Annotated in this window: 54 protein-coding genes and 1 tRNA gene (2 of these 55 cut by a window edge); 41 read left to right on the top strand and 14 right to left on the bottom strand. The window is 52.9% G+C overall.

Features of this window, described 5'->3' with window-relative positions; genetic code table 11:
- Window positions 1-667, bottom strand: the beginning of a protein-coding gene (acnA, locus tag N7326_RS00545) for an aconitate hydratase AcnA (protein ID WP_263088002.1). It extends 2,108 nt beyond the left edge of the window; 667 of the gene's 2,775 nt are visible here — the first part of the coding sequence; it begins with the start codon at window positions 665-667; its stop codon lies off the left edge, out of view.
- Window positions 668-1,062: 395 nt separating this feature from the next.
- Here acnA and N7326_RS00540 point away from each other — a divergent pair, with 395 nt between their 5' ends.
- The 3 genes from N7326_RS00540 to N7326_RS00530 all read left to right on the top strand — a co-directional run bounded on the left by N7326_RS00540 (window position 1,063) and on the right by N7326_RS00530 (window position 4,847).
- A complete protein-coding gene (locus tag N7326_RS00540; protein WP_259157783.1) occupies window positions 1,063-1,542 on the top strand; it encodes an Rv1476 family membrane protein in 480 nt (159 codons plus the stop codon).
- Window positions 1,543-1,926: 384 nt separating this feature from the next.
- Window positions 1,927-3,645, top strand: coding sequence for a DIP1281 family NlpC/P60 protein (locus tag N7326_RS00535; RefSeq protein ID WP_411512283.1), 1,719 nt, complete (start codon window positions 1,927-1,929; stop codon window positions 3,643-3,645).
- A gap of 125 nt (window positions 3,646-3,770) precedes the next feature.
- Window positions 3,771-4,847, top strand: coding sequence for a ferrochelatase (locus N7326_RS00530; protein WP_259289222.1), 1,077 nt, complete (start codon window positions 3,771-3,773; stop codon window positions 4,845-4,847).
- Here N7326_RS00530 and N7326_RS00525 read toward each other — a convergent pair.
- Window positions 4,802-5,521 (bottom strand): hypothetical protein, encoded by a 720-nt coding sequence (locus N7326_RS00525; protein ID WP_259157784.1) that lies wholly within the window; start codon window positions 5,519-5,521, stop codon window positions 4,802-4,804. The two genes, N7326_RS00530 and N7326_RS00525, sit on opposite strands and share 46 nt — an antisense overlap.
- A gap of 47 nt (window positions 5,522-5,568) precedes the next feature.
- On the opposite strand from N7326_RS00525, the gene N7326_RS00520 reads away from it, so the two are divergent.
- From N7326_RS00520 to N7326_RS00510, 3 genes are all read left to right on the top strand, one after another.
- The gene (locus tag N7326_RS00520; RefSeq protein WP_411512282.1) at window positions 5,569-6,372 is read left to right on the top strand and encodes a DUF3097 domain-containing protein; all 804 of its coding nucleotides are present in this window, start codon (window positions 5,569-5,571) and stop codon (window positions 6,370-6,372) included.
- 62 nt (window positions 6,373-6,434) lie between these two features.
- Entirely contained in the window at window positions 6,435-6,863 is a 429-nt protein-coding gene (locus N7326_RS00515; RefSeq protein ID WP_259076891.1) for an NfeD family protein, read from the top strand.
- A 6-nt stretch (window positions 6,864-6,869) separates the two neighbouring features.
- Window positions 6,870-8,009: an SPFH domain-containing protein gene (locus N7326_RS00510; protein WP_259076893.1), complete on the top strand. Its 1,140-nt coding sequence runs from the start codon at window positions 6,870-6,872 to the stop codon at window positions 8,007-8,009.
- Window positions 8,010-8,049: 40 nt separating this feature from the next.
- Here N7326_RS00510 and N7326_RS00505 read toward each other — a convergent pair whose 3' ends face one another.
- Window positions 8,050-8,610: a MarR family transcriptional regulator gene (locus tag N7326_RS00505; RefSeq protein ID WP_259076895.1), complete on the bottom strand. Its 561-nt coding sequence runs from the start codon at window positions 8,608-8,610 to the stop codon at window positions 8,050-8,052.
- Between the two features lie 46 nt (window positions 8,611-8,656).
- Window positions 8,657-9,376, bottom strand: a complete 720-nt coding sequence (locus N7326_RS00500; protein WP_259289220.1) for a TVP38/TMEM64 family protein — start codon at window positions 9,374-9,376, stop codon at window positions 8,657-8,659.
- Between the two features lie 203 nt (window positions 9,377-9,579).
- On the opposite strand from N7326_RS00500, the gene N7326_RS00495 reads away from it, so the two are divergent.
- The 4 genes from N7326_RS00495 (at window position 9,580) to N7326_RS00480 (ending at window position 15,343) form a co-directional block, all read left to right on the top strand.
- Window positions 9,580-11,388, top strand: a complete 1,809-nt coding sequence (locus N7326_RS00495; protein ID WP_259076900.1) for a methylmalonyl-CoA mutase family protein — start codon at window positions 9,580-9,582, stop codon at window positions 11,386-11,388.
- A gap of 3 nt (window positions 11,389-11,391) precedes the next feature.
- Window positions 11,392-13,611 (top strand): methylmalonyl-CoA mutase, encoded by a 2,220-nt coding sequence (gene scpA / locus N7326_RS00490; RefSeq protein ID WP_259076903.1) that lies wholly within the window; start codon window positions 11,392-11,394, stop codon window positions 13,609-13,611.
- A gap of 156 nt (window positions 13,612-13,767) precedes the next feature.
- Complete coding sequence (gene meaB, locus N7326_RS00485; RefSeq protein ID WP_259076904.1) at window positions 13,768-14,868, top strand: methylmalonyl Co-A mutase-associated GTPase MeaB; 1,101 nt, start codon at window positions 13,768-13,770, stop codon at window positions 14,866-14,868.
- A 64-nt stretch (window positions 14,869-14,932) separates the two neighbouring features.
- On the top strand, window positions 14,933-15,343 hold the full coding sequence (locus N7326_RS00480) for a cupin domain-containing protein (RefSeq protein WP_259076906.1): 411 nt from the start codon (window positions 14,933-14,935) through the stop codon (window positions 15,341-15,343).
- A gap of 142 nt (window positions 15,344-15,485) precedes the next feature.
- Here the strand turns inward: N7326_RS00480 and N7326_RS00475 are convergent.
- Together N7326_RS00475 and N7326_RS00470 are read right to left on the bottom strand one after the other, a co-directional pair.
- Window positions 15,486-15,571: transfer RNA gene (locus N7326_RS00475), tRNA-Leu, on the bottom strand.
- 100 nt (window positions 15,572-15,671) lie between these two features.
- Window positions 15,672-16,520 carry a potassium channel family protein gene (locus tag N7326_RS00470; RefSeq protein WP_259289217.1) on the bottom strand — a complete coding sequence of 283 codons (849 nt, stop codon included), beginning with the start codon at window positions 16,518-16,520 and terminating at the stop codon, window positions 15,672-15,674.
- An 86-nt stretch (window positions 16,521-16,606) separates the two neighbouring features.
- Between N7326_RS00470 and N7326_RS00465 the strand changes: the two genes are divergently transcribed.
- The gene (locus N7326_RS00465) at window positions 16,607-17,152 is read left to right on the top strand and encodes a YbhB/YbcL family Raf kinase inhibitor-like protein (RefSeq protein ID WP_259076910.1); all 546 of its coding nucleotides are present in this window, start codon (window positions 16,607-16,609) and stop codon (window positions 17,150-17,152) included.
- A complete protein-coding gene (locus tag N7326_RS00460; RefSeq protein WP_259076917.1) occupies window positions 17,145-17,513 on the top strand; it encodes a hypothetical protein in 369 nt (122 codons plus the stop codon). The genes N7326_RS00465 and N7326_RS00460 overlap by 8 nt, the downstream gene beginning before the upstream one ends.
- Window positions 17,514-17,582: 69 nt before the next feature.
- Here N7326_RS00460 and N7326_RS00455 read toward each other — a convergent pair whose 3' ends face one another.
- A complete protein-coding gene (locus N7326_RS00455; protein ID WP_259076918.1) occupies window positions 17,583-18,695 on the bottom strand; it encodes a quinone-dependent dihydroorotate dehydrogenase in 1,113 nt (370 codons plus the stop codon).
- A 29-nt stretch (window positions 18,696-18,724) separates the two neighbouring features.
- Entirely contained in the window at window positions 18,725-19,732 is a 1,008-nt protein-coding gene (locus tag N7326_RS00450) for a hypothetical protein (protein WP_259157789.1), read from the bottom strand.
- A gap of 177 nt (window positions 19,733-19,909) precedes the next feature.
- Here N7326_RS00450 and N7326_RS00445 point away from each other — a divergent pair, with 177 nt between their 5' ends.
- From N7326_RS00445 to N7326_RS00415, 7 genes are all read left to right on the top strand, one after another.
- A complete protein-coding gene (locus N7326_RS00445) occupies window positions 19,910-20,734 on the top strand; it encodes an undecaprenyl-diphosphate phosphatase (protein WP_259077104.1) in 825 nt (274 codons plus the stop codon).
- A gap of 67 nt (window positions 20,735-20,801) precedes the next feature.
- Window positions 20,802-22,055: a cysteine--1-D-myo-inosityl 2-amino-2-deoxy-alpha-D-glucopyranoside ligase gene (gene mshC / locus N7326_RS00440; protein WP_259076922.1), complete on the top strand. Its 1,254-nt coding sequence runs from the start codon at window positions 20,802-20,804 to the stop codon at window positions 22,053-22,055.
- Window positions 22,052-22,507, top strand: a complete 456-nt coding sequence (locus N7326_RS00435) for a hypothetical protein (RefSeq protein WP_259289216.1) — start codon at window positions 22,052-22,054, stop codon at window positions 22,505-22,507. Before mshC ends, N7326_RS00435 begins: the two co-directional genes overlap by 4 nt.
- Window positions 22,508-22,836: 329 nt before the next feature.
- A complete protein-coding gene (locus N7326_RS00430) occupies window positions 22,837-23,028 on the top strand; it encodes a hypothetical protein (RefSeq protein WP_259076926.1) in 192 nt (63 codons plus the stop codon).
- A gap of 17 nt (window positions 23,029-23,045) precedes the next feature.
- Entirely contained in the window at window positions 23,046-23,720 is a 675-nt protein-coding gene (locus N7326_RS00425) for an HAD family hydrolase (RefSeq protein ID WP_259076928.1), read from the top strand.
- 270 nt (window positions 23,721-23,990) lie between these two features.
- On the top strand, window positions 23,991-25,445 hold the full coding sequence (gene aspA, locus N7326_RS00420; protein WP_259076930.1) for an aspartate ammonia-lyase: 1,455 nt from the start codon (window positions 23,991-23,993) through the stop codon (window positions 25,443-25,445).
- A gap of 134 nt (window positions 25,446-25,579) precedes the next feature.
- On the top strand, window positions 25,580-27,235 hold the full coding sequence (locus tag N7326_RS00415) for a formate--tetrahydrofolate ligase (RefSeq protein WP_259076931.1): 1,656 nt from the start codon (window positions 25,580-25,582) through the stop codon (window positions 27,233-27,235).
- A gap of 40 nt (window positions 27,236-27,275) precedes the next feature.
- Here the strand turns inward: N7326_RS00415 and N7326_RS00410 are convergent, their stop codons facing one another.
- A complete protein-coding gene (locus tag N7326_RS00410) occupies window positions 27,276-28,067 on the bottom strand; it encodes a RecB family exonuclease (protein ID WP_259076932.1) in 792 nt (263 codons plus the stop codon).
- 48 nt (window positions 28,068-28,115) lie between these two features.
- On the opposite strand from N7326_RS00410, the gene N7326_RS00405 reads away from it, so the two are divergent.
- From N7326_RS00405 to N7326_RS00335, 15 genes are all read left to right on the top strand, one after another.
- The gene (locus N7326_RS00405) at window positions 28,116-29,375 is read left to right on the top strand and encodes a M18 family aminopeptidase (RefSeq protein ID WP_259157794.1); all 1,260 of its coding nucleotides are present in this window, start codon (window positions 28,116-28,118) and stop codon (window positions 29,373-29,375) included.
- A gap of 6 nt (window positions 29,376-29,381) precedes the next feature.
- A complete protein-coding gene (locus N7326_RS00400) occupies window positions 29,382-30,218 on the top strand; it encodes a tRNA (adenine-N1)-methyltransferase (RefSeq protein ID WP_263087999.1) in 837 nt (278 codons plus the stop codon).
- A 130-nt stretch (window positions 30,219-30,348) separates the two neighbouring features.
- Window positions 30,349-31,893 (top strand): proteasome ATPase, encoded by a 1,545-nt coding sequence (arc, locus tag N7326_RS00395; RefSeq protein WP_263087998.1) that lies wholly within the window; start codon window positions 30,349-30,351, stop codon window positions 31,891-31,893.
- Window positions 31,893-33,368: a depupylase/deamidase Dop gene (gene dop, locus N7326_RS00390; protein WP_263087997.1), complete on the top strand. Its 1,476-nt coding sequence runs from the start codon at window positions 31,893-31,895 to the stop codon at window positions 33,366-33,368. The genes arc and dop overlap by 1 nt, the downstream gene beginning before the upstream one ends.
- Window positions 33,369-33,560 (top strand): ubiquitin-like protein Pup, encoded by a 192-nt coding sequence (locus N7326_RS00385; protein WP_396125047.1) that lies wholly within the window; start codon window positions 33,369-33,371, stop codon window positions 33,558-33,560. It begins immediately after the preceding gene.
- The gene (pafA, locus tag N7326_RS00380; protein WP_259157798.1) at window positions 33,561-34,958 is read left to right on the top strand and encodes a Pup--protein ligase; all 1,398 of its coding nucleotides are present in this window, start codon (window positions 33,561-33,563) and stop codon (window positions 34,956-34,958) included. It abuts the gene before it with no gap.
- 6 nt (window positions 34,959-34,964) lie between these two features.
- A complete protein-coding gene (locus tag N7326_RS00375) occupies window positions 34,965-35,963 on the top strand; it encodes a helix-turn-helix transcriptional regulator (protein ID WP_259076940.1) in 999 nt (332 codons plus the stop codon).
- Window positions 35,964-36,920: a helix-turn-helix transcriptional regulator gene (locus N7326_RS00370; protein ID WP_259157800.1), complete on the top strand. Its 957-nt coding sequence runs from the start codon at window positions 35,964-35,966 to the stop codon at window positions 36,918-36,920.
- A 104-nt stretch (window positions 36,921-37,024) separates the two neighbouring features.
- Window positions 37,025-37,435, top strand: a complete 411-nt coding sequence (gene tatA / locus N7326_RS00365) for a Sec-independent protein translocase subunit TatA (RefSeq protein ID WP_259157801.1) — start codon at window positions 37,025-37,027, stop codon at window positions 37,433-37,435.
- A 22-nt stretch (window positions 37,436-37,457) separates the two neighbouring features.
- The gene (tatC, locus tag N7326_RS00360; protein WP_396124694.1) at window positions 37,458-38,453 is read left to right on the top strand and encodes a twin-arginine translocase subunit TatC; all 996 of its coding nucleotides are present in this window, start codon (window positions 37,458-37,460) and stop codon (window positions 38,451-38,453) included.
- 57 nt (window positions 38,454-38,510) lie between these two features.
- A complete protein-coding gene (locus tag N7326_RS00355) occupies window positions 38,511-41,285 on the top strand; it encodes a DEAD/DEAH box helicase (RefSeq protein ID WP_263087996.1) in 2,775 nt (924 codons plus the stop codon).
- A 37-nt stretch (window positions 41,286-41,322) separates the two neighbouring features.
- The gene (locus tag N7326_RS00350; RefSeq protein WP_263087995.1) at window positions 41,323-42,447 is read left to right on the top strand and encodes a M24 family metallopeptidase; all 1,125 of its coding nucleotides are present in this window, start codon (window positions 41,323-41,325) and stop codon (window positions 42,445-42,447) included.
- Between the two features lie 36 nt (window positions 42,448-42,483).
- On the top strand, window positions 42,484-43,773 hold the full coding sequence (gene cbiE / locus N7326_RS00345) for a precorrin-6y C5,15-methyltransferase (decarboxylating) subunit CbiE (protein ID WP_259076950.1): 1,290 nt from the start codon (window positions 42,484-42,486) through the stop codon (window positions 43,771-43,773).
- Window positions 43,774-43,778: 5 nt separating this feature from the next.
- Window positions 43,779-44,552 carry a precorrin-4 C(11)-methyltransferase gene (gene cobM, locus N7326_RS00340; protein ID WP_259076952.1) on the top strand — a complete coding sequence of 258 codons (774 nt, stop codon included), beginning with the start codon at window positions 43,779-43,781 and terminating at the stop codon, window positions 44,550-44,552.
- On the top strand, window positions 44,540-45,280 hold the full coding sequence (locus N7326_RS00335; RefSeq protein ID WP_259076962.1) for a cobalt-precorrin-6A reductase: 741 nt from the start codon (window positions 44,540-44,542) through the stop codon (window positions 45,278-45,280). Before cobM ends, N7326_RS00335 begins: the two co-directional genes overlap by 13 nt.
- Window position 45,281: 1 nt before the next feature.
- Here N7326_RS00335 and N7326_RS00330 read toward each other — a convergent pair whose 3' ends face one another.
- From N7326_RS00330 to N7326_RS00315, 4 genes are all read right to left on the bottom strand, one after another.
- A complete protein-coding gene (locus tag N7326_RS00330; protein ID WP_259076964.1) occupies window positions 45,282-45,596 on the bottom strand; it encodes a hypothetical protein in 315 nt (104 codons plus the stop codon).
- Between the two features lie 71 nt (window positions 45,597-45,667).
- Window positions 45,668-47,161, bottom strand: a complete 1,494-nt coding sequence (gene cobJ / locus N7326_RS00325; RefSeq protein ID WP_259289210.1) for a precorrin-3B C(17)-methyltransferase — start codon at window positions 47,159-47,161, stop codon at window positions 45,668-45,670.
- Between the two features lie 3 nt (window positions 47,162-47,164).
- Window positions 47,165-47,812, bottom strand: a complete 648-nt coding sequence (locus tag N7326_RS00320) for a precorrin-8X methylmutase (protein WP_259076968.1) — start codon at window positions 47,810-47,812, stop codon at window positions 47,165-47,167.
- Window positions 47,809-48,993: a precorrin-3B synthase gene (locus N7326_RS00315; protein WP_259289209.1), complete on the bottom strand. Its 1,185-nt coding sequence runs from the start codon at window positions 48,991-48,993 to the stop codon at window positions 47,809-47,811. The genes N7326_RS00320 and N7326_RS00315 overlap by 4 nt, the downstream gene beginning before the upstream one ends.
- A gap of 248 nt (window positions 48,994-49,241) precedes the next feature.
- Between N7326_RS00315 and cobN the strand changes: the two genes are divergently transcribed.
- The 4 genes from cobN (at window position 49,242) to N7326_RS00295 (ending at window position 55,826) form a co-directional block, all read left to right on the top strand.
- Window positions 49,242-52,868, top strand: a complete 3,627-nt coding sequence (cobN, locus tag N7326_RS00310) for a cobaltochelatase subunit CobN (RefSeq protein ID WP_263087994.1) — start codon at window positions 49,242-49,244, stop codon at window positions 52,866-52,868.
- A 69-nt stretch (window positions 52,869-52,937) separates the two neighbouring features.
- A complete protein-coding gene (locus tag N7326_RS00305; protein ID WP_259076974.1) occupies window positions 52,938-53,480 on the top strand; it encodes an FxsA family protein in 543 nt (180 codons plus the stop codon).
- Between the two features lie 17 nt (window positions 53,481-53,497).
- Window positions 53,498-54,967, top strand: a complete 1,470-nt coding sequence (lnt, locus tag N7326_RS00300; protein ID WP_259077106.1) for an apolipoprotein N-acyltransferase — start codon at window positions 53,498-53,500, stop codon at window positions 54,965-54,967.
- Between the two features lie 64 nt (window positions 54,968-55,031).
- Window positions 55,032-55,826, top strand: coding sequence for a polyprenol monophosphomannose synthase (locus N7326_RS00295; RefSeq protein ID WP_396124695.1), 795 nt, complete (start codon window positions 55,032-55,034; stop codon window positions 55,824-55,826).
- Window positions 55,827-55,872: 46 nt separating this feature from the next.
- On the opposite strand, the gene N7326_RS00290 is transcribed toward N7326_RS00295, so the two are convergent.
- On the bottom strand, window positions 55,873-56,277 hold the full coding sequence (locus N7326_RS00290; protein ID WP_259076976.1) for an RNA polymerase-binding protein RbpA: 405 nt from the start codon (window positions 56,275-56,277) through the stop codon (window positions 55,873-55,875).
- Between the two features lie 182 nt (window positions 56,278-56,459).
- Between N7326_RS00290 and N7326_RS00285 the strand changes: the two genes are divergently transcribed.
- The 3 genes in view from N7326_RS00285 to N7326_RS00275 are tightly spaced (at most 4 nt apart) and all read left to right on the top strand, a layout consistent with a single transcriptional unit that may run on beyond the window.
- Window positions 56,460-56,792 (top strand): hypothetical protein, encoded by a 333-nt coding sequence (locus N7326_RS00285; protein WP_259076978.1) that lies wholly within the window; start codon window positions 56,460-56,462, stop codon window positions 56,790-56,792.
- 4 nt (window positions 56,793-56,796) lie between these two features.
- Window positions 56,797-57,516, top strand: coding sequence for a YceI family protein (locus tag N7326_RS00280; protein ID WP_259289208.1), 720 nt, complete (start codon window positions 56,797-56,799; stop codon window positions 57,514-57,516).
- Window positions 57,513-57,671, top strand: partial view of a hypothetical protein gene (locus N7326_RS00275; RefSeq protein WP_259076982.1) — the 5' portion only. The gene runs 24 nt beyond the window's last position; only the first 159 of its 183 coding nucleotides appear in the window; its start codon is at window positions 57,513-57,515; its stop codon lies beyond the right edge, outside the window. Before N7326_RS00280 ends, N7326_RS00275 begins: the two co-directional genes overlap by 4 nt.

Here is a 57,671-nt window from a genome sequence, read left to right as displayed (position 1 = left end):
CGCCGACGCCCCAGCCAAGAATGCCCAGACCATTTTCCATGGTGGTATGCGAATCTGTGCCGATACAGGTATCGGGATAGGCGACGTTATTATTGTCAAAAACGACGCGGGCAAGGTATTCAATATTAACTTGGTGCACAATCCCTGTTCCTGGTGGAACAACACGGAAATTGGAGAAATTCTCGGCACCCCAGCGTAGGAACTGGTAGCGCTCCTCATTGCGCTCGTATTCAATGTCAACATTTTTTTGCAACGCGTCGTTGGAACCGAAAGCTTCGACAATAACCGAGTGGTCGATGACCATTTCGGCGGGATTGAGCGGATTTACCTTATCGGGATCGCCCCCGAGAGTCTTGACCGCCTCGCGCATGGTGGCAAGGTCGACCACACAGGGAACGCCCGTGAAATCCTGCATGAGTACACGAGCGGGAGTGAATTGAATCTCTACGCTAGGTTCCGCCTGAGGGTCCCAGTTGGCGAGAGCCTGAATATGTTCAGCCTTAATATTGGCGCCGTCCTCGTGCCGGAGCAAGTTTTCCGCAAGCACTTTGAGTGAGTAGGGCAGCTTGTCCAAACCAGGCACGGAGTCGAGAGAGTAAAAATCATAGGTTTTTTCACCTACTGCGAGAGCCTTGCGGGCATGAAAAGAGTCTTTGCTAACGGTCACTATATAGCTCCAGGGTTGATAGGGATTGGGTTTCGAATATCTTAGTATCAGGTGCGACACTTGAGGCTTTTTCGGCTGGAAAATCTTTGGTCGCGTCGCGTGACGCTCATTATAACAGTACAAGCGTTCTGTTGGCCGGAGTTAGAATCAAATCGAGCAAATAAATTCAGCTCCTCCAAGATAATCGCTACATATACCAATAAAAACCCAGCTCGTGACGCATTCTAGGAGTACCTATACCCCTCCAATTTGTGCACCAGCCAACGCTGTCGATTCTGTTTAATGCGTGGATCTGCTATCGCGTGGATTGTGCTACCCTGTGGCATAAGTTGAGGTACTCACCATGCTCTATGCTGTCTAAGGCACTGGCTTAATCGGAAGGAAAGTTTAGCTCTATGATCCCTTCTACTATTGATATGAATGATCTCGCTCGGCAGCTTGCTGAGGATGATGTGGCCTTAGAAACTCAAGATGACAACCTCCACGGCACTCTTGAAAGTGCCAAGCTCTATCTCGAAGAGCAGACGATGGTCTCGCCGGTTGGAGTCGTGGTAGTAGATCAGACCCCACCACAGCCCGCTGATTTACGGGATATAGGCCAGGTCCTTCTGGATGCGGGAGGATATGAGTTGGTGATTGTCAGAAGCCCCGATAGTAGCGGAGTTGTGAGTACAACGTTGAGCCGCGCGGAAATCGAGTCGGCCAAGTTTAGCTTGGTTCAAAGCACCGACTACGCCGGTGATATTACGGCCTTTGCCGATACTCTCGCTGGGGGTAATCCTATGTTGTCTGCCCCCCTTGTACCCGTCCTAGTTTTTAGCTTAGTTGCTGCTGGAATTATAGGAAGTATCCGTAAAATCAAGGTTTGGGACTAGACAACTGTCAACGTGTGCTTGACAGTTTCTTCTTTATTTTGTGGGGTAGGCGCGCCGATAAACGTCCAAAATGTAATCAATATCACTTTGACCTCAAATTTACATCGTTTTCGCAGCTCAATCATGCATTGTTTCAGAAGAGGTGTGCTGTTGCGTTTGTGACTGGATCGAAGCATGGTGCATGTGGTGAAGGAATTGCCTTATTGTTTGTGTATTGACTCTTGAGTCGATTCCAGAAGCTTGACTATCATTGGTCGTTTTTTTGCACATGTGGGGAAGCACGTCGCAAACAGCCATATTGTCGGGCTTGACAATTTTGAACGAGGAGTTTTCGTGCGCAAATTTGGGCGTATCCTAACCGCGGCCTCGGTAGCTGCCCTACTTATGCCATCACAGTTGATGGCCGTTGCGGTGCCTACCAATCCCTCCGACTCGGCGATAGCAACTGCGCACAGCGAGGTTGGCGATGCCGAGTCAAGCGTGACAGCTTTAGTGGCAGCAATTTTAGATAGTGAAGCCAATCTGTCTCGAGTTGAGTTGGAGATGGGTAAGCTGCGTGAGGGCGTTAATAAGGCCATCGTTGACTATCACCGAGCTAAAGACGAAGCTGACCAAGCACGTGCTAAAGTCGCTCAAGCACGCAGTAACTTAGAGTCGACCCAATCTGATCTCACTCACGCGCAGCAATCGCTCAATGAGATTTCTCGATCAACCTATCGCAAAGGCGCCACGGGAGTTGTCGGGGGACTCGCGGGAACCACAACGTCTGAGGACGCACTGGCTCGCCAGACTTTCCTTCGCACCCGCGCTGAAAAGCAGAGAACAGTCGTTAATGAACTGGATCGACTTCGCACTCAACAGGCTAATGAGGAATCTCTCCTTCGCGAGGCGCGTAATATCGCTGAGGCCAAGGAGCGGGCCGCTCTCGACGCCAAGGAAAATGCGGAGCGAGCAATACGCGAAAACTCTCAAGAACTCGAGCGTCGACACATGGAACGTCAGAGCCTCGAGGCCGACCGCTCAGCCGCCCAGGTACGTTTGAGTCAGGCGCGCAGCACGGCCGATGCTCTCTACGCCCAACGTGAGGAATACCGAGCATTTGAAAAAGCCGAAACCGAACGCAAGGCCAAAGAGGCTGAGGCAGCGCGGGCCGAGGCTGCGCGAGTAGCTGCACAACAAGAACTGGAGAGAAAAGAAAGGGAACGCCAAGAAGCCGAGGCACAGGCCCAGGCAGCCCGAGAGGCACAAGCACAAGCACAGGAACGCGCCGCACAAAAGGAGGCAGCGGAGCGGCGTGCTGCCGCTGAAGCTGAAGCGGAGGCAGCGCGCAGGGCCCAAGAAACTGCGGCCGAGGTAGCCGCCGAGCAAGCGCGGGAGGCAGCTGCAGCCCAAGCCGCCGAAAAGCAGGCACTCGAGCTGGTTAATCTCGCAGCCGATGAACTCCTAAAAGCCTCCGATACCCCAGACCAGGGAGCCGCACCCCAAGACATCCCTCAAGAGTCGGTTGCGCCAAGCGCTGAGGATATAGCAGAGGATTCTAGTAATTCAAGCCCTAGTTCCCCAGAAGCCTCGGCGGTCGCTGACGACGAATTAGATTCCGCTATCCAGGATCTCCTCGTTAAACTCGATGAGATTGCGGACGAAACTCCAACCGGTAATGACATCATCACCGACGGTTCAAGGAGCGAACGCATCGAAGCCGTGATTGCCAGGGCACAGAGCGTGATCGGGACCCCTTACGCTTGGGGTGGTGGCAACGTGAATGGCCCTACGAAAGGAATCCGTGATGGCGGAACCGCCGATAGCTACGGCGACTTTAATAAGGTTGGTTTCGACTGCTCGGGCCTGGTCATCTACGCCTTCGCCGCCGCCGGCTTCGATCTGCCACACTATACTGGCTACCAATACAAGCACGGCACCAAGATCGACCCCAAAAATATGCAGCGTGGTGACCTCATTTTCTACGGACCCAACGCTGAATACCACGTAGCTATCTATCTCGGTGATGGCACAATGATCGAAGCTCCCCAATCTGGTTCAACCGTCCGTATCTCCGATGTACGCTGGGGTGGTATGAGTCCGTACGCTGTGCGTCTAATTTAACTCGCGCATTTTAAATATTCTCAGCCCGCCACCTCAACGGTAAAGGTGGCGGGCTGAGAATATGGGATGCCGCGGTGGGGCAGAAATGTCGCTTCAGGGTATTAGGATGGGTTAGAGTCATCCCTATGCACCTTTCTATTGATGCTCTTTTGCTGTTAAGTTTTGGTGGCCCAGAGAAGTCCGAAGATGTGATGCCTTTTCTGCGCAATGTTACGCGCGGCCGCGGAATCCCCGACGAGCGTTTGGAAGTTGTGGCAACCCACTACCACCATTTTGACGGATACAGTCCCCTCAACGATTGCAACCGAGAAATAGTAGCAAATATCCAATCGGAATTATCACACAGAGGGCGCAAACTTCCCGTCTACTTCGGAAACCGGAACTGGCACCCCTTTGCCGTTGACACCTCAGAAGAGATCGCTCGCGATGGGCACAAGACTGTAGCAGTTTTCGCGACGAGTGCATGGGGTGGGTACTCGGGATGCCGGCAGTATAACGAGGATATCTCCGCGCTACGCGAGCATCTCGCGGAACGCTCACTACCATCAGTCGACTTTATCAAGCTGCGGCAATTTTATGATCATCCAGAATTTATAGCCGCGAATGCTCATGCGGTGCGCGATACTCTCGCAAAATTTCAAGCCCTAAACATCCCACCATCGGATCTTCGCCTGGTTTTTACGGCCCATTCCATTCCCATGGTGGCCGACGAAAATTCTGGCACATTTGCGGATGGGAATCTGTATTCTCGGCAAATTCACGAAGCGGCCCGCCTTGTCGCTCACGCGGTAGACTTCAAGGACTACGACGTCGTGTGGCAATCAGCCTCCGGTGATGGTCGGATACCGTGGCTTGAACCCGATATACGAGATCACGTTGAGCAGCTTAACGATCAAGGCGTCAACAATATTCTGGTGTGCCCAATCGGCTTCATTTCAGACCATATGGAAGTTGTGTGGGATCTAGATAACGAAGTCCGCGACGATGCGCAGCGGCTGAATATGACGATCTTACGGGCGCCAACCGTCGGGCACACTCAGGAATTTGCGTCAATGGTGGTCGATCTCATCGACGAAAGTCTGGGTAAATGTCCTGCACAGCATTCAGGTACCGTGATATCGAAAGGAGTTACCTTAAATGGAGCTGCCTGTGAGTATCAATGTTGTCCGCCGGCACGGCGCCCCCACTCGACCAAGGAATAACTTATAGCAGCCATCCGAGCGTGTCGGATATATTTTGCCAAGCTAAGGAGTTGAGGATCGAAAGCGTGGTGGTCGTAGCGAATGTGGACTGCCTCCACAATGGCACTTACACGGTCGGCGCGCGCGATTAGTTGACCGGCCCGCGGCGGCAGATCTGCGGGCAGGCCAGGATTTTCATAGAAGTCACTGAGAGTCCCCACTAGAAGGCGGGGCTGGCTCGATTGATGCTGTAGCAGCGAATCTCGGCCTTCGATATAGTCCGCAGACCGGGCGGTGGCTTCCCGCAACAGGGTATCAGCTTCCCCCAGACTAATAGTAGAAAGCGGGCGACCTTGGTATGGGGCGGCCTCCCATTCCACTCCCGTAGCACGCTGATGGGGGATGAGCAGTGTGTGATGCCCGATCAATAAGGCTTCATTGACTCCTAAAGGTGCGGGAATAGGATCACCAGGACCACCAAGGAGGGCCATAAGTACTGGTGGTTTTGCCGAGGTGAGCATCTTTTGTCTAAGGAATTTCAGCAGTTCAAGCAGATTTTCCTCGCCGTCGTACAGCGAGTGTGCGCCTCCGAGGTCGCCTAGGGCATCTTTAAGGCTGTCAAAGGATTCGAATCCATAAAACCAGGCCCCGAGCCACAGGGTTATATTTTGAAGAGGCGAGTAGAAATCTTTCATTCTCCATGAGTTTAGTAGGCTAAGTGATCGTGAGAAATTACGGGGATATTTTTCAGCAAAAAAAGGGACCTCGTTACCCTGAGGTAGAGGTAACCATCGGTTCGGTCGTCGAGGTGCTTGCTGATGGCTTTGTGGGCGCAATCATAGGTTTCGAGAAGACCTATGATGGTGATTTCATCCGCCTGGAAGATCGGCGTGGGGTTGAGAAACTCTTCAAACTACGACCGGGCGCCTTTCTCATCGAAGGCCAACGGGCGACCTTGAAACGAAAAATCGCAGCGCAGCAGCCACGTCGCTCAAATTCGGGATCTACGGTGGTGGAAAACCTCAGTGCGAAAGTCGCCGCCCCTTCTCGTATTTGGGTCGAAGGTATCCATGACGCTGCAATCGTGGAAAAGATTTGGGGTCATGATCTCCGGGTCGAAGGCGTAGTGGTGGAATATCTCGAGGGTCTGGATAACTTATCCGCCAGGTTGCAAGAATTCCGCCCAGGACCAGGACGACGCATCGGGGTACTAGCCGATCACCTTATAAAAGGATCAAAGGAGATGCGCTTGACCCAGTCCGTGGGCGAGGATGTGCTGGTGACAGGACACCCATATATTGACATCTGGGCAGCGGTCAAACCTGAACGCCTAGGGTTGAGGAACTGGCCCGATATTCCCTTCGGAGAAGACTGGAAGATGGGCGTGTGTGAGCGTCTGCACTGGTCCGATCCGAAAGAAGGGTGGAATAGAGTGTACCGAGCGGTGCACAGCTACCGAGATATTGATTCTCATCTCATCGGGGCAGTCGAACGGCTCGTCGATTTTGTCACTAACCCTGAATTGAAAAAGTCGGATCTTCTTTAGAGATATCGCAGTGCCCTTACGGACTCCTGCTATTTTTCAGTTCAACCGAGTAGACTGACCGTGTGGGCTCTTTAATCTGGGTTATTGCAGGGTTAGTTCTCCTCGTCGCCGAATTGGCGGTCGGGGAGCTGACGTTAATGATGCTGGGAAGTGCGGCGCTGTTAACCGGAGTGGTCGCCTTGCTAGGTATTCCAGTAGGCGTAGAGATCATAAGTTTTGGAGTCTTCTCTCTTATGCTTTTGATATTTCTCAAGCCAGCATTAAAGACCCGCTTCCTCAATCAGAATGTCTACCTCGATACCAGTCCCAAAGCGTTAGAGGGCAGTCACGCTCTCGTTGTCGAAGCTATAACAGCGCACAGTGGTCAAATCAAGGTAGATGGATCAATATGGACCGCACGTAGTCTCGACCCTAGTGTCACTTTCTCAGAAGGAGATACCGTGGCAGTGATTTCCATTGAGTCTACGACTGCCGTGGTCTGGAAAGTGTAGAACATAATGGTTACTCTCATACTCTTCGGGGTCCTGATTGTCTTGATCATCGTGACCGTTGCTAAGGCAGTGGTTCTGATACCTCAGGGCGAAGCGGCAGTAATTGAAAGACTGGGACGTTATACGCGTACGGTCTCAGGCGGTATCACTTTACTAATACCGTTTATCGACCGTGTCCGCCAACGCGTGGACACTCGTGAACGAGTGGTGAGCTTCCCTCCGCAAGCTGTTATTACTCAAGACAACTTGACGGTAGCTATTGATACCGTCGTTACCTTTCAAATCAATGATGCCGCCAAGGCTATCTACGGTGTAGATAATTATATTGTTGGTGTTGAGCAAATCTCTGTTGCCACTCTTAGAGATGTCGTAGGCGGTATGACCCTGGAGGAGACTCTCACTAGCCGCGAAGTCATCAACCGTCGGCTGCGAGGCGAGCTTGATGCGGCCACCACCAAGTGGGGCCTGAGAATTTCCCGCGTCGAGCTCAAGGCGATCGATCCCCCTCCATCTATTCAACAGTCTATGGAGATGCAGATGAAGGCAGATCGAGAGAAGCGGGCCATGATCTTAACTGCTGAGGGCCGTCGTGAATCCGATATCCGCACCGCTGAAGGTGAAAAGCAAGCGCGAATCCTCGGCGCTGAGGGTGAGAAGCATGCCGCTATTTTGCGCGCCGAGGCCGAACGCCAGGCAGCCATCCTGAGAGCTGAAGGTACTCGGGCAGCCAAGTTCTTGGAAGCTCAAGGTGAAGCGCGAGCCATCACTCAAATCAATGCCGCAATTAAGCGCTCCGAGCTCACTCCGGAAGTGTTGGCTTATCAGTACTTGGATAAGCTACCGAAGATGGCCAGCAATGAAGGCTCGACGATGTGGATGATCCCAAGTCAGTTCTCTGACGCTCTTGAGCACTTCGCCAAGAGCTTTGGCGATAAAGATCAGGATGGAGTATTCCGCTACGAAGCGCAGAAATCCGAGCCGGTCCAAGAAGAAGACGTGCCTGAGGAATGGTTATCGGCAAGCTCTAATCCCGAGATCGAGGCAGCGTTAGCGGCGGCAAATGCGGTGGCGCAGAAACCTGTGGATGAGGTCAACCCCATCCCGGGTCTTCCCACTCAGACGAGTCAGCTGCCCGAAACTTCCTAGAACTAGAGTTTTAGTTATATAGGCTGCACTGGTGTGCAGCCTATATTTTTTTCTCATCAGCTGCTTGGAGAAAGCGGACTGCCAGACGCCAACCAGCCAATTCCGCTTGCCATCCAGCAGCTTGCAAGCGCTGACTCATCGCCTGCTTTGAAATCCCCAGCTCCATGGCTGCTTCATTCTGAGTATATCCACGTCGCATGAGGCTAGTTGCTTCGCGCCCTTCAGGGGTGCGTTTGTGAAGAAGATAGGCTAAAAGTATAAAGGCTCCCGCAATATCCTCGGCTTTTTCTTTTTGCCGCCTTATCCCAACCTTCACTACACCGGCACGGGCATGGGAGCCAAGAGTGGTACGTGCTAGTCGCCGCGCCTGCTCAGCTTGAGGGGCGATGGCGATAGCTATCGCCCAGTCTCCATGAGACAGAAGTGCAAGCGCAAGATCGCAGCATACTTCGGCAGAGGTTATGCACGTCACGATGTCTTCGACGCTGACTACTTCGAATTCACCAGCCCCCGGAAGGGTTGAAAGTCGTGCTGCCGAGGTGCGTACCAATTCCGCACGACGTCGTTCGCGACCGCGGTAGCGAGCATAGAGAACAAACATAGAAAATCCTTTGACTCTACAAAGACATGGACAGATAACTCTTATTCTAGTCCGAAGACTTGACTTGTGACGCATCCCCAAGTGGCAGGGTGTGATCTAGCCATAACCCAATCAATCCGACGAAGCCGAAAGCGACAGTGATAAGCAATGTAGTGGTATCAAAACTGCGAGTAAGAGCGTCGCCAAGAAAAACCACCGCAGCTGTTCCAGGGGCAGAACCGATGAAGGTGGCAATGAGAAAGCCACCTAAGGGAATCCTTGTCATTGCCACCGTATAATTGAGCAGCGAAAAAGGAATCCCCGCGATCATTCTCAAGCTCATCACAGCTAGCCACCCACGTTGCTCGAGGTGAGAGTTAATACGGGAGGCCGCTGGATGATCGAGGCGATCTAAGACAGACTGACCCACAACGTAGCGAACCAACAACAAAGAGAGGCCCGCTGAGCAGGTGGTGGCGCTGAGTGCTATGGCCACTCCTAGCCACGGTGGAAAGAGCAACCCGGAGCTGAGCGTCAATAATGTCCGTGGAATCGGGAATTGCGTGATAGTGACATAGAGCAGGAAGAAAATTGGAATAAAAAAATACCCACTGCGGTGAGAGAGATCCTCCAGGGTTTCAAGCGATGGAATATCGATAAAGAGCACCGCGACCATGCCTATAATCAGCAGGCTCGAGAACGCGATACGGCGTGCGAGGGATAAATCCCGCCACGTTAGTTGGAGGAAGGATGTGAATTTCACAACGATTTTTAATGCTTGCTTCACTTTTTCCACTATATTTCTTCATTTGCGCGCTATATCTAGGCAAAGCAGGGCGCAATTGCTGCCTGCATTAGCTAGACTAATCGTAGTGCTCTGAATTTGCTTATCTCAGCAGCATGCCCAAATTACTAACATCACCTTCAAAGGTCGCGAGTGGGACACTCACGGCCTTTAAGCGTGGAAAAAGAGGGGAGTAGGTCCTTATCGTGACTGACACACGAAGTTCCTTAACTCAAGAGTTTGAAAACCGCCAGCAAGCTTGGTATCGAGCCGTTGCTGGAGTTTTTGCTCGGGTACAGAAAAAGGACGCCGCCGATATTCCTGACGATATCTGGCGAAAATTAATTAAAACTACCGGTGAGGGTATCCACATCAACCCGCTCTATACGCGAGCTGATGAAATTGACGAAGTGGCCCCTCCCGGACAATTTCCATTCCTCCGCGGACCCAAAGGCGCCGGTGAAGGAAATGAAGGGTGGGGAGTAACCGAAACCTTCGATTCCTCCCACAACCAGAGCGACGTGTTGCATGCTTTGGAAAACGGCACCACCAACCTAGTACTCAAAGGATCGGCCGATCTAGCCACCCTGCTCAACGGCGTGTACCTCAGCCTAGCGCCGGTGCGACTAGATTCCGGAACAGACCTAGACAAGCAAGCACAGGCGCTCTTTGAGATTGTCGACTCCCAAGAGGACGATCCCACTGCTATCGAATTAGGCGCAGCCCCTTTGACCAGCCAGATTGATGGTCGTGAAACCTGCACCCTCGACGAAGCTATTTCCTGGGCTAAGAAGAGCTCCCAGCGAGCACATACCCGTGCACTGTTGGTAGACGCGGTGTCTTTCTCTAACCAAGGAGCCACCGATGCTGAAGAAATTGGCCTAGCGCTCGCTGCCGGAGTGGAATATCTTCGCGCCTTAACCGATGCAGGTCTCTCTGTACCGGATGCTCTCGAGCAAATCTCCTTCCGCTACGCAATCACCGACGATCAGTTCTCCCAAATTTCTAAATTGCGTGCTGGCCGCGCTTTGTGGGCTCGAGTTGCGGAGATTTTGGGGGCACCAGAGCACGGTTCGGCTCCGCTTCACGCGGTCACTGCTCCCGTAATGTTCTCCCAGCGCGATCCTTGGGTTAATATGCTGCGTTCCACAGTTGCTGCTTTTGCAGCTGGTGTAGGCGGCGCACAGGATGTTGAGGTTCTGCACTTCGACTGGGCTATTCCAGGTGGTCTACCGAAAACCTCACGCACTTTTGCCAGCCGTATCGCCCGCAATACCAACCTGTTACTGCTCGAAGAATCGCATCTTGGGCATGTCATCGATCCTGCCGGTGGATCCTACTACGTAGAATCCTTCACTAAGCAGCTGTCCGACAAGGCGTGGGATGTATTTACCACCATCGAAAAGGCTGGTGGTTTGCAGCAGGCGGTAGATGCTGGCATCGTTGCGACAATGCTTGCAGAGTCGCATGAGGCAACGCGCAAAGAAATTGCGCTGCGCCGCAAGAAAGTCACTGCAATTAACGAGTTCCCAAATCTGCTTGAGGCGCCCCTGCCCGCACAACTGCGTCAAGAACCCGCAGGTGTTAAGCGGTGGGCGGCTGAATTCGAAGCCTTGCGTAACCGCTCGGACGCCTATCTTGAGGAACATGGGGCACGCCCCGCTATCGCTCTTATCCCGTTGGGGCCGCTAGCGAAGCATAATATTCGTACCGGTTTCATTACGAACTTGTTGGCCGCAGGAGGCATTGAATCCCACAACCCTGGTGAAGTCAAGCCAGGCACTGAGGAATTCACCCAAGCAGCTTCACAGAGCTCGATCGTGGTTATCTGCGGTACCGATCAGGAATACGAAGCCACCGGCGCTGCTACCTTCGATGCGCTGCGCGAAGCAGGATGCGAAACTATTATGTTAGCCGGCACCAGCGGTCACGGCGTCGATGCCGATGACTATTTAAATCTTAAGATCGATGCGGCTGCAACTCTTGCCACGCTGCTAGATAAGTTGGGAGCATAAGCAATGAGCACGATCCCTAATTTCTCCGATTTTTCAGCACAGCCTGAAAATCCGACCTCCACTCAGGCCGATATGAGCGCCTTGAAAGACCAGCTTTGGGAAACCCCTGAGGGCATTGGGGTACCTCGCGTCTTCAACCGCGACGATCGCAACGATGCAGTCGCCGACGAGCAGCTCGATTCTTTCCCTGGGATGCCGCCATTTATGCGTGGACCCTATCCCACCATGTACACCAACCAGCCGTGGACGATTCGTCAGTATGCGGGATTTTCCACGGCAGCTGAATCAAATGCTTTCTACCGACGCAACCTAGCCGCCGGTCAGAAAGGCCTGTCGGTTGCATTCGACCTTGCTACCCACCGCGGTTATGATTCTGATAACGAACGAGTGCTTGGTGACGTCGGTATGGCGGGCGTGGCCATCGACTCGATTCTGGATATGCGCGAGCTCTTCCAAGGCATCGATCTGTCAAGCGTGTCGGTTTCGATGACCATGAATGGTGCTGTGCTGCCAGTTTTGGCCCTCTATATCGTTGCCGCTGAAGAGCAGGGAGTAGCTCCCGAGCAACTGGCGGGCACCATCCAAAACGATATTCTCAAAGAGTTCATGGTGCGTAATACCTATATTTACCCACCGAAGCCCTCAATGCGAATCATCTCCAATATCTTCGAGTACACCTCGATGAAGATGCCACGCTTCAACTCCATTTCGATCTCTGGTTACCATATCCAGGAAGCGGGAGCGACGGCCGACCTCGAGCTCGCTTATACACTTGCCGACGGTGTGGAGTACATCCGCGCTGGTAAAGAGGTGGGCCTTGATGTCGATAAATTTGCCCCTCGTTTATCCTTCTTCTGGGGCATTTCGATGTACACCTTCATGGAAATCGCTAAGCTTCGCGCCGGACGTTTGCTGTGGAGCGAACTGGTTGCGAAATTCGAAAATAAGAATCCGAAATCGCAATCTCTGCGTACCCACTCCCAGACCTCGGGCTGGTCGCTGACCGCTCAGGACGTGTTCAATAACGTCTCACGCACGTGCATCGAGGCGATGGCAGCAACTCAGGGACACACTCAGTCCCTCCATACCAACGCCCTCGATGAGGCACTCGCTTTGCCCACCGACTTCTCTGCACGTATTGCCCGCAATACGCAGCTCTTGCTGCAGCAGGAATCCGGCACGGTTAGGCCGGTAGACCCATGGGCCGGCTCCTACTATATCGAATGGCTCACTGAGCAACTCGTAGAGCGTGCTCGCAAGCATATCGAAGAGGTTGAGGCAGCTGGCGGTATGGCACAAGCGACGATCGAAGGCATCCCGAAGCTTCGCATTGAAGAATCTGCAGCTCGGACGCAGGCCCGCATTGACTCTGGCCGTCAAGCACTCATTGGTGTGAACAAGTATGTGGTCACCGAGGACGAGCAGATTGAAGTGCTCAAGGTGGATAATACGAGGGTACGCGAAGAGCAGCTGGCTAAGCTGGAGAAGTTGCGCGCCGAGCGCGACGAAGATGCCTGCCAGCGAGCACTGCAGGCGCTCACTGAGGCAGCCGCAAAGACCGATAAGGAACCCGGCGATCTTGAGCACAATCTGCTCAAGCTCTCGGTGGACTGTGCGCGCGCCAAGGCCACCGTGGGCGAGATCTCGGATGCGCTCGAGAAGGTCTTTGGCCGCCACGAGGCTGAGATCCGCACACTCTCAGGCGTATACAAGGATGAGGTTGGAAAGGAGGGCCAGGTGAATAATGTCGCCCGCGCCATCGCTATGGCCGATGCTTTCGAGGCCGAGGAAGGCCGCCGTCCACGTATCTACCTCGCCAAGATGGGCCAGGATGGTCATGATCGCGGTCAGAAGGTTGTAGCTTCCGCCTACGCCGACCTTGGCATGGATGTTGATGTCGGACCCCTTTTCCAGACCCCAGCCGAGGCAGCCCGAGCTGCTGTTGATGCCGACGTGCATGTGGTGGGCGTATCCTCGCTCGCCGCAGGTCACTTGACATTGGTGCCGGCACTTCGCGATGAGCTGGCTAAGCTGGGCCGCGACGACATCATGATCGTCGTTGGTGGTGTGATTCCGCCAGGGGATTTCCAAGAGCTCTACGATGATGGCGCCGTGGCGATCTATCCTCCAGGAACAGTGATTGCAGAGTCGGCTATCGATATGCTCACCAAGCTATCGGCACAACTGGGTTTTGAGCTGGACATACCCGAAGATCTGAAGTAGCAAGTTAGTAACCCTAGGTTCTCCTTGCTGAGAAAGAAAACGCGTGGCCACTCGATGAACGTCTATTGGGTGGCCACGACGTTTACCTAGGAATAGCCTCCATACCTTGTCCTCGGGGTTCTTACAGCCCTGAGGGACCTCAAGAAGGGTGATGACATGCCCCACGATAATGAATATTTAGAGCACCATCTGGGCTCTCTCCTAACCACCGCCGGCACAGATTTGGGGGAGATCACCGCGGTACCCCCTCAAATCGTAGTGCGGGCTCGGCGTCGCATCGACGTCGATGAGCTTTTCCAGGGAGTCAGAGAAAATAACCGAACAATGGTTTCACGCGCGATAACGTTACTTGAATCGACAGCGCCTGCGCACCGCGTTCTTGCCCAAGAGTTGTTAGTCAAACTCCTGCCTTTTTCCGGTAATGCGCTCAGAGTCGGTATCACGGGCGTGCCCGGCGTCGGTAAGTCGACCTTTATCGAATCGCTAGGGCAGAAACTAATTCGCGAAGGTCATAAGGTGGCAGTGCTCGCCATTGATCCTTCATCCACACGTACGCGCGGATCTATTTTGGGTGATAAGACTCGTATGTCGAAGCTCACTCGCGAGGACAATGCGTTTATTAGGCCCTCTCCGTCTGCCGGAACTCTTGGTGGAGTTGCCAAAGCCACCAGAGAATCCATGGTAGTTTTTGAAGCTGCTGGATTTGACGTCATACTCGTGGAAACTGTGGGAGTTGGACAGTCCGAAGTAGCTGTCTCTCAGATGGTTGATTGCTTCACTTTCCTTGCTTTAGCGGGTGCAGGAGATCAACTGCAGGGCATCAAAAAAGGTGTTCTAGAGATGGCGGATCTCGTGGCAATTAACAAGGCCGATGGATCCAATCTTAAAAATGCCAAGCGAGCTGCTAGGGAACTGGCAGCCGCACTACATATGGTGCGTCCTGAGAACGCCGAGTGGCATCCGCCCACCTTAACAATGTCGGCTATTGAGCATGAAGGTACAGATAAGTTCTGGGACTATGTTATGGAGCATCACGAGCAGATGCTCGAGTCGGGCCTCTTCGAGAAAAACCGTCGAAATCAACAGGTTCAGTGGATGTGGTCGATGGTGCATGAGACTCTGTTACAGCGCCTTAATTCACATCCGTCGGTCAAACAGGTTAGTGCCCTCGTAGAATCCCAACTGCGTGAGGCACAGATTACGCCTACCCTAGCGGCAGAGAAGATCCTGAACGCCTTCGATACTCAGGTTCCCTGAGAGTTTATGGCCTAAAGGCTATAATGGTAACCGTTCGCGATAATTAAGAGAAAGGTGAGAATTAATGGCTGATTACGGCCCACATCCCTATATCCTCAATATCGAAGAGAAAACTCTCAGCAATCCTCATTTTCGGGACACAGTCTGGACTGGCCAATTCCTTCAAATGACGGTCATGACCATACCCGCTGGGGGAGAGATCGGCGCCGAAGTGCACGACGACCACGATCAATTCTTAAGGATCGAGGCTGGCAAGGGTCGCGTGATGATTGGTGAGAGCGCCGAAGCTTTAGAAATTGACGAAATTATTGAAGACGATTGGGCTATTTTTGTTCCTGCCGGTAAGTACCACAATGTGGTCAATGCGGGTGAAGAACCTTTGAAGGTCTATTCAATCTACGCTGCCCCTGAGCATAAGAAGGGTACCGTGCATCCTACCAAGGATGATGCGGATAACGATCCTCACGAACATTAATTGTCGAAATATCAAAGTGCTCGGGATTTTAAGCCGAGCACTTTTTGCGCACTGTCTCATAGTGCGAGAGTGGGTGAGGGGTAAAGAAATATAAAAAGTCCCAGAAATAATTCTGGGACTCTTTTACTGTCTCAACATAGTGTGCCCGAGGGGGGACTTGAACCCCCACGTCCGTTAGTAGGACACTAGCACCTCAAGCTAGCGCGTCTGCCATTCCGCCACCCGGGCAATGGGTATCGTTTTCAGCCTCGCGGCTGGGCACTCACTAAACTATATTAGAGAGCTCAATCATTAACAAATCCGCTGGCTATGGGCTAAAAAGTGGAATCTATGGCTCATCTTTACCACGTCTTAGTTGAGCCAGCTCTGCGCTCAGGCGTTGGATCTCAGAGTTCATAACCTGCAGAGTTTCCATAAGTTCATCGTGACGCTGAGCTTCACTTATTTCCCCTTCTCTCACCGCATCGTTTTGCACCTGTTCGACCAGCCACGCCGACACCATTGCTGTGACGACACCAGCAACAGCAATTCCGGTGAGCATGAGGAGGGCGGCCACGATACGACCCTGGCTACTGATCGGTGAGATATCCCCGTATCCTACAGTGGTCACGGTGGTCAAGGCCCACCACAGGGCATCGCCGAAGCTGTGCACTGCCGTGCCGGGAGTCGTTACTTCCGCCTCGTAGAGGGAAATAGCTGCAACAATAATGATAAGTAAGGACGCTACTGACGTATAGAGAGCCACGGTCACCCGCGCGTTTGCAGCCGAGTAGCGTTGCAACAAAACCAAGGTGGGCAATACCCTGAGAGCACGTAACGGGCGGAACATAGGCAACATGATCATTGCGGTCTCCCACCAGTGACCAACCATCCATGCTGCCCTATTCTCAGCGAGGTATAGACGCACGAGATAATCAATGAGAAATGCCCCCCAAATGGCCCACATTCCCACCGCAGCCGCCTGGTTAAGGAAGGCCTCGTTATCGCCTAGGGCATTCCATGCATAGAGGAGTAAAAATGCCAGCGAGGCCACGAACATAGGCCCCTCCACCCGCCGTTCCCATTTCATTTGTGCAGAAGCATGATCTGGAATATCCGGAGCAAATAATTCGCGCACGAGCAGCATAACTTTGGCGCGCAGTGAAAGCGATGCGATTGCCTTGGCATGAGAATTCATGGTTTTATTCTTGCACTTTCACGCTATCTTTGATGCAACACTGATATTCCTCGGCGCTCGAGAGTGAGCGTAGTTAGGATGAAGGTATGACTTCATATGCACACGATCCACGTTTTCCAGGACCTGACCCTTATGCGCCGCTCAAGAATCTCCCCAGTTTTCCACTCGTGTCCGAGGATTTTGCGAACGGAGACCGGCTCCCCTCTCACGTGGTGGCTCCCGGCAGCGTAAGCCCACATCTGCGCTGGTCTCAGCTCCCAGAGGGCACCAAGTCACTAGCGATTACATGCTTTGATCCCGATGCCCCTACTGCATCTGGCTACTGGCACTGGGCTGTCTTTAATATTCCAGCGAGCGTAACCGAGATACCAGCTGGTGCCGGGTCCGCAGGTGGGGTTCTCACCACTCATCCTGGCGTGGTCACACTCGCTGGAGATTCTGGCTTGCGATCTCACTATGGCGCTAATCCTCCGTCAGGTCACGGGCCCCACCGCTATCTCTATGCGGTGCACGCTCTCGACGTTGATTCCTTGGAGATTGAACCCACCGCCACCGCGGCTGTGCTGGGATTCCACGTCTACTTCCATTCCCTCGGGCGTGCCATTTATTGGGGTTGGTACGAGAATGAGTAAGGGGGCACCGCCAGTCTCCGCGGCTCTTCGCGTGGGTGGTGCCTTTATTGCAATTGCGGTGGTGTTGCTGATCTTCACAGTGATGGAGATCAGCCAGCATGGGTGGATGGCGCCTTTTGCCGTCACTTTCAGATTTATCAACACTGTTGTAGCCGCTGGATTAGTAGGGGGCTATGCGACCACCCACATCAAGCAACGCCCGCACTTTACACAGCTCATTGCTCTGGTTGGGGCGCTACTACTTATTATCTCGGGCCGCTTATTTCCATCCACTCCGCTCATAGTGTGGGAGCAGTTCTGGATTCCCTCCTATGCAGTACTTGCCCTCATATGCGGCCTGTATATTAGGCGAAAGGCTTAGCATGAGGACGTATTGAGCATAACTCCCTGCATCGATATATCATCAATGCAGGGAGTTATTTCTTTCGTTCTAGTCAAGTGTCCAAGGAAGACCCGAACCCACCGCTTCGGATAATGAAGCGAGGTTATGGGCTCGCAGCTGTTCGGCCAATCCGCGGTGGATTTCACGAATCCAATCGGGGCCCCCATAAATGAGACCGGTGTAGCCCTGAATGAGGGTTGCGCCTGCGGCAATCCGTTCCCACGCCTGCCGAGCACTTTCAATGCCGCCAACACCAATCAATACCATCTCATCGCCTACCTTTTGATGCAGGCGTCGCAGGACGTCGAGAGATCGGGCGGCTACCGGGGGGCCGGATATTCCTCCAGCGCCCATATCCTCGACTATCGACGCATCAGTCGATAAGCCCTCCCTCGAGATCGTGGTATTGGTAGCTACGATGCCATCAAGATCAAGCTCAGAGGCAAGATCCGCAATGGCATCAATATCCGCATCGTTAAGATCGGGTGCGATTTTTACCAGAACTGGAGTCGAAGTTGCAGCCTTAACCGCACTAAGGATAGGTCGCAGCGAATCTACCGCTTGCAAATCGCGTAGTCCTGGGGTGTTAGGGGATGATACATTGACCACGACATAGTCCGCGAGATCCCCGAGCAGGGATGCGGAACGCCGATAATCATCCGCTGCTTCTTCGGGTTCGACAACCTTGGTCTTACCAATATTGATTCCAATAATACTTGCAGCGGAGCGCCTGCGGAGATTTTTGGCCACTTCCGTGGCGCCCGTATTATTGAAGCCCATTCGATTCAATATCGCGTGATCTTTAGGAAGTCTAAAGAGTCGCGGTTGCGGATTTCCTGGCTGCGGTGAGGCTGTCACGGTGCCCAGTTCCGAGAACCCAAAACCCAAGGCCTCCCAGGCATCGGGTGCGAGCCCATCCTTATCGAAGCCGGCAGCTAAACCGAGGGGCAGGGGAAAGACAGTTCCGAAAACCTCTTGCGCCAAAATGGGATCGTTCACTCGCACCATCTTGGCTAAGATCCAGCGTAGGGGAGGGATATTCTGCACGAGGCTAACACCTCGTGAGATAATGCCGTGGATGAGCTCCGGAGAGAGCTTAAACATCAGCGTGAGTGTTTTTTGATAGAGGGCAATCCTCTGGGGCGGAGTTCTATAGCTCATGACCTCATCCTAACCGTAGATACTTATTGTCACTGTTGTGCACGGGAAATAATCTGCAGGCCAGCACCTGATGCGGAGGCCGCTACAATATCGCCGTTGTCGAGGATCTCGATATTGTGAATATCGGAGACTCCTGAATACTGGACAATCTCTTGTCCAACTCCGCTTGAGATTGTATACCCACTAATGCTGGAATCAGCCGTCGTTGCCACCCACACGCTCTCGGTATTCTTATCCCATGCCAGGTCCCAAGGAGATTGCCCATGCGTGGGTGTGGTTTGATGCAGCCGGATCACATCATCGGCCAGATAGACGCCGAACTGATGTCCTATAGCATCTGCTGCCAAAGCCATACCATTGCTACCGGCAGAAATTTCACCCACACCTAGGCCCACCCGCAGAACGGCTCCAGCCTTGAGGGAGTCGGGGTAAATATTTTGAATGGTCGTATTGACCCTATTGGTGCGGTAAACGGAGTCGGGGCCGGCGTCGCGAGCTACGGCTATGAGCTGGTCAACTGGGCCCTCCATGGTAATAGAGTGCTCGTTACCCTCTTTATAGGCTAGAATTTCCTCGCTATCAGCATTACCCACAAAAAGGGTCCCGTCGCTAGTGCGTGCTACTGCTGTCACAGGCTTCGGCGTTGTTTGAATCACCAGCAGTTTCGGGTTCTTCGCGTCAATAGCATTGACCCCATCAGGACAAGCGATCAGAAAATCCGGAGCTGCAGCGGTCATATCGCCACATTTGGGATCCACCTCAAGGACAGCCGCTTGACCGGATCGGAAATCAGCAACCGTACCCACCGCTAGCTTGTCTTTCGAACGCAGCGCCAGGATATCGCCCACCCGTTCCATATCTTCAACATTGTGATATTTGGGGTCAAGATCAATAACGTCTCCATGGGGCACCGTGCCCGACACCCTCGGTTCGGGGAAAGCACTTCCCATACGTACCGGGAGTTTTTCTTCAACCGAAGGGGGATTACAGGCGGTAAGAGTTAGGGCAAGAATTGTCCCGAGAGCTTTATATTTCACAAGGAGAATGTTAGCACCGATCAGTGTCTGTCCACCCCGAAGGTTGGGTTGCTGTGTACTTTCTGGCCTGATGCATGAACGTTCGCCGAGAAACGAGTACGGTATACATCTGTGACTGATACTGCTGCAATTACCGAAGGTGCCCACATTCTGGCATCCGCCACGGATCCGACGGCTATGTCGTGGGTTCAGGTCGTGGTCCTCTCCCTCGTGCAAGGGCTGACAGAATTTTTACCTGTCAGTTCCTCTGGTCATTTAAGGATCGTCAGTTCGCTCTTCTTTGGTGAAGATGCGGGGGCCTCGTTTACTGCCGTTGTGCAGCTGGGTACTGAAGCGGCTGTATTAGTCTATTTTGCCCGAGATATCTACACGATTATAAGGCACTGGATCGTAGGACTGGTTCGACCCTCCCAGCGTGGTTTCCATTACACGATGGGCTGGATGGTCATTGCGGGCACCATACCGGTGGGCGTCATCGGATTCCTAGCTAAGGACTATATACGGGGCAATCTCCGCAATCTGTGGATCACCGCCACCGTCTTGATCCTTTTCTCCTTTGTCTTTATCGCAGCAGAACGGTGGGGGAGGAAAAAGCGCCGCTACGAAGATCTCACTATGACTGACGCTATTGTTATGGGTCTCGCTCAGTGTCTTGCGCTTATCCCTGGGGTCTCTCGATCAGGAGGGACGATCTCTGCTGGTCTTTTTCTTGGACTGGAGCGCGAAGTCGCAGCCCGGTTTAGCTTTCTGCTCGCTATACCTGCGGTCTTAGCTTCGGGCTTATTCTCGCTACCCGATGCTTTCGCCCCACAGACGGGCCAGGCTGCCTCTGGCGTTCAGCTCATTGTCGGCTCCCTTATCGCCTTTGGAGTCGGTTACGCTACTATCGCGTGGCTTTTACGCTTTGTTTCCCAGCACTCCTTTAGTTGGTTCGCGGCTTACCGCATCCCGGTGGGGCTGGCCACGATAGCGCTGCTCGCAGCCGGACTCCTAATCCCGTAGCAGCGGCTCGGTAGGGGCCGGTGTTAGCGAATCGGCGCAACGGTGATTTTTCGGTAAACTAGCGCCTATGTTTTCTTGGTCACGGCCCGACATTCCCCACCTCCCTGGCGAACCCATCGCGTTAAGCTTGTACGACACCGCCGATAGGGTAGTCAAACCAGTTGAAGTTCATCAAGGCAAGGCTGGGATTTATGTGTGTGGAATTACTCCGTACGATTCCACGCACTTGGGTCACGCCGCGACATATCTGACTTTTGACCTCATCAACAGAGTTCTCATCGATCAAGGTGCGCAGGTCCATTACGTGCAAAATATCACCGACGTCGACGATCCCCTCTTTGAACGCGCCCAACGAGACGGCCTCGACTGGCAGGCGTTGGGTACCAGCCAGATTGATCTCTTCCGTTCTGATATGACTAACCTGAGGGTTATACCGCCACAGGATTATATCGGGGCTATGGAATCGGTCGATGAGGTTATCACGCTCGTATCGCGACTGCTCGAGACTGGTGCTGCCTATATTGTCGACGATCCCGACTATCCCGATATATATGCCTCTGTTACGGCAACAAAGAACTTTGGCTACGAGTCAAATTATTCTCGGGCACTTATGGAAGAACTCTTCGCTGAGCGCGGGGGAGACCCACAGCGGGAATTTAAGAAAGATCCTCTCGATGCCCTAATTTGGCGAGCTCACCGCGAGGGGGAACCCTCATGGGATTCTCCGTTTGGGCCGGGTCGCCCGGGGTGGCATATCGAGTGCGCGGCTATTGCTGCTCATCGTTTGGGTAACCATTTCGCTATCCAAGGAGGTGGATCAGACCTCATCTTCCCCCACCATGAGTTCTCAGCGGCTCACGTGGAAGCGGCCTGCGATAGCCCGCGTATGGCCGGACATTATGTCCACACCGGCATGATCTCCCTCGATGGAGTCAAGATGTCCAAATCACTTGGCAATCTAGTATTCGTATCCCATCTCACTCGAGCGGGACACGATCCAGCCGCCATCCGTCTCAGTGTCTTTTCGGCGTCGTATCGCGCGTCGCGGGATTTCTCTCAAGATTTACTCGCTGCAGCCGAAGATCGACTCGCGCTATGGCGCAGCGCTATTAGCCGCGAGAGCAACCGTGCTCACGCCGAAGATCTTATCCAGTTTGTGCGTACGAGACTGGCAGATGATCTCGATACCCCTGGTGCTTTGTCAGCGATCGATCGTTGGGCTCATTCGGTAGTGGGGCAACCCCCCAGCCGTCAAACGCTGAGCGAGGCGGGCCAGCTCGTTCAGGTGGGGGTTGATGCACTATTGGGAATAAAGCTATGACGGGTACGTTTATCGAATATTTTGATAAAAAGGTGGAGAATTTTATCGCTGATCTGCGCACATTTTCGACTGGCTCTTATCTTCGAGCATCGGAAAAAGAATTCTGGGATCCACCATATGATAGCGAGCAGTTAGCTGAGCTGGAAAACCTCCTGCACGCCCTGGTCCGAGAGTGCGCCCGGATTGACGATCCCTCCTTGGTGGAATCGGACGAGTTTATTGTAGATACGACTTCCAACTGGCATCGGCGAATTTTAGAGTTCAACTACCGTAACGCTGATGCCATTATCGAGCCCGAAGAAGCAGCGGAACTCGAGGACCTTATCGCCGAGTTGTGGGCTCTCAAAGGAGTAGCTGAAGCACGGGTAACGGAGCTGCCGAGATTAACGGAAGCGGAGTACTGTTCCCACACTGATACCGTTTCCTACCGCGACGCCTCACTGCTTGGCTAGACCATGATCGCGATTTTCCGGCGATCCGAGGATTATTCGCTGACCGAGGGGCTCGAGTGTAGAAGATGGACGGAATAATAGTCGGTGACCACACAGCTCGCGGCGAGTGTATAGGCATCGTGGCTACTGGACTTGCACGATCGTTTCAGCATCGTGCACACGCTTTTTAACTCCTATCCGCCCTGACTGGCTCGCGCACGAGCATAGGGGAGGACTATCAAGAGTAAATATCAGCCACGAACACCCGCTTATGACCGAGGGCTTTTCTGTCTTAGAATCCTAGGAGTGCCGGAAGCTATATAAGCACCCATGAGAAAGAAGTGATAGATATGTCCCTCGATTATCTCCTCAGCCCAGAAGTGGCCTTTCCACTCATTATTGGAGTAGTGGTGCTAGTTGCAATAATTAGTATTGTACGAAGCCTTATCCGGAGGTTCTTCTCTATCATCTTTGCGCTGGTATTCTTCGGCGGCGGTCATCAAGTAGGGTTATTCGAGAATATTGCGCAATTTTTCCGTTAGGAAGGACACTCAAATAGATGGCTGCAAAACTTCGTGCCGTCCTGTGGGATATGGACGGAACTTTAGTGAACTCAGAACCTCTGTGGGAGATTGCTACCTACGAACTCAGTGAAGAGATGGGGCGACGACTCACCCCTGAATTACGGGCTCAGACGGTGGGGGGATCATTTGCTAATACCCTTCAAATTGCCGCGGAACACGCCGGTATTTCCTTAGATAAGCCTGCTTACGAGCATTTTGAACGTTTTATGGTGAAGCGGATGCAAGAATTGCTACCGCAGACTGAAATCTTTGCTGGTGTTATCGAGCTTTTGGGCGATATTCAGCAGCGAGGAATCCCTAATTTTATAGTCACTAATACCTCCAGAGAATTAGCTGAGCCCGTCATCGACACTCTCGGAGCTCACTATTTTGCAGGCTCCTTGTGCGGAGACGAGGTTCACACAGGAAAACCACATCCCCTTATCTACCGTTTATCGTCGGAAAGACTCCGGGTATCCACTCGAGAATGTCTCGTCTTTGAAGATTCCTACACTGGCATGACCGCTGCAACTCGTGCTGGGTGCGTGGTCGTCGCCGCTCCTGGCTCACAAGCTCAGCGCCCACCTGAGGTTCATGAGATCGGCATTAATTCCTATGCTGATATCACCTTTAATCGGCTCGAAGAATGGTTTAATTCCATAAGTCAGTAGCGTACCTGGGTACAGAGCGCTCACCTACCCCCATTGAGCGGTCACTACACAGAGCCGATCTGTACTTTTAGGCTCACAAACCCCCTGTATCGGTGTATGGTGAGTGGTGGTGCCGTCGAGGTAACGTAGCCTTGGTGCGAAACCTTTCAGAGCTAGGTTTCGCCTAGGTTAAAAGTGGCGCGCCCAGCGAAATCCTAGGATTTCGCGCTCCACCTTCTCAGCACCTTCTTACTGTGTAATAATACAATTTTAAGGAGACTTCCACCGACTATGGCTCGCCACAACCCAACTCAGCCCCATAACTCCGATATGCGCACTGAGGTAGACCTCCTCGGTGAAATGCACATTGATAATTCCAAATACTACGGAATCCATACACAGCGAGCCATCGAAAATTTCCAGATTTCGGGAACAACCATCAACCAGATCCCAGACTTTATTCGGGGCATGGTGCAGGTAAAGAAAGCGACAGCACTAGCCAATCGACGCCTACACACACTACCCGCCAACAAAGCAGAGGCAATCGTGTGGGCATGTGATCAGATTTTGGAGCATGGCCGCTGCATGGACCAATTCCCCATCGACGTATTCCAAGGTGGAGCGGGAACGTCGCTGAATATGAATACCAACGAGGTTGTCGCCAATCTAGCCCTCGAGCACTTAGGTGAGCCCAAGGGAGCCTATGATGTCATCAATCCCAACGATGATGTAAATATGTCGCAATCAACAAACGATGCGTACCCCACAGGTTTCCGTTTGGGCCTTTATGCCTCCATGATGCGTTTGATCAAGGAATTTGACCACCTACAGGCAGCATTTGACGTCAAATCGCACGAATTTGTCGATATCTTAAAAATGGGGCGCACCCAGCTGCAAGACGCGGTACCGATGACCCTCGGCGATGAATTTAAAGCCTTCTCCCAGAACCTGAGTGAAGAACGCGCCATTATGCAGCTCGCTGCCGATCGCCTCCTAGAGGTTAATTTAGGGGCCACAGCTATCGGAACGGGTCTCAACACCCCGTCCGGGTATCGCAACCAAGTGACCGCAGCCCTTGCTGAAGTCACGGGACTACCGGTGAAATCAGCTGCCGATCTCATTGAGGCTACTAGTGATACCGGCGCGTATGTGCTCGTCCATTCGGCTCTCAAGCGCGGTGCTATGAAACTATCGAAAATTTGCAACGACCTCAGACTTCTCTCCTCAGGACCCAGAGCTGGCCTCAACGAGATCAACCTGCCCGAACGTCAAGCAGGATCATCGATTATGCCGGCGAAGGTCAACCCCGTTATCCCCGAGGTTGTTAACCAAGTGTGCTTCAAAGTATTCGGCAACGACATCACCGTCCTCATGGCGGCGGAGGCGGGGCAATTGCAACTCAATGTGATGGAGCCCGCCATTGGCCAAGCACTATTCGAGTCTATGGACATTTTGAGAAATGCATCTCGAACCCTGCGTGAAAAGTGCGTGAGCGGAATCACCGCTAATAAAGAGGTATGCCAACGCTACGTAGAGCAGTCCATAGGCATTATCACCTACCTCAATCCTTTTATTGGCCACCACAATGGCGACCTCATCGGTAAGGAAGCGGCTGCGACGGGGAAATCGGTTCGTGAACTCGTCTTAGAAAAAGGTCTGATGGACGAGGAGACCCTCAATCAGGTGCTCTCTAAAGAAAACCTCATGCATCCAGTATTTAGGGGACGCCTCTACCTTGATAACTAAATGAGGTCTGAGTCCCCCTAGCTTGCGGGTCTGGAAAAAGTATGGATATGGGCGCATATTCTTGAACTCCATCGGATAGATTTAAACCTGAACTGTTTAGCATCTACCCACATATACCGAGGAGCCTTAGCCCCATGCTGTCCGATGTAGAAATCGCTCAATCCCACCCGCTTGTCAATATTGACACTATTGCCGAGCGGGCTGGTATACCTCCCGCAGCGGTGCTCCCTTATGGGCGCAATAAAGCCAAGATCGATACGACGATCGCACCGAACCGCTCACAAAAAGGCGCACTCATTTTGGTGACTGGGATGTCACCCACACCAGCAGGCGAGGGTAAATCCACCGTCCTTATTGGACTAGCCGATGCTATTGCGGCTCAGGGTCACTCCACACTTGTGGCTATACGCGAACCCTCCCTCGGGCCTGTTTTCGGGATTAAAGGCGGAGCCGCAGGCGGCGGACACAGCCAGATTGTTCCCATGGAAGATATTAATTTGCACCTCACAGGGGATTTCCACGCGATTACAGCCGCCAACAATACCCTCGCCGCAATCATCGACAACCATATCCACCAAGGGAATGCCTTGGGAATTGACCCGAGAAAAATCTCATGGCAACGTTGCCTCGATGTCAACGACCGGAGCCTTCGCCATGTGGTCACAGGTCTTGGGGGACCAGCTCACGGTGTCCCCACTGAAACGGGATTCACTATTACCGCAGCGAGCGAGATTATGGCCATCTTGTGCTTAGCTACCGGGATCAACGATCTTGGGGAACGGTTGGCCAATATCGTCGTGGCCCAGACTTTCGACGGACGCCCAGTTACCGCTGCTGACCTATCAGCCACTGGTGCTATGATGGCCCTACTAAAAGATGCCTTGCATCCCAACTTGGTTCAAACCCTCGGTGGGACACCTGCATTTGTCCATGGCGGGCCTTTCGCCAATATCGCACATGGGTGCAATTCACTCATCGCCACACAAACTGCACTCGAGCATGCTGATTATGTGCTCACTGAAGCTGGCTTCGGCGCAGATCTGGGCGCCGAGAAATTCTTCGATATCAAGGCTCGAATCGGGCATCTTGATATTGCTGGCTGCGTAATAGTGGCCACTATCCGTTCGTTGAAATTCAATGGAGGCATGACACGCCAGAACCTGACTCACGAAGACCTTTCGGCCCTCGAGAGCGGGATCGTCAACCTCGAGCAGCATATTGAAAACCTGAGGAAATTCGGGGTTGAGCCCGTGGTGGCCTTGAATCTCTTTAGTACAGATACTGATTCCGAAATTGCGTGGATGAAGGCTTGGGCTACGAATTATAACGTGGCCTTGCACGCTGTGGATGTGTGGGCACAGGGTGGTCAAGGTGCCGCTGAACTCGCTCAATATGTATTGGACAATCTCCACGACACCTCCTCGCATCCGCTCTACGATCCCGCACAGGGCTTGGAGGAATCAATCAATCGCATCGCCACAGAGATCTATCGAGCCAAGGAGGTGCAGTGGTCTGCTCGCGCACTCAAGGACCTGAAATATTTACAGGCTCACGGATGGGACACCCTGCCCGTCTGTATCTCCAAAACTCAATACTCATTCAGCGAGGATCCCAATGCTCTTGGAGCAGCCCAAGGCCACGTTATCCACATTAGACAACTATTGCCACGCATAGGCGCCGGTTTCATCGTTGCACTCACAGGAGATGTGATGACAATGCCAGGCCTGCCGAAAAAACCCGCAGCAGAACAGATCACCGTGGAAGGAGACTTGATTAACGGACTATTCTAAGTCAGTCGAAATAAGTCCCAATTTTTTAGTTGATTGGGACCTATTTCATGGTGGGAAAGGGTAGCTTATGTCCTTGCTGTTGCGGGCACAACGCATGATAACTGCACCATGGGCATAACTGAGATGGGGTGGCCTCAAAATCTTGAGCCGCAATTCTCATCTGAATTTTTTCCCACACGATATCGAGAGAGTGCTCGAACCTCTCGAGATCCTCACGGTCGGGTATGAGGTCGAGAAATGGATCATCGGTGCTTAAATAAATCAGACGGAGCATGGTGGGAACGCGGTTATTCAAACGCCACCAGGCAAGAGCATAAAACCGCATCTGATCCATAGCTTGCTGGCTAAAGCGCTCAGGAGGTTTTTTGCCCGTCTTGTAATCCACAATGCGTAATTCCCCCGTTGGAGCTCGATCCACGCGATCAATAAAACCTCGTATAGGCACCCCATTGGGTAAGGTGCCGTTAATATATTTCTCACACGACAGAGGATCAAAACCCCGAGGATTTTCTACCACAAAATAGCGGCGCAGCAAGACCCACGCCTCATTGAAAAATTCTCGTTTCTCCTCTGGAGTGGAAACGAGATTGCGAATCTCGGGATCTTTAGCTGCCATGTGCTCGAACACTTCGGGAATGCGTCGCGTTAAAGAATCGAGGGTGCGAGCCGAGTGGTCGAGGCTAAAAAGATCTTCTAAACATTGATGCACCACAGTGCCCTTAATTTGAGCCCTAGTCTTCTTCTCTGGGATCTTATCTATGGCCCGGTACCGGTAGAGCAAAGGGCACTGTTTAAAATCCGACAGTCGCGAGGGGGAGAGAGCTAGCTTCATGACCTCCCATCTTAAACCACGCTCATTCGCTGTTCTAGACTAGAGGCTATGGACGATATCAAAGATTTTATCCACGCAGCACCTAGTTCCTTTCACGCAGCACATCTCGGTGCCCAGTTGTTAGCTGCCGCAGGTTTTGTCCGTCAAGAGGAAACAGAACCGTGGGACAGCACTCCAGGTGGACACTATCTCATCCGCGGGGGAGCACTTGTTGCCTGGTTCATACCAGAGGGGGCCTCAGATCACAGCGGCTTCAGAATTATCGGCGCCCATACCGATTCGCCTGGTTTCAAACTGAAATTCCACGGTGACCTCCATCGCCACGGCTTTAATCAAGCAGCGGTGGAAGTCTACGGTGGACCCATCATTCCGTCATGGTTCGACCGTGAGTTGAGACTAGCTGGAAGTCTAGGGTTGAAGAACGGATCCACAGTGCTCGTGGATACCCCAGCACTCTTTCGTATCCCGCTGCTCGCCATCCACTTAGATCGCACGAGCAATGAGGCATTGAAAATCGACAGGCAACAGCACACCCAGCCCATCTACGCAGTGGGGTATGAAGACACGAGCATCACAGATATTCTCGCCCAATCAGCAGGTGTAGCCGCCGACGATATCATCTCCCATGATCTGATAACCTGCGATGCCCAGCGGGGTGAGTATTTTGGTTTGAATGAGGAATTTCTAGCAGCAGGGCGTCTTGACAATCTCTCCTCAGTATTCCCCGGAATCAAAGCTCTCATCGAGGCGGTATCAGCGGGTGGAGCATCGAATAAGAGCGATGTATTAGTGCTCGCTTGTTTCGACCATGAAGAGGTGGGATCCCAATCCATCACAGGTGCTGCTGGGCCGCTTCTTGGAGATGTCCTCGAACGTACCGCGGTATCCCTCGGGGCAAACTACGATGCCATCAAGAGAATATATGCCCGTTCGCATTGCGTTTCCGCAGACGCGGCTCACTCTCTGCACCCCAACTACGCGGATAAGCACGATACAACCAACTTCCCGATACTGGGCAGTGGCCCCGTTCTCAAAGTCAACGCCAATCAACGATATGCGTCCACTACTGAGACGTCCGCTATGTGGATTACAGCCTGTGAGCGTGCAGGGGTCAACTCTCAAGTATTCGTGGGCCATAACGCGGTACCGTGCGGTTCAACCATTGGCCCAATTTCTGCAACCCGACTGGGAATCCCGACGGTCGACGTAGGCATTCCGCTGCTGAGTATGCATTCGGCCCGCGAGCTGTGCCATCGCGAAGATCTCGCGGGGCTCCAGCGAGCCCTGCACAGCTATCTGGTAGCCTAAATCCCCATGGCATATTCAGGTCCTTTTCAAGTAGGCGATCGCGTCCAGCTCACTGACCCAAAACGACGGCATCTGACAGTCGTCCTTGAATCTGGTGGGAAACTATTCACCCATAAAGGCGCAATCGCCCACGACGATATCATCGGCTCTCACGAGGGCACCGTGGTCAAATCAGAGCAAGGCTATGAATACCTTTGTTTCCGGCACCTGCTCGTTGATCATGTTTTGTCTATGCCCCGTGGTGCGGCAGTCATCTACCCTAAGGACTCCGCGCAGATTTTAGTCGAAGGGGATATCTTTCCCGGCGCGCGCGTGCTCGAAGCAGGTGCCGGCTCTGGTGCCTTGTCCATGGCTCTACTGCGCGCCGTCGGAGAGAAGGGCGAAGTCTTCTCCTATGAAATTAGGGAGGACCACCTCGAGTTCGCGGAATCGAATGTCGACCAGTATTTCGGTACACGACCCGCCACGTGGCATCCACGACTCGGTGACTTTAAAGAAATCTCGCTCGAAGAGCTCAACGGTCCAGTGGATCGAATCATCTTGGACATGCTTGCGCCGTGGGAGTGCTTGGAAAAGGCTCAGGAATTACTCCTTCCGGGCGGCGTAATAATGGCCTATGTAGCAACGGTCCCCCAGCTCATGAAGGTAATGGAGGGTATTCGGGAGCGGCAGTGCTTTACCGAACCGAGAGCATGGGAATCGCTTGTTCGAGATTGGCGTGTAGAAGGTTTGGCTACGAGACCAGAGCACCGGATGAATGCTCACACCGCATTCCTCGTCTTCGCACGACGCCTCGCTGATGGGGTGACCCCGCCACGTCCACAACGTAAAGCTCGGAAGTAGCTCGCGCCAAGCCGACTATTGCGAGACATACTCGCGCGGGCAGTCGGCTTCCTCCGTGATCGTCGATACTGTCATCTCACCGTGCGCGCTAAATCTGACTTAGGGTGCACTACCGAGTAAGCTGAGCGGCATGCAATCCTCCACCACAATGCTTAAACTGCAGCGAGAAAACCGCGAACTCCAGGCGCGTGCAGCGAAGATGGCGGATCTTCTTAAAGCTTCCCGGCATAAGCTTGAGGAACTTCACGGACAGCTGGAAGAAATGGCGGCACCACCGTCCACTTACGGCGTTTACCTCGAACAATCTCCACGAGAAGGTTACGCAGAGGTATTTACTAGCAATCGACGGATGCGTGTCGCGATATCGCCTTTGGTAGATCCGCGAGACCTCCTTCCGGGTAAACTAGTGCGACTGGGGGAAGGCAACCAAGTTGTCGAGGTTTGTCATTTTCAGCACACAGGCGCGCTGGGGACTCTGTTAGAGGTTGTGGATTCCGCACGCGTCCTCGTGGCCACCCAGACTGGTGAAGAGAAGATTCTAAGGATCGCTCATGATATTAAGGAGCAGTTAAAGCGCGAAGCTCGTCCAGGCGATACGTTGCTTGTCGATGAAAGATCCGGCTACGCCTTTGAAGTTATTCCTAAAACTGAAGTATCGCGGCTAGCTCTGGAGGAAGTCCCTCATATCACCTATGAGGATGTGGGGGGCTTGGCTGAGCAAATTGAGCAGATTCACGATGCTGTAGAGCTGCCTTTCCTTGAGCCCGAGCTTTACCGGCGCTATAATCTCACTCCACCCAAAGGTGTTTTGCTCTATGGCCCGCCTGGCTGTGGGAAAACCCTCATCGCTAAGGCGGTGGCGCATTCTCTAGCCGAGCGCACTCAGCGAAGATCCGATCCAGATGGATCTCGACCATCAAGCTATTTCATCAACGTTAAGGGACCTGAATTACTAAATAAGTACGTTGGTGAAACGGAACGCCGCATCCGACTGATCTTCGAGCGGGCCCGAGACCTAGCCAGCGAAGGACGCCCCGTTATAGTCTTTTTTGACGAAATGGAGTCCATCTTCCGCACCCGAGGGTCTGGAGTATCCTCGGATATGGAAACGACGGTAGTTCCACAGTTGCTCACAGAGCTCGACGGCGTGGAAAAATTGAAGAACGTTATTGTCATCGGAGCCACGAATAGGGAAGAGCTGATCGACCCAGCTATTCTGAGGCCAGGACGCTTAGATATTAAAATTCGCGTGGGTCGTCCCGATGCTGCTAAATCTCGCGATATCTTTGCCAAACATCTTGGTGAAGATATTCCTCACGCTGAGGACATTTCTGTATTGATCGATAATGCTGTGGAATATATGTTTGCCGACCACCCCTTTGTGGAGTTGGTCCTTCGAAGTGGCACAGTTGAGGTCCTCCACTACCGCGATTTCGCCTCCGGTGCGATGATTGCAAATATCGTGGATCGGGCAAAAAAATACGCCATAAAAGATCAACTTCGAACTGACAGCGCCTCCGGAATTACCAGCGAGCATCTCAGGCGCGCAATCGATGCCGAAAATATGGAAAGTGAGGATATGCCCAATACGTCGCATCCCCACGAGTGGTCACGAATCCTAGGGCGCCACGGTCTTGAGGTGCAAGAAGCTCGTGTGATCGGGGGACCACTTTAATGTCACGCATCCTAGGTACCGAAACCGAGTATGGCATCTCCAGCCCTGATCAGCCGCAGCTAAGCCCCATCATTACCTCAACACACGCTGTCGTTGCCTTCGGGCAATTAGAACACCAGGCCTTAAGCACTCGATGGGATTATATATCTGAGCATCCACTTAGAGATCGTCGCGGCTTTGACCTAAAACGCTTTCATCATATTCCCGTCGTGGATCCTCGGGCGCTCGGTGTAGCGAATGTCATGCTCCCGAATGGAGGTCGATTCTATGTCGACCACGCCCACCCGGAATATTCCAGCCCCGAAACGACCAATGCCCGCGATGCAATGATCTACGACCAGGCGGGCGATATCATCCTCCAGCGTGCTGTCGACCATATTGCCCATTTAACTCAGGCGGGTCACTCGATTCTCGAGCACCATGACCCCTGCCCTCCCTTAAGAATCTACAAAAATAATGTCGACGGAAAGGGTGCGAGCTATGGCAGTCACGAAAACTATCTCTACCGACGCGATACAGACTTCGACGATATAGCGTCATCTCTCATTCCCTATTTCGTTTGTCGCCAAGTTTTAACAGGCGCCGGCCGCGTCGGTATCGGTTCCCTAGGCGAACAACCGGGCTTTCAAATAAGCCAACGCGCTGACTATATCGAACAGGAAATTTCGCTAGAAACCACTCTCAACCGCGGAATTATCAATACACGCGATGAACCTCATGCTGATTCCGATCGTTTTGGCAGGCTTCATATCATTGTTGGCGACGCAAATATGTCACAAACCGCAACTGTTCTGAAATTAGGGATGACCAGTCTCATCCTCGATGCGATTGAGAACGGAGTAGATTTTTCCGATCTACGCCTCGCCGATCCAGTACAACATATTCGCCTTGTTTCACGAGATCTATCTCTATCTCAGACATTGCAGATGGCAGATGGTTCTTCACGGACTGCTCTCGACATATTGCGGATCTATGCCTCAAGAATTCAACCGGATGAGTATGTTTACCCTTTGTGGATGGAAACCATGGATATCCTCGAGGACGAGGGGTATAAAGGCTGCGCAGACCGACTCGACTGGTGCGCTAAATGGTCACTGATCTCTGCCTATCTCAGCCGAGGTTTAGACATTGATGATCCTAAAATCAAATTATTGGACTTACAGTATTGCGATATTTCCCCCGAGCGCAGCCTTTATCATGCCTTAGTGAGATCGCATCGAATGCTCACCCTCGTCTCCGCGGAAGATATTGCCACCTGCGCAGATATCCCGCCTGCCGATACCCGCGCTTACCTCCGTGGCAACCTCATATCCCACACATGCGTAGATGCTGCTAATTGGGATTCCGTGACGAGCGCTGGCAGTAAATTTGCAATGCTGGATCCACAGGGATATACCCGCGATGAAATCAGCAATCTAGCCGGAGATTCAGACTTATTTAATCGGTTTCCGTTTCTAAAGAAAGGACACGTGTAAATGGCTCATAAGCATCGTATGCAATCAGGATCTCCCGAGGGTGAAAACGAGGGGGAGTTGGGCGATATCTCAGCAAGCCAGATCCAGGTAGATCATCAGGGGGTGGATGATCTCCTCGATGAAATTGACGGCTTGTTGGAAACAAATGCCGAAGAGTTTGTTCGCTCCTATATCCAAAAGGGCGGCGAGTAAGTGTTCTCGAGGCGCATCGTCGGCATCGAGACTGAGTACGGAATAAATTCGGTATCTGCAGATGTCCGCCAACCGCGACTGGACGTCGACGAGATCGCACGGCTACTCTTTCGCCCTGTCATGGATCAATGGAAAAGTTCCAATGTCTTTATTCCCAACGGTTCTCGGCTCTATCTAGATGTCGGCTCTCACCCAGAGGTGGCCACCGCCGAGTGCGATAGTCTCTCCCAACTCATCAGCTACGAACGCGCGGGGGATAAGATTGTAGACTCCCTTGCCAGCCAAGCAGAGCGAGCGCTTGCTGAAGAAGGGCGACCTCACCGGATCTATCTTTTCAAAAATAATCTAGACTCCTTTGGAAATTCTTATGGCTGCCATGAGAATTACCTGGTTGCCAGAGAGACGGTGTTACGCCACCTTGGTCGATCCTTCTTGCCTTTCTTAATTACCAGGCAACTTATATGCGGCGCCGGGAGTATCCAAGAAGGTTCATTCCAGCTCTCTCAGCGCGCCGATCATGTATGGGAGGGAGTCTCTAGTGCCACAACACGCTCGCGCCCGATCATCAATACCCGCGATGAGCCCCATGCCGATTCCCATCACTATCGTCGGCTACATGTGATCGTGGGGGATTCAAATATGGCCGAACCCTCTCTCGCCCTCAAAGTAGGTTCCACAACTCTAGTATTGGAGATGCTGGAAGCGGGAATCGAGTTTCCGCGGCTGGCCAGCGAAAAGGATATCTCCGTCATTCGAGAGATATCGCGTGATTGCACCGGCCGAGCGGTGGTCCCGTGCGAAAAGGGCCCATCAATGAGTGCATTAGATATTCAGTGGCGCTACCTTGAAGCCGCACAGAAATGGCTGGAACACCGCGACGACAATAATTCAACTCCCAACTCCGAGCTAGTTAAGGTGTGTCACTTGTGGCGCCTCGTATTAGAGGCCATCGAATCTACAGATTATTCCCTCGTTGAGCACGATATTGATTGGATCATCAAACTTCAACTGCTGAGGCGCTACCAACGCCGCCTCGGACTATCTAGTACGGATTTCTCCCACCCTAAGCTCAAGCAGGTGGAACTGACCTACCACGACATAAGGAATGAGCGCGGTCTGCATCGAATCATGGAATCAAAAGGACTCATTCATCGGTGGATTGATCCCAGACTGGTAGATATCGCCCAAGTACATCCACCGCACACCACCCGAGCCCACTTACGGGGCCGATTTATCCAAGCTGCCCGGGATCATGGGGTAGAATTCTCCGCGGACTGGATGCGTCTGAAGGTCAATGGGTCGGAACCGCACAGCGTAGAACTCGGGTGCCCGTTTAGCCCCCACGACACACGCGTTGATGAACTTATTGAGATCATGAAACGAGAAGGCAGGGAATGATTCGTTGTGGCAACTCCCACCGAAGTGAAATTAGCCCGAATCACGAATCTTACTTTTGCTTTGCTCGAAGCAGCACATTCAGGGCGCCGTTATCTCACATTCGAAGACATTTACCGTGACGTCTATGGCTACGCAAAAGACGCTAAGACGCCCATCCGGACGGTATCCGCAGCACGACGCCTTTTTACCCGTGATATCGACACCCTCATTTCGTTGGGGGTCCCTCTCGAGAACGTCAATATCGAGGGTATTAGTGTGTGGTGCCTTAACTCCGATGACTATCAGCTTCCACCGATCGAATTCACCGAAGAAGAGGCTCGGGTTTTAAGTCTCGTAGGCAAGATGGACAGTTGCGGAGAACTTGCTACATTTTCCCGGTCCGGGTGGACCAAGCTGGCGGCTAGCGGGGTGCCAAGTTCGCTCAACGAGAAACCGTTATTCACCCCCATCAACGATCTTTCACTACTCAGTTCTCAAAACCTCGATCTTATCGACGAAGCTATCGCGCAGCGAAAGCGCCTGCGATTCTATTATCAGCGTGATCAGGCCAGTGACTTTTATGAACGGTGGATAGACCCATGGGCGCTTCTCACTTATAAAGACAGGCTGTATCTCATTGGTTATGATATCGATCGCGCGGCACCGCGCTGTTTCCGGCTGAGGCGGCTATCAGATATCTCAATCGTAGACCCCCAAGAATCAAGCGCATACGGGGACTTTAATGCGCCTGCAGCAGGGACCAATTTTCTTGATCTTCTCATCGGACAACTCGGAAGCGGCACCACATTTATCACGGCTGAGCTCTTCATCACCCCTGGTGTAGCGAACGATCTTCGATCACTGGCCCAGCCGCTCGGCGATAATCGGTATGTCTTTCGCGACGTTGACGCCGATTGGTTGAAGCGTCAAGCCATGATCCACGGCCCATCTGTGCGAGTGGAATCACCCGACTCCCTGATCGCGGAGATCCGCGAGCTCGTTGATATGGCTCTAGGGGAGAGGTAAATGAACACCCATTATCTCGATCTGGTGCGGATGCTGAATCTTTTGCCCTATTTTCAAAAGCATCCGGGGCGTTCAATTATGGAAGCTGCCGCTGACCTAGGAACCGACCCCGGGACGTTGAAGAAGGATTTAAACCGCTTGTATTGTTGTGGTCCTGGCATTACTCCTGATCAATTGGTCGATTTGAGATCCGAGTTTCACTCGGTGAAAATCCTTGATAGCCAGGGCATGGATTTCCCGCTACGGCTCAATCGAACGGAGGCCAATGCCCTCATTCTCGGTTTGGAGTCACTGCTATCGGCTCCTGGCTTGGTGGAAAAAGAAGCCGTGGAGTCAGCGATCGAGAAGATCAGGTCACTGCTCCTAGCCACTGGTTTACAGGTTAATAGTTCCGATCATCTCGGTCGAGAACAAACCCGTGACGAACACGGTGAGAAATTGGCATTGATAGCTACCTCGTTACAAAAATCCCAAAGGATAGCATTCTCTTATTACTCACGCGCCAAGGATGCACTCAGTAAACGGTACGCCTCGCCGGTACGCTTATTTAGCAAAGACGGTCTAGTCTATCTTCACGCCTACGATCATGATGCCGTAGACCATCGCACTTTTCGCATCGATTGCATAACTGACTTGACGCTGGAGAACGAGTCCGCGGAGAGCCATCTTGAAGAGCTCGAATTCGATAGCAACGACCCCTTTGACTTCCATGCGGTCACCGAACATGCCACCATCGTCATATATCCCCATGCCAGTTGGTTAGCCGATACCATACCCCACAGCCAGGCTCTATTAGATGAAGATCACCACCTGTGGATTACCCTGCCACTTGTATCCAGAACATGGCTGGTTAATTTCGCCCTCGGCAATACTGACCGTATGAGAGTCGTCGAACCTGCAGAAATCGCCGACACTGTGAGAAAACGAGCCAGAGAGCTCAAAGGTGCGTATGATTAGGACGTAATGAGACATCTGACGATTGAGAGATTTCTCTTAGCCAGCGCTCTACCATAACGTTGAGCAGATTTTCCTGATCTGTTGGACCTTCAGAAAGGACCCCTATGCCAAATTTAGGCCCCCTCGAGATCATCCTGATTCTCCTCGTTTTCATTCTCCTTTTCGGTGCTCGTAGACTACCCGATGCTGCCCGTTCACTGGGACGCTCCATGCGTATCTTCAAGTCGGAGGTCAAAGAAATGAGTAACGATGATAAGGCAGTTAGTGACCAGCAAGCGATCGCCCAGCAGCCAGTAACGCCCTCTCCCATCAGCGCGTCACCTATTAATCAAGGGCCAGCGCTTAACCCCAACCAGGCTCCCTATGCCAACCAGGGGCCAGCTACTCATCCCAACCCTACGCAGTACCCTCAGCAGGGCGATAACCCGAATCCCTTGCAGGCTCCTTTTCCCCATCAAGGGCACGTAACAAATCCAGGGCAGGGCTCCGTAGGCAACCAAAATCCTCAGGCTTAGGTACAGTTCCTCTTAAGCAATGATGAGTTCTCTTACACCAGCCGCATCTACAGAAAAACAGGCGAAGAAAAAGCGATTTAGGCGCAGCAGCAATCCGGAAGCTCAAATGTCTCTGGTGGGGCACCTCCAAGAACTACGCCGCCGAGTAATCATATCGGTCATTTGGTTGATTCTCGGATCCATCGCCGGTTTTCTGTGGTACCAGCACGCGGTACTATCTATTCCTAGTCTCGGAGAGATTCTGCGCGGTCCTTACTGCTCCCTCGATCCTTCGAAGCGCGCATCGTTTACGCTCGACGGCGAATGCCGCTTGCTCGCGACCAGCCCCTTCGAGATGTTTCTCCTGAGACTGAAAGTTGGTGCCCTTGCTGGTGCCGTATTCGCCTCCCCAGTGTGGCTATACCAGATGTGGGCTTTTATAACCCCAGGGTTGAAGCGCCAGGAACGTAAGTGGACTTTCACCTTTGTCGCTAGTGCTGTTTTCCTCTTCGTCGTGGGCGCACTCCTCGCCTATTTTGTGGTCGCCTATGGCTTGGATCTGCTTCTGACTATCGGCGATAATACCCAGATCGCGGCGCTTTCGGGTGGACAATACTTTAATTTTATTCTGGCACTACTAGTTATTTTTGGCGTCAGTTTCGAACTACCGCTCATTATCGCCATGCTTAACGTGGTGGAATTAATCAGCTACCAAGCCATTAAAGAGAAGCGACGCTTTATTGTCTTGGGTATTTTTATTTTTGCGGCTTTTATGACCCCCGGTCAAGATCCATTTTCCATGGTTGCACTGGCTTTCTCGCTAAGCTTACTCATGGAATTAGCGATCCAATTCTGTCGCTTCAACGACCGACGCCGAAGGATTGACCGCCCCGAGTGGCTGGACCTAGGCGATGAAGAAGCCTCGCCCCCGGTTCAAACCTCGCGAAATCCCGACGAATCGTCGACCTTAGCTTCGGCTCCCATATCTAAGCCAGCGCCTTTAGCTGAAGACAAAAACTATTTCGACGACATTATCTAAATAAGCGGATGCACCTATATTCTTGGTGCATCCTTTTAGCTTAGGTAGCCTTGAGCCATGAGCTTTGGTTCCCATCTCGACGTTTTTCGTCAATCACTATCCCATCCACTTGATGACTTCCAGATCGCTGGTTGTCAGGCTATCGAGAACGGACACGGAGTTCTCGTTTGCGCCCCAACTGGAGCGGGCAAAACTATCGTGGGTGAATTCGCCGTATCACTGGCCTTATCGCAGGGTACAAAGTGCTTCTATACCACACCAATCAAGGCCTTGAGTAACCAAAAATATCACGACCTCGTAGGCGCTCACGGATCCGATAACGTCGGACTTCTCACTGGCGATACCTCAATCAATCGAGATGCAGATATCCTCGTGATGACCACCGAGGTACTTCGCAATATGATTTACGCGCAGTCGGATACCCTCGATCGACTCAGTCATGTTGTCATGGACGAAATCCATTTCCTTGCGGATAGATCACGCGGTGCCGTATGGGAGGAGGTCATTCTCGGTCTGGCGGACACAGTCAAGATCATTGGGCTCTCAGCGACCGTGAGTAACTACGAAGAATTTGGAGAATGGCTACAAACTGTCCGCGGAGATACCGAAGTTATCATCAGCGAGGATCGCCCTGTACCGCTGGATCAGTGGATGCTCGTTGGCCGCAAAATTTTCCCGCTGTTCGAACCCAACGAGGTAGGCACTGTCAACCGGCGACTCGAATCCTATATCGAACGCATCAGCGGTGACGATCGGCCTCACGGGCATTCTGACTTTTTCGCTCAGAAGTCTTTCCGAGCCCGATCAGGTGGAGGATCAGGTCGCACATCAATTGACAGACCGCAGGCAAAACGCACCGATCGCCATCGTCCCCTAGGGCGACCTGAGGTTATTCAAATTCTCAGCAACCACGAGATGCTACCCGCGATCGTCTTCATCTTCTCACGAGCCGGTTGTGATGGCGCTTTAGCACAGTGCTTAGGCTCGAAGATTGTGCTTACGTCCCAGGAAGAATCTGAGAAGATTGCTGAAATTGTTGCTCACGGCGTCAAGGATATTCCAGAAGAGGATCTAAAGATTCTCGAATTCCGAAAGTGGAAGGCTGCACTCACGCGAGGGTTTGCTGCTCACCATGCGGGCATGCTTCCGGCTTTTCGCCATATCGTGGAGAAACTTTTTACTCGTGGACTAGTTAAAGCTGTATTCGCCACCGAAACTCTAGCGTTGGGTATTAATATGCCAGCACGCTCGGTTGTTTTGGAGAAATTAGTTAAATACGATGGTGAAGGCCACGTTGATCTCAGCCCTGGCCAATTCACCCAACTGACTGGGCGTGCGGGCCGGCGGGGGATTGACACCCTAGGTAATGCAGTTGTGATGTGGGCGCCCGCGATGGATCCGCAGCACGTTTCTACCCTAGCATCTACGCGTACCTATCCACTTATCTCAACTTTCGCTCCTGGCTATAATATGAGCGTCAATCTGCTGAAAACTATCGGTTTTTCGCCCGCTCACCGCCTTCTGGAAAAATCCTTTGCACAGTTTCAAGCTGATGGCAGTGTTGTCGAAGAGATCCGTGATATTGAGCGAGCGGAGAATCGGGTAGAGGATCTTGAAAGAAAACTACAAAGGGCCATTGCTACCGCCGATATCGCCAGCGAAGATCCCTTAGCTAATATACTTGAGTACTTTGATCTTCGCAGTTCATTATCTCGAGCCGAGAAAGCCCAGAAGAAACGGTCTCTCGAAGAGCGTGCCATCGAGGTCACCGCAGTGCTTTCCCGACTACAACTAGGGGATGTTATTGCACTGCCCGGAAGAAAAAAACCTATTCTTGCTGTAGTTGTACAGCCAGCCCATAACCGCCACGATCCGCGACCAAAGATCATTATGGAATCGGGGTGGGCAGGTCGCGTCGATAGTGCGGCCTTTCCGATCGCCCCCCAACGCATCGGTCATATGCGTTTACCGCGCCCCGTTATTGCGCGTCCGGAAAAAAATTCACGGCTTGCCAAGGAGCTCTTTGCCAAGAATTCCTATCCGAGACCAAAAAGGATGCGCCCGGATATGCGCCATCGCCCTAGCACAGAGATATTAAAACTACGTGCGGAGTTGCGCAGTCACCCAGCCCACTACTGGCCCCATATTGATGATCTCAATCCACTCGGACAGCAGCTGACTCGCGCCCGTCTCGAGCTTAAAAAGAGGCGAAATCAGGTCAACCAAGCCACCGAAACCTTGGGCAAGCAGTTTGATCGCATCCTTGGTCTGCTGGCCGAAATGGACTACGTGGAGTTTGACGAGTCAGGCACGCCCGCAATCACCGAAGAAGGTGAGCGTTTGGCGCTCATTCACAGCGAGTCCGACCTTCTCATTGCCCAGTGTCTGCGTCGTGGTATCTGGGATGGACTTGATCCAGCCGAATTAGCCGGCGTTGTGAGCATGTGTTCCTTTGAAAATCGTCGTGAAGCGCGAGGGGAGGCCCAAGGGGCTACCGACGCCATGGTCGTGGCCATGAATAATACAATGCGGATATGGGAGCAATTATCTTTTGATGAACGCCGACACCGTTTGACACAGACCAAGATGCCCGAACCTGGTTTCGCTCTTGCACTCCACCAGTGGACGGCTGGAGCTCCATTGGGCTATTGCCTAGCTGCCGCCCACGAGTCGGGTGCGGAATTGACACCGGGAGATTTTGTACGGCAGGCACGCCAAGTGGTGGATCTGCTAGAACAAATGAATAAAACCTCGTATAACGAAGATACTATTCATACGGCTAAGCAGGCTGCTGCAGCAATCCGCCGAGGTGTCGTCGCCCTGGGAACTTAGGGTCTCCGCTTTTGATGTCGTGATTTACAATAAGGGTATGAATCCGCATTTTCCCGCCCACCTATATGCCTCTCGGATTACTAGAGCTCAAAGCCTGATGCGTGCCAATAGTTTGGATGCAGTCATCGTTGCTCCTGGAGCGCAGCTAGCGTATCTGTGTTCGTCATGGATGAGCACCCATGAAAGATTCTGTGCTCTCGTTATCCCAGCGCACGGCGAGCCCCAGTTCTACTATCCCGCGGTTGACCGAGCAGAGATTGAGACATCGGTGATCCAAGATCTCCCGGTGCGTCTAGTGCCGTGGGAAGACGGGCATAATCCCCATCAGATGGTGGTGGACTACTTTGGCCGTCAACCCATCCGGTTGGGAATAAGTGATGACCTTAAAGCCAGCCATCTCCTGCGTCTGCAACAGTTGAGTGCGCCTCAATCCGAATGGGTATCGGCCACTGTGATCCTCAAAGAACTCTTCATTGCTAAAGATGAAGCCGAGATTGCGCAGGTGCGCAGTGCAGGTCAAGCGATCGATCGAGTTCATGCCAAAATCCCGGAATTGCTCAGACCAGGGCGCACCGAACGAGAGGTAGCAACTGATATCAATGCTCTGATCCTCGAAGAACACAGCGCTGTAGATTTCATCATCGTTGGCTCCATGGCCAATGGTGCTAACCCTCACCATAACTACTCAGACCGGAAGTTATGTGCGGGTGACGTTGTGGTTGTTGATATCGGAGGCACCTTTGGGGTGGGGTACCACTCTGATTGCACCCGAACATATATTGTCGGGGGAAACCTCGATCATCTCGACCCACTCATGCACGAACTTTACGAGGTCCTCTACCTCGCTCAAGATGCTGCGGTTGCGGCAGTAAAACCCGGAGCTAAAGCACAAGAGATTGATGCAGTTGCACGAACTGCTATTAGCTCACGGGGTTTCGGGGAGTATTTCATTCACCGTACTGGTCACGGAATTGGTCTATCGACCCACGAGGAGCCGTATATCATGGCAGGTAACGATCTCATTTTGGAGCCGGGTATGACATTTTCCGTGGAGCCAGGCATCTATATTCCAGGACGCTTCGGAGCGCGCATCGAAGATATTGTGCTAGTGACAGACAAAGGATGTGAAAGACTTAATAATCAGCCGCGCACGCTGCGCTAGCGAATTTCTCTGCCTGAGACAGTTAGAATTGCTTATATGACCCAATCTCAAAGTGGCTTGTACCAAAAGCTTGACAGCTCAGCCCGCGGCGGAGCGCATATAAGCGTGGTGGGAATGAGTGCCCGCGGCATCGTTGACCTCAACGAAGAGGCATTGGCTGCGCTGGCTTCAAGCGACCTGGTGCTGGGATCGTGGCGCCAGCTAAACCTGCTAGGAGAGGAGATCTCCGCCGAGCGCCGTCCGTGGCCATCTCCTCTCGTGCCTGCGCTCAAGGACATATTTGACACCATCGGTGAGCGAAAAGTCGCGGTTTTAGCCAGTGGTGACCCTATGTTTCACGGGATTGGAACAACCCTCAAGAGGATTTTTCCAGATATGCCGTTGACTATCTACCCCTATATGTCTTCAGCATCATTAGCGTGTGCGCGGTTGGGATGGGCACTCGACACGACGCCGGTCCATTCGGTGGTTTCACAGCCCATTGAATCACTCACTATTCCCATTGAAGAAGGGCGCCCATTCCTCGTGCTGGGTCGGGACGAAACGACCCCTAGGCTACTGTGCGCCTTATTAAGAGACCTCGATCAGCCGGATGCGCAGGTGGAGATTCTTAACGACCTCGGGGGAGCCGATGAATCACATGCTGTGGGGACTGCCAGCAATCCTCCGGCGGTCGTTAGTGCACTAAATATTATTGCCGTCACTCCCTCTCGGTGCGGTCTTCCGCTTACTCCAGGACTGCCGGATGACACGTATATTAGTGATGGGCAACTCAGTAAGGCCCATATCAGAGCGCTCAGTGTGGCGGCTCTAGCCCCACGGGCCGGCGATATCATATGGGATATTGGTGGGGGATCAGGCAGTGTTGTCATTGAATGCTTGCGATCAACTTCAACCGCGCGTGGTGTGTGCTTCGAGGATCGCTCGGATCGTCGTGAGCGCATCGACTTCAACGCCCGCAAACTCGGCGTTTCGCACCGTTTGACAATCGCGGGTACCGCTCCTGAGAGTGTCATCAGTGAAAAAACGCGCCCTCATCGTGTATTTATAGGAGGTGGGCTGACCCACCCCGGAGTTTTTGATAGTGCGTGGGAGAAGTTACTACCTGGAGGACGTCTCGTAGCCAATGCTGTGACAATTGAAAGCGAAGCTCTCGTTGTCAACCTACGCCGCCAGTATGGTGGCTCTCTTACTCGGGTCAATATTTCCACCGAGCAGCACATCGGTGAATTCACCGCGTTCAAACCGAGCTATCCCATTGTACAGTGGGTTATCGACAAAGCCCATAGAAGCTTTAGCTCCACAGATAAATTAGAAAGCGATTAATTTCCATGACTGTTTATTTCATCGGCGCAGGTCCAGGGGCGTCAGATCTTCTCACTGTGCGTGCCGATCGTCTCATTAGGCAGGCGGATCTCTGTCTATATGCAGGATCAATAATTCCGCAGGAGGTGTTGGATTCAGCTCCTGAACACGCCGAACTCATCAATACCGCCCGTATGCCCCTAGACACAATCGTGGAAATCATCGCTCAGGCGCATGCGCAACACAAAAAGATTGTGCGCCTGCAATCCGGGGATCCCAGCATATACTCTGCTCTCGCTGAACAAGTACGACGTTTAACAGCACGAGGTATCGACTATGAGATCGTGCCTGGTGTTCCAGCTTTCGCGGCAGCAGCGGCATCTTTAGGGCATGAACTGACAGTTCCCACCGTCGGACAATCGGTTATTCTCACTCGGGTATCGGGGCGCGCCTCAGCGATGCCGGAGGGGGAAGATCTCGCAACCTTATCTCAAGCCCGGACCACTTTATGTATACACCTAGCTGCCCACGATATTAACCGTGTGGTTACTGAGCTCCTGCCGTTTTATGGGGCCCAGTGTCCCGTAGCAGTGGTAGCATTCGCGTCTAGGGAGAATGAAAAAATTCTGCGGGGTACCTTAGGAGATATCGCTGCGCAGATTTTAGAGGCTGGAATTACCCGTACGGCCATTATTGTTGTCGGAAAAGTTCTAGGCGCCAGTGGTTTTCCTGATTCTTTCCTCTATTCAGATGATCGGCCCCGTGACGAGGAAGGGCGGACACTTCCATGCGTGCTCTAATCCTCGGGGGAACCAAAGAATCACGCGATGTAGCGCAACGCCTCAATGATATGGGCTGGTACACCACAACATCGCTAGCCGGTAGGGTCTCTAATCCAGCCTTACCCGTCGGGGAGGTACGAATTGGAGGTTTTGGGGGCCCAGCCGGTTTAACTCAATGGATCCTCAGCCATGGCATAGAGGTGATGATCGATGCTACCCACCCGTTTGCGGAGCGAATCTCGCTTTCGGCGGCCGAGGCTGCCCGGGCTACGGGCATTCCACTGGTTGCCTTGCATCGACCATTGTGGACTCCAGGAGACCGTGATCAATGGATACGTGTGCCAGATTTTGCCAGCGCTGCTGCGCAAGCCGCCCAGAATTTTCACCACATTTTCCTCACGATTGGCCGCCAGAATCTTCATTATTTCGCCCACGATGTGCACAATATATATGTGATTCGGACGGTTGAGCCGCCGAGGCCGCCACTTCCACACAGATATCGCCTCATCCACTCACGTGGGCCTTTTAAGGTAGCCGACGAAAAGAAGATTATGCGTGATAATCAGATTGACTGCTTGATCACCAAGAATTCTGGTGGCTCCATGACTACCGCTAAATTGCAGGCCGCTAGAGAACTTGGCATCAAGGTGTTGATGATCGAGCGACCAGCTCTGCCGGCCATTGCACATCAGTGCTCATCGACAGAAGAGGTGATCGCCCTATTAGAGGATGCTCGGTTTGCCTAGTTTAGACCTTAAAAAGATTGTAGAATAAGGCGCGCGCCGGGCCTATTAATAGGGCAGCAATCTGCAAGCTGCTTATCACTATGATGAGGGTTTGCACCCAGCCCTGTTGGCGATCAAACCAGTAGGTGGCGGATGAGCCCGTGTTAGTTTCTGGGTTCGAGCTGTTGGAGTCGATGCTACCGACATCCTTATTAAAATCTTCAGCGGTGATAGAGCTGGTACTAGGCGCCGCCTCAACCGCGCTCATGCCAGCACATATAACAGTGCTGGCGGTGACCAGCGCAATCATGGAGCGTTTGAAGGAATATAAATTCATTGGGCCCTTCTTCATCGTGGACTGCATCGCAATATTATTGCGCAGCTCGATCATTGAGTCGCGCTACGAAACTAAGTATAATATCGCGAAGTATACACGCGTGTTACACATCCTGCCGCCTTGTAGGTGGTGGTCGTCGATGCCCCAATAATGAGCATGGTTCGCATATCCACTATGTCGGGATCGAAATCGGCAACGGTAGTGACTGTGATTTTCTCACTCTCGCTGCCCACCGCGCGGGCCACGATAATAGGTATGTCGGGTGATCGATACTCTGCAACGATCCTCTTTAACGTGTGGACCTGCTCACGCCGCTGCTTAGAAGCCGGATTGTAAACTGCGAAGGCCATATCTGCCTGCAGCAAGGCTCGCACCCGCTTTTCCACAATTGCAAAAGGCTTGAGACGATCAGACAGGGAGATCATGCCAAAATCGTGGCCCAACGGTGCCCCTACCCGAGAAGCTACTGCTTGGGCTGCGGTCATCCCTGGAATTATGCGTACTGGAACCCCTACCCATTGGGGATCGCTTGCCACCTCCAGAACAGCTGCAGCCATGGCGAAAACCCCCGGATCGCCAGAAGATACCACGGCAACGCGGCGTCCGCGGAGGGCTAAGTCGAGCGCCATAGCAGCGCGCTCCGCTTCAACCTTGTTATCGCTGTGGTGCTTGCGCTGTCCAGCCCGATCGGGAACCCTATTGACATAGGTAGAATATCCCACAATATCGGTTGCTGCCTTGAGCTCGGCACTGGCCTCAGGGCTAAGCCATTGCGCACCAGCGGGCCCTAGGCCTACAACAACTACTTCACCAGTCTGGATATGTGGTTCATCGTGCGGGAGCTCAGCTTTCTTTGAAGGAACAACCACGACAGCGAAATAGGGGACAGGTTCCTCTCCCACAGCATTAAGTGGGTAGGAGCGTTGGCCCTCCATCCCCACGCGCTCGACGATATAAGCTCTATCTGCCATACCAGCTTCGTGTAGCGCGCGCTGCACTTTGTCGAAAGTACGACCCAGTTTCATAATCACTGCACAGTCGGTATTACGCAGTTTCTCGACTAAAACCGACTCATCAAGGGTGCCGGAAAGGATACTCAGCACCTCGTCATCTTGACATAAAGGTTTGGCGAGGACATCGGCTGCCGCTGTCAGAGAGGGGATGCCGGGAATGACAACGGAATGAAATTCCTCAGCTAAAACTCCGTGCAGATGCTGGTAGGAGGAGTAAAGCATGGGATCACCAAGGGCAATCACCGCAACAGTCTTACCGTCACTCAGGCGGGTGCGCAATTGTGCAATAGCCTCACTATAGAATTCAGCCATGGCCCCGGCATAACCTCCAGGATGGTCGGTGGCGCCAGTGGTGACAGGGTATTCCAACAGGAGCAACTCTTGGCCCTGATTTAGATAGGGCTCAGCGATGGCCCGCGCCGCAGAGCTGCCGCCCGGACGAGCATGAAACGCAACAGTATCAGCATTCTTAATCGCGGATACCGCTTTGATAGTGAGCAATTCAGGGTCGCCTGGACCTACACCGACGCCGATGAGCGTGCCGTGATTCATAATTTAAAGAATCTCCTTATAGGTGGCTAGAGCGTTGATAGCTGCGCAAGTGATGGCGGATCCGCCGCGACGCCCGTGCACGGTAATAAAATCAGTGCCTAGTTCACGAGCCTTTTCACTGAGTGCCAGTTTTGATTCAGCAGCACCGATAAATCCCACGGGGATACCTAAAATAACCGCTGGTCGAGGACGGTGTGGGTCGGCCTCGAGCCAATTAAGCAGGTGAAAGAGAGCGGTGGGTGCATTTCCGATAGCTACAATTGAGCCGGCAAGTTCGGGCTCCCACAGTTCCACGGCAGCGGCGGTACGGGTGGTATTTAGTCGACGTGCAAGATCCCTAGTGCGTTCGTCGTGGAGAAAGCACAAAGCTTTATTATCTCTAGGCAACCTGGCCCGTGTGATGCCAGCGTGCACCATGGTGACGTCGGTGATAATTGGGCGCCCCTGGAAGAATGCTTCTCGGGCGGAGGTAACTGCATCGGGGGAGAATTCGATATCTCGAGCGAGGTCAGTCTCGCCAGCAGCATGAATCATGCGCACTGCTATTTGTGATTGCTCGGTGGTGAAGGTCGAGAGATCTGATTCCTCTCGAATCATGGCGAATGATTGCCTGTAAATCTCATCGCCATCAGTGATATAGCTAAAACTCATCGATTATATACCTCGTATTCGCCGTCACCTACTGCCACATAGTCGGTGTATGTGGTCAGTGGGTGCCCACAGCGACGTTCGCAGCCGGAAAAATGGACAGGTGTGTCTAAATCGTAGCCTCTTTCTATAAACTCACTAGCATCGCTGCGCGTGACAGAGTGGGATTTTTGACACCCCGGTAAACCTGTACAGGCACTAACCTTCAGCCAGGGAGAGTTCGCATCAAGGATGAGGCCTAGGGGCGCGAGTACCTTAACAATTGCTTCGGCGTCACCTTCGGTGAGATCATGGACAACCAGCGAAGCCCACGGCGTAATGGAAGTATCAACTTCGATGACTCCGAGAACCTGAAGAGCCTGCTGTGGGATCACCCCGAATGGCAGTCCAACTCCTAGGCTAACGGTGCCGTCTTCATTGTCGAGCCATCCGACTGGTCGCATATGGTGTTCGGGCTCTGGTCTTAGGATATCTCTGAGATCTTCATAGCTTAATGCAGTGTTCTGGGACCATAACTCCATGATCTCACGAGTTAGGCTCGCCGATTCGGCTACTCGCCACAGCTTGCCCCGATGCGATTGCCAGTATCGAGCGGCATCGAGCAGAGAGTCAATCATAGTGCGCTGATCGGGAGCGCAATAGGGCGTGGGTTCACCCGCGAGAATGAGCCTATAGCTGCCATCGGATCGATGCTGCGCTCCGAAATCTACACGTTGACCGAGAATATCGCCGCGCCCAGAGTCGATTCCGAATAGAATCCGTCCGGGTAAGGCGGCTACGTCACTATCGGCCAGTATGGCAGCATCCAAGGTTCGGCTATCAGCTTGAGCTTTAGCTGAAAGGGGGGAGGCTAGGATATTGCGCATGCGGTCGTGAGCTATTGAGGGCACGAGACCACACTCGATGGCTCGCGAACTAAAAGCCGTGTGGTCGTTCACACCACGAATTTGCAGATTGGAGCGGGTTGTGATGTGCGCTTCACCGTCGCCGAGCTCAAGTGCCAATTTGGCGATAACGGACCATGTCTTCGCTGTGATCCGTCCTCCGGGAAATCGCAACCGACCTATATAGCCATCAGAAGCTGGGAATAGTTTGAGAGCACCAGGACATTTATCTCCGACAGACCTGCTGAATGGGGTATCTGACGGGACTGCATCAATGGAGCGAAGGTGAGATCTGGTCATAGCGGCGATTCTACTAATATTCTCAACCTTTTAATAACTTAGGAATCCCTTAATAGCGTGCTAAGGTGCACCAATATCCTCGCTGCGGTGGATATATCCGGGCCGCGCGAACAAGCGTTTAGGCCCAAGACACCAATCTACGAGGAATCTCAGTATACACTTACTCTATTACGGCAATGATTACCAAGAAGGTCTCTCATCGCCTCAGCAATTTATCCATATGAACCCGGAAGGATCATTTTTTCTCGATGATCACACTGCTCTCGACCTCCGATACCGACCTGCTCTCCGCACGAGCAGCCAGCGAACACCCTGATGTTCATTACCACTACGCGAACCCCAATTATCTCAACTCTGACAGCCTCAGTGAACTCATCGGAACAACCGATATCTTTGTGGTTCGGCTTCTTGGTGGCAAGAGAGCGTGGGAATGGGGGATCGATGCACTGCTTGCTTCACCAAAACCCGTGGTCATAGTCTCGGGGGAGCTGGCGGTCGATGCCGAGCTCACCGATCTTTCCACCCCTCCGGCTGGTGTGGTCACTACGGCCCATACCTATCTAGCGGAAGGTGGATTCGATAACCTTCATAATCTCCATAACTTCCTCTCCGACACGCTCCTTCTCACCGGTTTAGGTTTCCAGCCTCCACGACGAATGCCACTGTGGGGTTACCTCGAACAAACAGACTCCTTGGATACGCCATGGAACCAGGGTGCACCTAGCCCTCGTATCGGCATTGTGTATTACCGCGCTCAGCACCTGGCAGGGAATACCCACTATATCCATGCCCTCGCGGACGCTATAGCCGCCCGTGGTGCCACCGCTATTCCTATTTATGCGGCCTCATTACGCCAGGCACCAGAAGATCTCTTAGCTGAACTCGCCACCTTCGACGTACTCATCACTACTGTTCTTGCCGCTGGTGGTACGAAACCTGCAACGGCTCAGGCCGGAGGTGACGATGAGGCGTGGGATGTCGCCCAACTGGCTGCCCTCGATATCCCCATCATCCAAGGTCTCGCCTTGACGAGCCCTCGCCGAGAGTGGGAAGAATCTGATGAAGGTCTGTCCCCACTGGATGTGGCGACCCAGATCGCAGTTCCTGAGTTTGACGGACGCCTTATTACCGTGCCTTTTTCCTTTAAAGAATATGATCAGGCGGGACTGATCACCTATATCCCGGATCCCGAGCGTTGCGAACGACTCGCAGGCATTGCCTACCGGCACGCCGTGCTATCGACAATTCCGCCCGCCGAAAAGAAACTCGTTCTCATGTTTTCGGCCTACCCCACCAAGCACGCACGCATTGGTAATGCCGTGGGTCTTGATACTCCGCAGTCAGTCTTGCGTGTCATCAGGGCCCTAGTAAAAGCAGGCTATGACCTCGGAGATCCAGCCCTGATTCCAGGCTATAGCGAAGATGGCAACCTAGACGGCGACGCACTCATGCACGCTGTGATCGATGCTGGTGGACATGATCCAGAATGGCTCACACCCGAGGTCATGGCCAATAACCCGTTGAAATTATCGGGAGATACCTACCGGGAATTTTTCTCGACGCTTCCTAAAGAGATGCAAGAGGAAATGATCGAGCACTGGGGACCAGCCCCTGGAACCCATTATGTCAATCCAGAAACAGACGAGATTTATATAGCAGGTTTAATCTTCGGCAATGTTGTTATCATGGTCCAGCCTCCGCGCGGCTTCGGAGAGAATCCTGTGGGAATCTATCACGACCCTGACCTTCCAGCGAACCACCATTATCTAGGCGTTTACTACTGGCTGCGTGAGGTTTTTGGTGCCGACGCCATCGTGCATATGGGTAAACACGGAAATATGGAATGGCTGCCAGGAAAAAACGCTGGACTATCGGCACAATGCTATACCGATCAGGCCATCGGGGAGCTACCGCTAATCTATCCATTCCTCGTTAACGATCCAGGGGAGGGCACACAGGCCAAACGGCGTGCTCACGCCACTTTGGTTGACCATATGATTCCTCCGATGGCCCGCGCGGAATCCTATGGCGATATCACTCGTTTGGAGCAGCTGCTTGACGAACACGCCAATATTGCAGCGATGGATCCCGCAAAGTTACCAGCGATTCGCCAGGAAATTTGGACTCTACTGCAGGCTGCCAAAATGGACCGTGATCTAGGTTGGGATGAACGCCCCGACGAAGACGCCTTCGACGATAAAATCATGGAAATCGATGGTTGGCTATGCGAGATCAAAGATGTGTCCATCCGCGGAGGGCTCCATATCCTTAGCGAAGAAGTTACTGGTGACGTGCGCGTTGAGCTGGTTTTAGCCATGCTTCGTGCCCGCCAGCTGTGGGGCGGGGAATCCGCGGTTCCTGGTCTACGAGAAGCCTTAGGACTCGCAGAGACTGGAGAAGAAAGCCGCACTCGAGTTGACGAGGTGGAGGCAATTGCGCACCGGTTACTCTCCAGCCTTGAAGCACAGCATTGGCGCAGTGGGGAAGTAGATCATCTTCTTGCTTCGGCTGATTACCTCCCGGACGATCTTGACCGCCGTGGCCTGCGTGACCTTCTTGTATTCGCATGCGAAGAACTCATTCCTCGGCTTGCTGCAACCTCTCGCGAGGTGGAACAAATCCTACGCGCTCTGGATGGCAAATTTATTGAAGCCGGCCCCTCTGGTTCTCCGCTCCGCGGACTTGTTAATGTGCTTCCCACGGGCCGCAACTTCTATTCTGTAGATCCCAAATCCCTGCCCTCACGATTGGCTTGGGAAACAGGGCATCTGCTCGCTGATTCCCTGGTTGAGCGGTATTTAAAGGAACACGGAACCTACCCGAAGTCTGTCGGCCTGTCGGTTTGGGGTACCTCCGCTATGCGCACCTCTGGAGACGATATTGCGGAGGTATTCGCACTACTTGGTGTGCGACCCGTATGGGACGACGCCTCGCGACGCGTCGTGGATCTCGAAGTCATCCCTCTCGAGGAATTGGGGCGACCCCGCATTGACACTACGGTGCGCATCTCGGGCTTTTTCAGAGATGCCTTCCCCCATGTATTAGCGCTCATCGACGATGCTGTAAACATGGTGGCACAGTTGGATGAGAGCCCCGAGGAGAATTATGTGCGCGCTCATATCAGCGAGGATGCGGAAGGCACAGATCGTCCTATACGCCGAATATTTGGTTCCAAGCCTGGCACCTATGGGGCCGGACTGTTGGAGCTTATTGAATCTGGGAATTGGCGCGACGATCAAGACCTCGCGGAGGTCTACACCGCATGGGGTGGCTATGCATATGGCCGCGGCGTCAATGGCGTCGAGGCTAGCGATGATATGCGCCGGGCGTACCGCCGCATTCAAGTAGCGGCAAAAAATGTTGATTCCCGGGAGCATGACATAGCCGATTCTGACGATTACTTCCAGTTCCATGGCGGTATGATCGCGACGGTCAGAGCTCTGACAGGTGCTGATCCTGAAGCTTATATTGGTGATTCCACCCGCCAAGAAACAGTAAAAACCAGAACCCTGCACGAGGAGTCGCGGCGCGTTTTCCGTGCTCGCGTAGTCAATCCCCGCTGGCTCGAAGCAATGCGTAACCACGGCTATAAAGGTGCTTTTGAGATGTCAGCGACCGTGGACTACCTCTTCGGCTATGATGCCACCACAGGTCTTATGGAGGATTGGATGTATGAAACTCTCACGGACACATATGTAAAGGACCCAAAGAATCGGGAATTTTTCCAGGAATCGAATCCGTGGGCGCTGCGTGATATTGCCGAACGGCTTCTCGAGGCAGCCGAACGGAAGCTGTGGGAGGAACCTAGCCCCGAAGCACTCGATACTCTGCGTACTACCTTCCTAGAGATGGAGGGAGAACTCGAAGATCGCTAATATCGCGTCATGAGCGCGCCGCCTGAAAGCCCTTCGGCGGCGCGCGCGTTATTGCGCTAGTATTTTGCTATGCCATATTTTCTCGTTGTGCCCTATTTCGTGTGCGAGGCGCTGGCCTTTTGGCTGGTATCCAAATGGCTGGGAGTGGGCGTAGCCCTTTTACTGCTATTTGCATTCTTCTTTGCAGGGCTATTATTAGCCGCAATTGAGATGCGCCGAGTTGCTCGTAGTGCCTCCCTAGGAAGCAGTGCTGGACAGGCGGTTGGAGATCTAGGTCTGCTTGCTGCGGGCGCAGTGGGTGTTGCTCTGCCCGGTTTTGTCACCACACTGATAGGACTTATTCTCATCATCGCCCCTACCCGGGCCGTCGTGCGCCGTCTTTTGGCTAAAAAACTACGAGCCAAGATCGCGGATCTAGGGGTACGCAGTTTCGAAATGACCCAGGGCTACCGCTCTCCGCACAGCTACGGCCACTTTGGGCCGGGGGCACAATCCCGTGCCTCAGGGAGCTCAGTGACCCCAACGGCCGAAACAATCGACGAGGAAGAGCTCAGCACGTGGTCGAAAAATCTTAATCCTGAAGATTTTGACGACCCCAAAAAGTCCTCATGAGGCATAAACCTTTGGTAATTTTTCTCGGCCGGATAGCGCTGAGCGCTTTTGGGGGCCTGCTAGTTTATAGCGGTTATCAACCCCTGGGGTGGTGGAAGGCGGCAATCGTCGGGGTGATTGTGCTCGTGCTATCGCTGAGCCCCTATAACGGTCGTGCTGTGAGTATGCGCAGTGGCTCTGTGATCGCTTTCGCCCACAGTCTCGTGGTCTACCTCCTGATGCTGCCGTGGATTGGTGAGTTTGTCGGAGCCTTCCCATATATAGCGCTAGCAATCTTTTTGGCACTGTATTCTCTTCTCTTAGGAGCAGGTGGAGCAGTTATACTCGCCCATCGATACGGTTATATCGGTTTCGCTTTTTACTATGTCACCATCGAGTTCCTGCGTTCCTCATGGCCCTATGGTGGCTTCGCGTGGGTCCGCCTAGCATGGACGCAGATTGATGGTCCGTTGGCATCCCTGGCATTTCTCGGGGGGCCTGCGCTGGTGAGTGCCATGATTTGTCTGCTCGCCACAACGCTGGCCCGCTGGAGAATGGATCTAGGCCACGGGCTGGTGCTCAGCCTTGTCGTGATTTTAAGCGCCACCGCCATCATGATGCCCCGAGGTGAAAGCACTGAGACGGTCACAGTCGCAGCAGTGCAAGGCAATGTGCCACGGCTGGGCCTCGATTTCAATGCCCAGCGGCGTGCAGTATTAGGCAATCACGTGGCAGAGACTGCACGGATCTCTGAACCTGTTGACTTCGCAGTGTGGCCAGAAAATTCTTCCGATGTCAACCCCTTCGAGGATGGGGATGCTCGGCGTTTGATCGATCAAGCGGTATCGCAGCTCAATGCGCCAATCCTAGTGGGCACAATTACTCGAGATGAGGCGGGGGCACACAATACAATGCAGGTTTTCGATCCAATTTCAGGACCAGGGGAGTACCACCACAAGAAATTTCTCCAGCCGTTTGGGGAATATATGCCCATGCGTGATTTTTTCCGTACTTTCTCCTCTATGGTGGATCTAGCCGGCAATTTCCAACCTGGACACGGAGATGGCACGGTAGCGATACGTGCAATGCAACTGGGACGCAACGTACGCGTTGGTATCAGCACCTGCTATGAAGTTGCCTTTGACCAAGCGGGGCGGGATGCCGTCAGAGCTGGAGCAGAAATTCTGTCCACTCCGACAAATAATGCCACATTCGGATTCAGCGATATGACCTATCAGCAGTTAGCAATGAGCCGGATGCGCGCGATCGAATTGGATCGAGCTGTTATTGTCGCGGCTACTTCTGGGGTATCAGCGATTGTGACACCCGATGGAAGTATCCAGTCTCGAACAGGAATTTTCGAGGCCAAGAATCTGACAGCTTCCGTGCCGCTGAAAGACAGTCTCAGCCCTGCGGCTCGTTTTGGCTCAGACATCGAGTGGGCCTTAGTCATGATGGGGCTTGTCGCTGTGGCGCTATCGATTGCATTAGTACGTCGGAAACTCTAGAGTCTTTTTCGCACCCACTTCCATAGAGCGACCGTGGGTATCTGACCTGTTAAAGGAGAATATCTTGAGCTCTCAGACTCTCGTCTTGATCCCAACCTACAACGAAGTGGGTAATCTTCCGCTCATCACCTCAAGGGTGCGTGCAAGTAACCCGGATGTTGATATTTTGATTATCGACGATAATTCTCCCGACGGTACCGGTGATTTGGCCGATGAACTAGCCAGCGGCGATGACCATATCTTCGTACTGCACCGCGAGGGCAAAGGCGGCCTACTCGGCGCCTATATCGCAGGGTTCCACTGGGGCCTTGAGCGCCACTACGACATTCTGGTGGAGATGGACGCCGATGGTTCCCATGCTCCAGAGCAATTGCACCGACTTCTTGACGAGATCGACCAAGGCGCTGACATGGTGATTGGTTCACGATACGTTTCTGGTGGGGAAGTAGTGAACTGGCCTCGCCATCGCTACCTCCTATCAAAGGGAGGCAATGTCTATATCTCTGTCGCTTTAGGGGCGGGCATCAAGGACATGACAGCTGGCTATCGGGCCTTTAGACGCGAGGTCTTAGAACAGGTGAATTTTGATGAGTTGTCCCGTGCGGGCTATATCTTCCAGGTGGATATGGCGTGGCGAGTGAATAATTTGGGTTTTGATATCCGCGAGGTTCCTATAACCTTCACTGAACGCGAAATCGGGGAATCGAAGTTGGATGGATCCTTTGTGAAGGATTCGCTGCTTGAGGTGAGCAAGTGGGGCTTGACTTATCGCAGCGAACAGGTTAAGGCGATCGCCAGAGAGAGTTATCATCTTATTGCTCACGAAGTTAAGAAGTGGCGTAAAGAACACTATATTTAATCGAAAAACCGCAGTGGACATATCCCACTGCGGTTTTCGCTATGCATTAGTGAACGTTTTCCTCTTCTGCGCGAGCGGCGGCTGCCTCTTCCTCCTGCTGCTTGAGAAGCCGAGCTGCGTTTCGACGCCGTCGGCGTAGCTGATCAATACGCTCTTCTAAGAGCTGGTCAAGCTCTTCGATTGAGCGCCGTTCCCGCAGCATATCCCAGTGAGTTCTCGGTGGTTTCGTGGGCTTAGCGGAGACTCCTTCACCCTCCATGAGATGACCGGTCTGGCCGTTCTTGCACTGCCAGGTCTCGGGGATTTCGGCGTCGTGAGCGAAGGGGACGTCATAGATGTCGCCTGTTTCGGTCTTATAACGGACCATCTGGCGAGGTGCTAGATCGTGGTCGCGGTCGGTTTCGTAGCTGACGGCACCCATTCGGGAACCACGGAGAACGCGGTCTGCCATAGTGCGAATCAGTCCTTTCCTTAAAAGTTCTTCCCCCGCTCAACAGCGGTATGGGGATTGACGCGAGTACCTTTTACTCACGGATCATTGGATATAACGTTACACCACGGTGAAAAGTTCCGAGTTGAGGTCTGTGACGGTTGTGCTGGGGGTCTAGTGACCTGGTTGCTAGACTGGGAAGAATGGCAGGTAAACGAGCGCTGGCGTGTCAGTGGTGTGGAACCGAAATAGAAAAGCCGCTACGCGGAAGGCCACGCAAATACTGCAGTCAATCATGCCGCCAGCGCGCTTATGAGCAGCGGAACGCGGTTGTAGGTACGGTCATTTCCTCCGAGGCTGTTATCATAACTCCTGACAGGGCTCATCAGCTTCAGGATTCGCTCTTCGAGCTGAGGTGCGCTGCTGAGGATATTCAAACTGCTGTTGCCGAGGGAGCGCATCCCGATGAAGTGGCTGCATTGTGCGCAGAATTAGTTGGGATCTCCAAAAGTATTGAGCAGTTGAGATTAAGGTAGGGTAATGAATCTAAAAGCGCGGATAGCAATTTTTGTGACGGTGACTGCGGTTGTACTCTTAGGTCTCTTCGCCCTAGCATCGGCGGTCATTCCTGTGCTATTGGGCCCCGGTATTAAGACGGGCAGCATAGACACGGCCGCTACCAAACCGGCCACCACCGATATAGACGGATATTGGACTGTAGTATACGGACGTTCTCCTCATATATCCTCAGTGGGATTTACATTTGGAGAGTTGCTGCCGTCGGACCGACGGACTACATCTGGATCGACCCGAGGCGTACGAGGGGATATCAAGATCGCCGGTGGAACCATTCAGTCAGGTCGCATTGAAGTTGATATGACATCTATTTCATCTGATAGGGAACGCCGAGATATTAATGTACGTCGAAAAATCTTCGATACCGATATCTATCCCACAGCTAATTTTAGGCTTACTCAGCCGGTAGATATCAGCTCTCTTCCCAGCAACGGTGCCGCGGGGGTAGTAAACATCACCGGTGAACTTACTATCAAGGACACTACACAGGAGATCACCAGTGAGTTTTTGGCCGTGCGCGATGGTGATCGAATTTCTATGAGTAGTACAATTGATATCAACCGCATCGACTATGGTGTGAAAACTCCTGACTTTGTGGCGGCAAAGATTGACGAGGAAGGCGAATTAAATATTCTACTGACCTTCGAGAAGATAAAACCTGAACCGGAAGACTCTGCATCGTGAATGATCCACGGATGCAACCGATGCTATGGCTGCGTCTAGTCGTGGTTGTGGCCTTTACCGCATATGTACTCATCCAGGGAAGCTATATCGCCGGTGGCATTGGCTTAGTCCTGGTGGTGATGATTAGTATCCAACTATACAGAATCCGAAAAACC

This window comes from Corynebacterium sp. ES2794-CONJ1, assembly GCF_025660615.1.
GTDB lineage: Bacteria > Actinomycetota > Actinomycetes > Mycobacteriales > Mycobacteriaceae > Corynebacterium.
Note: the sequence above shows the minus strand (reverse complement) of the source record. Positions and strands in the feature narration are given on the sequence as shown.

Coding starts and splice junctions, on each gene's coding strand:
- N7326_RS00540 (WP_259157783.1), top strand. CDS start 1,063: ATGATCCCTTCTACTATTGATATGAATGATCTCGCTCGGCAGCTTGCT.
- N7326_RS00535 (WP_411512283.1), top strand. CDS start 1,927: ATGCCATCACAGTTGATGGCCGTTGCGGTGCCTACCAATCCCTCCGAC.
- N7326_RS00530 (WP_259289222.1), top strand. CDS start 3,771: ATGCACCTTTCTATTGATGCTCTTTTGCTGTTAAGTTTTGGTGGCCCA.
- N7326_RS00525 (WP_259157784.1), bottom strand. CDS start 5,521: ATGAAAGATTTCTACTCGCCTCTTCAAAATATAACCCTGTGGCTCGGG.
- N7326_RS00510 (WP_259076893.1), top strand. CDS start 6,870: ATGGTTACTCTCATACTCTTCGGGGTCCTGATTGTCTTGATCATCGTG.
- N7326_RS00505 (WP_259076895.1), bottom strand. CDS start 8,610: ATGTTTGTTCTCTATGCTCGCTACCGCGGTCGCGAACGACGTCGTGCG.
- scpA (WP_259076903.1), top strand. CDS start 11,392: ATGAGCACGATCCCTAATTTCTCCGATTTTTCAGCACAGCCTGAAAAT.
- meaB (WP_259076904.1), top strand. CDS start 13,768: ATGCCCCACGATAATGAATATTTAGAGCACCATCTGGGCTCTCTCCTA.
- N7326_RS00480 (WP_259076906.1), top strand. CDS start 14,933: ATGGCTGATTACGGCCCACATCCCTATATCCTCAATATCGAAGAGAAA.
- N7326_RS00470 (WP_259289217.1), bottom strand. CDS start 16,520: ATGAATTCTCATGCCAAGGCAATCGCATCGCTTTCACTGCGCGCCAAA.
- N7326_RS00465 (WP_259076910.1), top strand. CDS start 16,607: ATGACTTCATATGCACACGATCCACGTTTTCCAGGACCTGACCCTTAT.
- N7326_RS00460 (WP_259076917.1), top strand. CDS start 17,145: ATGAGTAAGGGGGCACCGCCAGTCTCCGCGGCTCTTCGCGTGGGTGGT.
- N7326_RS00455 (WP_259076918.1), bottom strand. CDS start 18,695: ATGAGCTATAGAACTCCGCCCCAGAGGATTGCCCTCTATCAAAAAACA.
- N7326_RS00445 (WP_259077104.1), top strand. CDS start 19,910: ATGTCGTGGGTTCAGGTCGTGGTCCTCTCCCTCGTGCAAGGGCTGACA.
- mshC (WP_259076922.1), top strand. CDS start 20,802: ATGTTTTCTTGGTCACGGCCCGACATTCCCCACCTCCCTGGCGAACCC.
- N7326_RS00435 (WP_259289216.1), top strand. CDS start 22,052: ATGACGGGTACGTTTATCGAATATTTTGATAAAAAGGTGGAGAATTTT.
- N7326_RS00430 (WP_259076926.1), top strand. CDS start 22,837: ATGTCCCTCGATTATCTCCTCAGCCCAGAAGTGGCCTTTCCACTCATT.
- N7326_RS00425 (WP_259076928.1), top strand. CDS start 23,046: ATGGCTGCAAAACTTCGTGCCGTCCTGTGGGATATGGACGGAACTTTA.
- aspA (WP_259076930.1), top strand. CDS start 23,991: ATGGCTCGCCACAACCCAACTCAGCCCCATAACTCCGATATGCGCACT.
- N7326_RS00415 (WP_259076931.1), top strand. CDS start 25,580: ATGCTGTCCGATGTAGAAATCGCTCAATCCCACCCGCTTGTCAATATT.
- N7326_RS00410 (WP_259076932.1), bottom strand. CDS start 28,067: ATGAAGCTAGCTCTCTCCCCCTCGCGACTGTCGGATTTTAAACAGTGC.
- N7326_RS00405 (WP_259157794.1), top strand. CDS start 28,116: ATGGACGATATCAAAGATTTTATCCACGCAGCACCTAGTTCCTTTCAC.
- N7326_RS00400 (WP_263087999.1), top strand. CDS start 29,382: ATGGCATATTCAGGTCCTTTTCAAGTAGGCGATCGCGTCCAGCTCACT.
- arc (WP_263087998.1), top strand. CDS start 30,349: ATGCAATCCTCCACCACAATGCTTAAACTGCAGCGAGAAAACCGCGAA.
- dop (WP_263087997.1), top strand. CDS start 31,893: ATGTCACGCATCCTAGGTACCGAAACCGAGTATGGCATCTCCAGCCCT.
- N7326_RS00385 (WP_396125047.1), top strand. CDS start 33,369: ATGGCTCATAAGCATCGTATGCAATCAGGATCTCCCGAGGGTGAAAAC.
- N7326_RS00370 (WP_259157800.1), top strand. CDS start 35,964: ATGAACACCCATTATCTCGATCTGGTGCGGATGCTGAATCTTTTGCCC.
- tatA (WP_259157801.1), top strand. CDS start 37,025: ATGCCAAATTTAGGCCCCCTCGAGATCATCCTGATTCTCCTCGTTTTC.
- tatC (WP_396124694.1), top strand. CDS start 37,458: ATGAGTTCTCTTACACCAGCCGCATCTACAGAAAAACAGGCGAAGAAA.
- N7326_RS00355 (WP_263087996.1), top strand. CDS start 38,511: ATGAGCTTTGGTTCCCATCTCGACGTTTTTCGTCAATCACTATCCCAT.
- N7326_RS00350 (WP_263087995.1), top strand. CDS start 41,323: ATGAATCCGCATTTTCCCGCCCACCTATATGCCTCTCGGATTACTAGA.
- cbiE (WP_259076950.1), top strand. CDS start 42,484: ATGACCCAATCTCAAAGTGGCTTGTACCAAAAGCTTGACAGCTCAGCC.
- cobM (WP_259076952.1), top strand. CDS start 43,779: ATGACTGTTTATTTCATCGGCGCAGGTCCAGGGGCGTCAGATCTTCTC.
- N7326_RS00335 (WP_259076962.1), top strand. CDS start 44,540: ATGCGTGCTCTAATCCTCGGGGGAACCAAAGAATCACGCGATGTAGCG.
- N7326_RS00330 (WP_259076964.1), bottom strand. CDS start 45,596: ATGAATTTATATTCCTTCAAACGCTCCATGATTGCGCTGGTCACCGCC.
- cobJ (WP_259289210.1), bottom strand. CDS start 47,161: ATGAATCACGGCACGCTCATCGGCGTCGGTGTAGGTCCAGGCGACCCT.
- N7326_RS00320 (WP_259076968.1), bottom strand. CDS start 47,812: ATGAGTTTTAGCTATATCACTGATGGCGATGAGATTTACAGGCAATCA.
- N7326_RS00315 (WP_259289209.1), bottom strand. CDS start 48,993: ATGACCAGATCTCACCTTCGCTCCATTGATGCAGTCCCGTCAGATACC.
- cobN (WP_263087994.1), top strand. CDS start 49,242: ATGATCACACTGCTCTCGACCTCCGATACCGACCTGCTCTCCGCACGA.
- N7326_RS00305 (WP_259076974.1), top strand. CDS start 52,938: ATGCCATATTTTCTCGTTGTGCCCTATTTCGTGTGCGAGGCGCTGGCC.
- N7326_RS00290 (WP_259076976.1), bottom strand. CDS start 56,277: ATGGCAGACCGCGTTCTCCGTGGTTCCCGAATGGGTGCCGTCAGCTAC.
- N7326_RS00285 (WP_259076978.1), top strand. CDS start 56,460: ATGGCAGGTAAACGAGCGCTGGCGTGTCAGTGGTGTGGAACCGAAATA.
- N7326_RS00280 (WP_259289208.1), top strand. CDS start 56,797: ATGAATCTAAAAGCGCGGATAGCAATTTTTGTGACGGTGACTGCGGTT.